The organism is Microbacterium sp. NPDC089698 (assembly GCF_044749045.1).
Lineage (GTDB): Bacteria > Actinomycetota > Actinomycetes > Actinomycetales > Microbacteriaceae > Microbacterium.
Genome location: NZ_JBIVHE010000005.1, coordinates 112162 through 167720 on the forward strand (window position 1 = coordinate 112162; position 55559 = coordinate 167720).

56 protein-coding genes and 2 tRNA genes (2 of these 58 only partly in view) are annotated in these 55559 nt (G+C 69.6%); 47 read left to right on the forward strand and 11 right to left on the reverse strand.

Annotation, left to right across the window (positions count from 1 at the left end; genetic code table 11):
* From dnaE to ACIPY5_RS14330, 5 genes are all read left to right on the forward strand, one after another.
* Positions 1–928, forward strand: the 3' portion of a protein-coding gene (dnaE, locus tag ACIPY5_RS14310; protein WP_400971786.1) for a DNA polymerase III subunit alpha. The gene continues 2591 nt to the left of window position 1, outside the view; the window shows 928 of its 3519 coding nt (coding positions 2592–3519); the start codon falls outside the window, past its left edge; it ends in the stop codon at positions 926–928.
* A gap of 148 nt (positions 929–1076) precedes the next feature.
* A complete protein-coding gene (locus ACIPY5_RS14315; RefSeq protein ID WP_400971788.1) occupies positions 1077–2540 on the forward strand; it encodes a hypothetical protein in 1464 nt (487 codons plus the stop codon).
* 6 nt (positions 2541–2546) lie between these two features.
* Complete coding sequence (gene hisD, locus ACIPY5_RS14320; protein ID WP_400971790.1) at positions 2547–3881, forward strand: histidinol dehydrogenase; 1335 nt, start codon at positions 2547–2549, stop codon at positions 3879–3881.
* Positions 3882–3891: 10 nt separating this feature from the next.
* The gene (nrdR, locus tag ACIPY5_RS14325; protein ID WP_309340019.1) at positions 3892–4365 is read left to right on the forward strand and encodes a transcriptional regulator NrdR; all 474 of its coding nucleotides are present in this window, start codon (positions 3892–3894) and stop codon (positions 4363–4365) included.
* Between the two features lie 45 nt (positions 4366–4410).
* Positions 4411–5433 (forward strand): quinone-dependent dihydroorotate dehydrogenase, encoded by a 1023-nt coding sequence (locus tag ACIPY5_RS14330; RefSeq protein WP_400971793.1) that lies wholly within the window; start codon positions 4411–4413, stop codon positions 5431–5433.
* Positions 5434–5508: 75 nt separating this feature from the next.
* Here the strand turns inward: ACIPY5_RS14330 and ACIPY5_RS14335 are convergent, their stop codons facing one another.
* Positions 5509–6069 (reverse strand): DUF3043 domain-containing protein, encoded by a 561-nt coding sequence (locus ACIPY5_RS14335; protein ID WP_400971795.1) that lies wholly within the window; start codon positions 6067–6069, stop codon positions 5509–5511.
* Positions 6070–6123: 54 nt separating this feature from the next.
* Between ACIPY5_RS14335 and ACIPY5_RS14340 the strand changes: the two genes are divergently transcribed.
* From ACIPY5_RS14340 to ACIPY5_RS14365, 6 genes are all read left to right on the forward strand, one after another.
* Positions 6124–7539 (forward strand): dipeptidase, encoded by a 1416-nt coding sequence (locus tag ACIPY5_RS14340; RefSeq protein WP_400971797.1) that lies wholly within the window; start codon positions 6124–6126, stop codon positions 7537–7539.
* A 119-nt stretch (positions 7540–7658) separates the two neighbouring features.
* Positions 7659–8021 carry an iron-sulfur cluster insertion protein ErpA gene (gene erpA / locus ACIPY5_RS14345; protein WP_045272493.1) on the forward strand — a complete coding sequence of 121 codons (363 nt, stop codon included), beginning with the start codon at positions 7659–7661 and terminating at the stop codon, positions 8019–8021.
* Between the two features lie 122 nt (positions 8022–8143).
* On the forward strand, positions 8144–9043 hold the full coding sequence (gene coxB, locus ACIPY5_RS14350) for a cytochrome c oxidase subunit II (protein WP_309340027.1): 900 nt from the start codon (positions 8144–8146) through the stop codon (positions 9041–9043).
* A 5-nt stretch (positions 9044–9048) separates the two neighbouring features.
* Positions 9049–10776 carry a cytochrome c oxidase subunit I gene (gene ctaD / locus ACIPY5_RS14355; RefSeq protein ID WP_309340029.1) on the forward strand — a complete coding sequence of 576 codons (1728 nt, stop codon included), beginning with the start codon at positions 9049–9051 and terminating at the stop codon, positions 10774–10776.
* 3 nt (positions 10777–10779) lie between these two features.
* Entirely contained in the window at positions 10780–11214 is a 435-nt protein-coding gene (locus tag ACIPY5_RS14360; RefSeq protein WP_309340031.1) for a cytochrome c oxidase subunit 4, read from the forward strand.
* Between the two features lie 172 nt (positions 11215–11386).
* Complete coding sequence (locus tag ACIPY5_RS14365) at positions 11387–11587, forward strand: histidine ammonia-lyase (protein WP_400971801.1); 201 nt, start codon at positions 11387–11389, stop codon at positions 11585–11587.
* Between the two features lie 6 nt (positions 11588–11593).
* Here the strand turns inward: ACIPY5_RS14365 and ACIPY5_RS14370 are convergent, their stop codons facing one another.
* The 5 genes from ACIPY5_RS14370 to ACIPY5_RS14390 all read right to left on the reverse strand — a co-directional run bounded on the left by ACIPY5_RS14370 (position 11594) and on the right by ACIPY5_RS14390 (position 16477).
* Positions 11594–12013: a rhodanese-like domain-containing protein gene (locus ACIPY5_RS14370; protein WP_309337730.1), complete on the reverse strand. Its 420-nt coding sequence runs from the start codon at positions 12011–12013 to the stop codon at positions 11594–11596.
* Between the two features lie 85 nt (positions 12014–12098).
* Positions 12099–13922: a cytochrome bc complex cytochrome b subunit gene (locus ACIPY5_RS14375; protein ID WP_396652855.1), complete on the reverse strand. Its 1824-nt coding sequence runs from the start codon at positions 13920–13922 to the stop codon at positions 12099–12101.
* Positions 13919–14992 (reverse strand): ubiquinol-cytochrome c reductase iron-sulfur subunit, encoded by a 1074-nt coding sequence (locus ACIPY5_RS14380; RefSeq protein WP_400971804.1) that lies wholly within the window; start codon positions 14990–14992, stop codon positions 13919–13921. Before ACIPY5_RS14380 ends, ACIPY5_RS14375 begins: the two co-directional genes overlap by 4 nt.
* A gap of 33 nt (positions 14993–15025) precedes the next feature.
* Positions 15026–15823, reverse strand: coding sequence for a c-type cytochrome (locus ACIPY5_RS14385; RefSeq protein ID WP_309337735.1), 798 nt, complete (start codon positions 15821–15823; stop codon positions 15026–15028).
* 21 nt (positions 15824–15844) lie between these two features.
* On the reverse strand, positions 15845–16477 hold the full coding sequence (locus tag ACIPY5_RS14390) for a heme-copper oxidase subunit III (protein WP_105687193.1): 633 nt from the start codon (positions 16475–16477) through the stop codon (positions 15845–15847).
* A gap of 181 nt (positions 16478–16658) precedes the next feature.
* On the opposite strand from ACIPY5_RS14390, the gene trpD reads away from it, so the two are divergent.
* Positions 16659–17723, forward strand: coding sequence for an anthranilate phosphoribosyltransferase (trpD, locus tag ACIPY5_RS14395; protein ID WP_309337741.1), 1065 nt, complete (start codon positions 16659–16661; stop codon positions 17721–17723).
* Between the two features lie 23 nt (positions 17724–17746).
* A complete protein-coding gene (locus ACIPY5_RS14400; protein WP_400971807.1) occupies positions 17747–18733 on the forward strand; it encodes a PHP domain-containing protein in 987 nt (328 codons plus the stop codon).
* A 6-nt stretch (positions 18734–18739) separates the two neighbouring features.
* On the opposite strand, the gene ACIPY5_RS14405 is transcribed toward ACIPY5_RS14400, so the two are convergent.
* Positions 18740–19675, reverse strand: coding sequence for a 5'-3' exonuclease H3TH domain-containing protein (locus ACIPY5_RS14405; protein WP_400971809.1), 936 nt, complete (start codon positions 19673–19675; stop codon positions 18740–18742).
* A gap of 220 nt (positions 19676–19895) precedes the next feature.
* Here ACIPY5_RS14405 and rpsA point away from each other — a divergent pair, with 220 nt between their 5' ends.
* The 7 genes from rpsA to ACIPY5_RS14440 all read left to right on the forward strand — a co-directional run bounded on the left by rpsA (position 19896) and on the right by ACIPY5_RS14440 (position 27568).
* A complete protein-coding gene (rpsA, locus tag ACIPY5_RS14410; RefSeq protein ID WP_309337749.1) occupies positions 19896–21356 on the forward strand; it encodes a 30S ribosomal protein S1 in 1461 nt (486 codons plus the stop codon).
* 178 nt (positions 21357–21534) lie between these two features.
* Complete coding sequence (locus ACIPY5_RS14415; RefSeq protein ID WP_400971812.1) at positions 21535–22746, forward strand: MFS transporter; 1212 nt, start codon at positions 21535–21537, stop codon at positions 22744–22746.
* 58 nt (positions 22747–22804) lie between these two features.
* On the forward strand, positions 22805–23413 hold the full coding sequence (gene coaE, locus ACIPY5_RS14420; protein WP_400971814.1) for a dephospho-CoA kinase: 609 nt from the start codon (positions 22805–22807) through the stop codon (positions 23411–23413).
* The gene (locus ACIPY5_RS14425) at positions 23410–24195 is read left to right on the forward strand and encodes a GNAT family N-acetyltransferase (protein WP_400971816.1); all 786 of its coding nucleotides are present in this window, start codon (positions 23410–23412) and stop codon (positions 24193–24195) included. The genes coaE and ACIPY5_RS14425 overlap by 4 nt, the downstream gene beginning before the upstream one ends.
* A gap of 314 nt (positions 24196–24509) precedes the next feature.
* Positions 24510–25067, forward strand: coding sequence for a hypothetical protein (locus tag ACIPY5_RS14430; RefSeq protein ID WP_400971818.1), 558 nt, complete (start codon positions 24510–24512; stop codon positions 25065–25067).
* Between the two features lie 61 nt (positions 25068–25128).
* A complete protein-coding gene (gene uvrB, locus ACIPY5_RS14435) occupies positions 25129–27198 on the forward strand; it encodes an excinuclease ABC subunit UvrB (protein WP_400971820.1) in 2070 nt (689 codons plus the stop codon).
* 37 nt (positions 27199–27235) lie between these two features.
* Positions 27236–27568, forward strand: coding sequence for a TfoX/Sxy family protein (locus tag ACIPY5_RS14440; protein WP_400971822.1), 333 nt, complete (start codon positions 27236–27238; stop codon positions 27566–27568).
* Between the two features lie 40 nt (positions 27569–27608).
* Here the strand turns inward: ACIPY5_RS14440 and ACIPY5_RS14445 are convergent, their stop codons facing one another.
* Positions 27609–27854: a hypothetical protein gene (locus ACIPY5_RS14445; RefSeq protein WP_309337765.1), complete on the reverse strand. Its 246-nt coding sequence runs from the start codon at positions 27852–27854 to the stop codon at positions 27609–27611.
* Positions 27855–27899: 45 nt separating this feature from the next.
* On the opposite strand from ACIPY5_RS14445, the gene ACIPY5_RS14450 reads away from it, so the two are divergent.
* The 16 genes from ACIPY5_RS14450 to ACIPY5_RS14525 all read left to right on the forward strand — a co-directional run bounded on the left by ACIPY5_RS14450 (position 27900) and on the right by ACIPY5_RS14525 (position 44070).
* Positions 27900–28343: a MarR family transcriptional regulator gene (locus ACIPY5_RS14450; protein ID WP_309337767.1), complete on the forward strand. Its 444-nt coding sequence runs from the start codon at positions 27900–27902 to the stop codon at positions 28341–28343.
* Positions 28344–28488: 145 nt separating this feature from the next.
* Positions 28489–29142: a DUF4129 domain-containing protein gene (locus ACIPY5_RS14455; RefSeq protein ID WP_400971825.1), complete on the forward strand. Its 654-nt coding sequence runs from the start codon at positions 28489–28491 to the stop codon at positions 29140–29142.
* Entirely contained in the window at positions 29139–29612 is a 474-nt protein-coding gene (locus ACIPY5_RS14460; protein WP_400971827.1) for a hypothetical protein, read from the forward strand. The genes ACIPY5_RS14455 and ACIPY5_RS14460 overlap by 4 nt, the downstream gene beginning before the upstream one ends.
* Positions 29609–30607, forward strand: coding sequence for an AAA family ATPase (locus ACIPY5_RS14465; protein ID WP_400971829.1), 999 nt, complete (start codon positions 29609–29611; stop codon positions 30605–30607). The genes ACIPY5_RS14460 and ACIPY5_RS14465 overlap by 4 nt, the downstream gene beginning before the upstream one ends.
* The gene (locus tag ACIPY5_RS14470; protein WP_400971831.1) at positions 30604–31911 is read left to right on the forward strand and encodes a DUF58 domain-containing protein; all 1308 of its coding nucleotides are present in this window, start codon (positions 30604–30606) and stop codon (positions 31909–31911) included. The genes ACIPY5_RS14465 and ACIPY5_RS14470 overlap by 4 nt, the downstream gene beginning before the upstream one ends.
* Complete coding sequence (locus ACIPY5_RS14475; protein ID WP_400971833.1) at positions 31908–32510, forward strand: hypothetical protein; 603 nt, start codon at positions 31908–31910, stop codon at positions 32508–32510. Before ACIPY5_RS14470 ends, ACIPY5_RS14475 begins: the two co-directional genes overlap by 4 nt.
* A 9-nt stretch (positions 32511–32519) precedes the next feature.
* Positions 32520–35438, forward strand: coding sequence for an excinuclease ABC subunit UvrA (gene uvrA / locus ACIPY5_RS14480; protein ID WP_400971835.1), 2919 nt, complete (start codon positions 32520–32522; stop codon positions 35436–35438).
* Positions 35438–37450, forward strand: coding sequence for an excinuclease ABC subunit UvrC (gene uvrC / locus ACIPY5_RS14485; protein ID WP_400971837.1), 2013 nt, complete (start codon positions 35438–35440; stop codon positions 37448–37450). Before uvrA ends, uvrC begins: the two co-directional genes overlap by 1 nt.
* A 27-nt stretch (positions 37451–37477) precedes the next feature.
* Positions 37478–38347 (forward strand): RNase adapter RapZ, encoded by an 870-nt coding sequence (rapZ, locus tag ACIPY5_RS14490; RefSeq protein ID WP_309337789.1) that lies wholly within the window; start codon positions 37478–37480, stop codon positions 38345–38347.
* An 86-nt stretch (positions 38348–38433) separates the two neighbouring features.
* Positions 38434–39411, forward strand: a complete 978-nt coding sequence (gene whiA, locus ACIPY5_RS14495) for a DNA-binding protein WhiA (RefSeq protein ID WP_045272521.1) — start codon at positions 38434–38436, stop codon at positions 39409–39411.
* A 198-nt stretch (positions 39412–39609) separates the two neighbouring features.
* Positions 39610–40236: a superoxide dismutase gene (locus ACIPY5_RS14500; RefSeq protein WP_309337791.1), complete on the forward strand. Its 627-nt coding sequence runs from the start codon at positions 39610–39612 to the stop codon at positions 40234–40236.
* A 100-nt stretch (positions 40237–40336) separates the two neighbouring features.
* Entirely contained in the window at positions 40337–41347 is a 1011-nt protein-coding gene (gap, locus tag ACIPY5_RS14505) for a type I glyceraldehyde-3-phosphate dehydrogenase (protein WP_309337795.1), read from the forward strand.
* A 10-nt stretch (positions 41348–41357) separates the two neighbouring features.
* Positions 41358–42584, forward strand: a complete 1227-nt coding sequence (locus ACIPY5_RS14510; protein WP_400971841.1) for a phosphoglycerate kinase — start codon at positions 41358–41360, stop codon at positions 42582–42584.
* Entirely contained in the window at positions 42575–43366 is a 792-nt protein-coding gene (gene tpiA, locus ACIPY5_RS14515) for a triose-phosphate isomerase (protein ID WP_400971843.1), read from the forward strand. Before ACIPY5_RS14510 ends, tpiA begins: the two co-directional genes overlap by 10 nt.
* Before the next feature lie 99 nt (positions 43367–43465).
* A complete protein-coding gene (gene secG, locus ACIPY5_RS14520; protein WP_251441808.1) occupies positions 43466–43714 on the forward strand; it encodes a preprotein translocase subunit SecG in 249 nt (82 codons plus the stop codon).
* Positions 43714–44070 carry an RNA polymerase-binding protein RbpA gene (locus tag ACIPY5_RS14525; protein WP_292715667.1) on the forward strand — a complete coding sequence of 119 codons (357 nt, stop codon included), beginning with the start codon at positions 43714–43716 and terminating at the stop codon, positions 44068–44070. Before secG ends, ACIPY5_RS14525 begins: the two co-directional genes overlap by 1 nt.
* Before the next feature lie 115 nt (positions 44071–44185).
* Here ACIPY5_RS14525 and ACIPY5_RS14530 read toward each other — a convergent pair whose 3' ends face one another.
* Together ACIPY5_RS14530 and ACIPY5_RS14535 are read right to left on the reverse strand one after the other, a co-directional pair.
* A complete protein-coding gene (locus ACIPY5_RS14530; protein WP_400971846.1) occupies positions 44186–44554 on the reverse strand; it encodes a hypothetical protein in 369 nt (122 codons plus the stop codon).
* A gap of 84 nt (positions 44555–44638) precedes the next feature.
* Positions 44639–44712, reverse strand: a tRNA-Gly gene (locus tag ACIPY5_RS14535).
* Positions 44713–44843: 131 nt separating this feature from the next.
* Between ACIPY5_RS14535 and ACIPY5_RS14540 the strand changes: the two genes are divergently transcribed.
* The 11 genes from ACIPY5_RS14540 to clpX all read left to right on the forward strand — a co-directional run bounded on the left by ACIPY5_RS14540 (position 44844) and on the right by clpX (position 55123).
* Positions 44844–44917: transfer RNA gene (locus ACIPY5_RS14540), tRNA-Pro, on the forward strand.
* 164 nt (positions 44918–45081) lie between these two features.
* Positions 45082–46584, forward strand: a complete 1503-nt coding sequence (gene tig / locus ACIPY5_RS14545; protein WP_400971848.1) for a trigger factor — start codon at positions 45082–45084, stop codon at positions 46582–46584.
* Positions 46585–46669: 85 nt separating this feature from the next.
* Complete coding sequence (locus ACIPY5_RS14550; protein ID WP_400971850.1) at positions 46670–47164, forward strand: tetratricopeptide repeat protein; 495 nt, start codon at positions 46670–46672, stop codon at positions 47162–47164.
* Positions 47165–47244: 80 nt separating this feature from the next.
* Entirely contained in the window at positions 47245–47835 is a 591-nt protein-coding gene (locus tag ACIPY5_RS14555) for an ATP-dependent Clp protease proteolytic subunit (RefSeq protein WP_309337813.1), read from the forward strand.
* 17 nt (positions 47836–47852) lie between these two features.
* Positions 47853–48503: an ATP-dependent Clp protease proteolytic subunit gene (locus ACIPY5_RS14560; protein ID WP_309337815.1), complete on the forward strand. Its 651-nt coding sequence runs from the start codon at positions 47853–47855 to the stop codon at positions 48501–48503.
* A gap of 146 nt (positions 48504–48649) precedes the next feature.
* On the forward strand, positions 48650–49603 hold the full coding sequence (locus ACIPY5_RS14565; protein WP_309337818.1) for a sugar-binding transcriptional regulator: 954 nt from the start codon (positions 48650–48652) through the stop codon (positions 49601–49603).
* A gap of 29 nt (positions 49604–49632) precedes the next feature.
* The gene (gene deoC / locus ACIPY5_RS14570) at positions 49633–50601 is read left to right on the forward strand and encodes a deoxyribose-phosphate aldolase (RefSeq protein ID WP_400972149.1); all 969 of its coding nucleotides are present in this window, start codon (positions 49633–49635) and stop codon (positions 50599–50601) included.
* 13 nt (positions 50602–50614) lie between these two features.
* A complete protein-coding gene (locus ACIPY5_RS14575) occupies positions 50615–52129 on the forward strand; it encodes an aldehyde dehydrogenase family protein (protein WP_400971854.1) in 1515 nt (504 codons plus the stop codon).
* Entirely contained in the window at positions 52126–52977 is an 852-nt protein-coding gene (locus ACIPY5_RS14580; RefSeq protein ID WP_400971856.1) for an aldehyde dehydrogenase family protein, read from the forward strand. The genes ACIPY5_RS14575 and ACIPY5_RS14580 overlap by 4 nt, the downstream gene beginning before the upstream one ends.
* A gap of 125 nt (positions 52978–53102) precedes the next feature.
* Positions 53103–53663: a hypothetical protein gene (locus ACIPY5_RS14585; protein ID WP_400971858.1), complete on the forward strand. Its 561-nt coding sequence runs from the start codon at positions 53103–53105 to the stop codon at positions 53661–53663.
* Positions 53664–53854: 191 nt separating this feature from the next.
* Positions 53855–55123, forward strand: coding sequence for an ATP-dependent Clp protease ATP-binding subunit ClpX (gene clpX, locus ACIPY5_RS14590; RefSeq protein WP_309337832.1), 1269 nt, complete (start codon positions 53855–53857; stop codon positions 55121–55123).
* A 13-nt stretch (positions 55124–55136) separates the two neighbouring features.
* Here clpX and ACIPY5_RS14595 read toward each other — a convergent pair whose 3' ends face one another.
* Positions 55137–55559: the 3' portion of a GyrI-like domain-containing protein gene (locus ACIPY5_RS14595; protein WP_400971861.1), read on the reverse strand. 78 nt of this gene lie beyond the right edge of the window; the window shows 423 of its 501 coding nt (coding positions 79–501); its start codon lies beyond the right edge, outside the window; its stop codon occupies positions 55137–55139.

Here is a 55559-nt window from a genome sequence, read left to right on the forward strand (position 1 = left end):
GGGCATCGTTCAAGGGCGCGAGGAGGAGAATTTCACCTCCTTCCACGACTTCCTGAAGAAGGTTCCGCTGCACGTCGCGAACAAGCGCACGGTCGAGTCGCTCATCAAGGCGGGCGCGTTCGACTCGATGGGCGACACGCGGAGGGCTCTCGTGGAGATCCACGAGGACGCCGTCGAAGCGTCCGTCGGCCAGAAGCGCAACGAAGCACAGGGTGCCATCGGGTTCGATTTCGACAGCCTGTACGACGAGATCGAAGAGGTCGCACCCCCCAAGGTGCCCTCGCGTCCGGAGTGGACCAAGAAGGACAAGCTCGCCTTCGAACGCGAGATGCTGGGCCTGTACGTGTCGGATCATCCGCTCGCGGGCCTCGAGGTCCCGCTCGCGAAGCACGCCTCGATCGCGATCAACAGCCTCCTGGAATCGGAGGATCTGCAGGACGGCGACCAGGTCACGATCGCGGGCCTCGTCACGAGCGTGCAGCACCGCGTCGCCAAGGCCAGCGGCAACCCCTACGGCATGATCACCGTCGAGGACTTCGGCGGCGAGATCACGATCATGTTCATGGGCAAGACGTACCTCGAGTTCCAGGGCATGCTGCAGCAGGACTCGATCCTCGCGGTGCGCGGTCGCGTCTCCCGCCGAGATGACGGGATGAACCTGCACGCGCAGTCGGCGTTCACGCCCGACGTCGGCTCCTTCGATGCGGCCGGCCCGCTGTCGCTGCTGGTGCCCGAGCAGCGCGCCACCGAGCGCGTCATCGAGGACCTGGCGGACGTGCTGCGCCGCCACGCCGGCGAGACAGAGGTGATGCTGAAGATGCATCGCGGCGGGCGCGCCAAGGTGTTCGAGGTGCCCATGCCGGTGACCGTCACGGCGGATCTGTTCGGCGACCTGAAGTCGCTGCTCGGTCCGCAGTGCCTGGGCTGATCGCCCGCACCTCGCTCGGATCCTCGCGGCGTGGACGGCTCGCGCCGTGTGCGGACGTCGCTCAGGAGGTCTCCATCGCCGCCGGGTAATATCGGGTCCCGTTCGACGGCCGAAGCCCCCAGCGGCCGCACGACGAAAGGAAACACCGATGACCGGCGACGTCCCCTCCGCTGAGATGGCGCAGGAAGTACAGGATCCGACTTCGAACGCCTTCCCCTCGTCCGACATGGAGGTCGACGAGGGCCCCCTGCCCGCTGCGGCGCCGCAGCAGGGCTGGTTCGGCTTCACGCTGCGCGAGCTGATCATGATCGGCGCGTGGGTGATCGCCTTCGCGTTGTCCTTCGTGCCCGGCGGCGGAAGCGTCCTGGACAGCTCCGCGACGGTCTGGACGATGAACGGCGCCTGGGCGCTGGCCATCGGCGTGCCCACCGTCGCCGTCTTCCTCATCGTGCTCCGCCGGCTCTCTCCCGAGGGCATCCGCCGGGTCGGATCGCTCGGCATCGACCAGTTCGCGTCCGTGGCCTTCTCGGTCGCGCTCGTGAGCTGGATCGTGCTGCTCTGGCAGCAGCTGGATCTGGTCGGCGCGACCCGGCGGTCCCCGTTGGTGACCTGGCCGTTGTGGCTGGAGATCCTGCTGATGCTGGTGCTCGTCGTGGTGACCGTGTTCGCCGCGCTCATCCCCGGGATCCGCGAGGACTTCGAAGAGCGGACCGAGACCCTCGCGCATCGTCGTGCCAACCCCGTGCGTCCCGTGTTCTCGCGCCCCCGCCCGGTTCGGGCGAGAGGCAGCGTCTCCGACCCGCAGAACGAGGACGACGTGGATCCGGGGCTGCTGCACGACAACGAGGTCGGCGCGGCCGGGCACCTCTCGGCCACCGGCGTCACCGGCGCGGTGGTCGAGGGCGGCACGGGATACGTCCCCGAGCAGCACCGCGAGTCCTTCCTGGCCTCGGGGGAGACCCCGGTCGTCGCAGCCGTCGAGGCTCAGGCCTCGCCCGACGCGGAGACGACGGTGCAGGCGACGGTGCCCGCCGTCGAAGCCCCCACCGGTGTCGTGCCGGCCCCGGACGCCCCGACCGAGGCGATCCTGGACACCGTCCCCCGGGCGGACTCCGACGACGAGCCGCAGGCCGCCGCCGAGGAGACTCCGGAAGAGGGCGAACCCGCCACGCGCGCCGACGCGCGCCGCGCCGCGGCGGCCGATGCTGAGCCCGACTCCGACGCGGACGCCGCCGATGGACCCGCCGCTGCGCTGGACTCGACGGCCGCGCCGCGCGATCTCTCCGACACCATGACGGAGGTGCTCGGCGACCTGCTCGAGCCGTCCTCCGCGGATGACGTGGCGACACACGCCGTCGACGTCATCTCGCAGGACGGCGGCTCTGAGCCGAGCGCCGCAGGCCCCGTGGCGACGGGGGAGCAGCTCCAGCCGTTCTGGGCGCTCGCGCCGGACACGCGGGTCGTTCATGACGCGCGGGGCGACTCGATTTTCACGATCGGGCCGGAAGCATGGATCCTTGTTCTCGAGGACCGTGGCGGCGCCTTCGTGGTGCGCCACGACGACGGTCGCGTGGGATACCTGCACGACACCGAGAACATGACCCGAGGCTGAGGACGCATGCAGACGATCGACCTGAGGGGACGCACCCTCTCCACCGCCGAGATGCTGGCGGCCGTGCCGCGCGCCACCGCCGCGCGCGCGGAAGCGCTGGCGACCGCCACCGCGATCGTCGAGGACGTGCGGGTGCGCGGCGAGGAGGCCCTGCGCGAGCAGGCCGAGCGTTTCGACCGGGTGACCGGCCACGCGATCCGGGTTCCTCAGGAGCACCTCGACGAGGCTCTCGCGGGCCTGGATCCGCGGGTCCGCGCCGCGCTCGAGGCCGCCATCGAGCGCGTGCGTCAGGGCTCCGCCGCGCAGGTTCCCTCTCCGCGCGTGACCGAGATCGAGCCGGGCGCACGCATCGTGCAACGCTGGCAGCCGGTCGGACGGGTCGGCGTCTACATCCCTGGCGGCAAGGCGCCGCTTGCCTCGAGCGTCGTCATGAACGTCGTCCCGGCGCAGGTGGCGGGGGTGGGCAGCATCGCACTGGCCTCGCCTCCTCAGTCCACCGAAGGCGGCCGCGTCCACCCGACGATCCTCGCCGCGGCGGCCCTGCTCGGCGTGGGCGAGGTCTACGCGATCGGCGGCGCGGGTGCGATCGGCGCCCTCGCCCACGGCGTCGAGGCGATCGGGCTCGAGCCGGTCGACGTCATCTCCGGGCCCGGCAACAACTACGTCGCGTCTGCCAAGCGCGCCGTCGCCGGCGTCGTGGGCACGGATTCCGAGGCGGGTGCGACGGAGATCCTCATCGTTGCGGACGCCCACGCGGATCCGCGTCTCATCGCGGTGGATCTGATCAGTCAGGCCGAGCACGACGAGCAGGCTTCAGCCGTCCTCGTCACCGACTCAGCGGAGCTCGCGGACCGCGTGGCGGCGGACGTCGCGAAGGCCGCCGCGCGGACCAGGCACAGTGGCCGCGTCCAGACGGCGCTGGACGGACCGCAGTCGGCGCTCGTGTTGGTCGACGATCGCGCCGCAGCCGTGGCCTTCAGCAACGCGTACGCGCCGGAGCACCTCGAACTGCACCTCGTCGACGCGGAGGAGGCCGCCGCCGTCTTCACGAGCGCCGGTGCCGTGTTCGTGGGAGACCAGACGCCGGTCAGCCTCGGCGACTACATGGCCGGAAGCAATCACGTCCTTCCGACGGGTGGACAGGCACGATACGCGCCGGGGCTCGGAGCGTACACGTTCCTGCGCCCGCAGCAGGTGATCTCCTACGATCGGGACGCGCTGGCGCGCGCGCGCGATGGCGTCGTTGCGCTCGCCGCCGCCGAGGTCCTGCCCGCGCACGGCGAGGCCGTCGAGGCACGGTTCACAGCCGTGACCGAGTCCGCCGCCGCAGCCGGGGCGTAGGCTTTCTCGAATGCACTGCCCGTTCTGCCGTCATCCGGACTCCCGTGTCATCGACTCCCGCACGAGCGACGACGGGCTGTCGATCCGCCGGCGCCGCCAGTGCCCCGAATGCGGGGGACGGTTCACCACCACCGAGACCGCGAGCCTCAACGTCATCAAGCGCTCCGGCGTGATGGAGCCGTTCAGCCGCGAGAAGGTCATCTCGGGGGTCCGCAAGGCCTGCCAGGGGCGTCCCGTCACCGAGGCGGATCTCGCGATCCTGGCGCAGCGCGTGGAGGAGGCGGTGCGTCAGACCGGCGTCTCGCAGCTCGACACGAACGAGATCGGCCTGGCGATCCTGGGTCCGCTCCGGGACCTGGACGAGGTCGCCTACCTCCGTTTCGCGAGCGTCTACCAGGCGTTCGATTCGCTCGAGGACTTCGAGGCGTCGATCGCCGAGCTGCGCGCCGACCACCACAGGGCCGCCGAGCAGGCCGCGCTCTGATCCGCACGTCCGGATCCGCCTCCTCCGACCGGTAGCCTGGCAGGGATGTATCCTCTGCTCTTCCGCCTCGTCCTCGCGCGCTTCGACCCCGAGTTCGCCCATCACGCCGGCATGGCCGTGGTGCGTGTCCTCGGCGTGCCTCCGTTCTCCTGGGCGGCGCGTGCGCTGACCCGGCCGGCAGCGGGCGATGAGGTGCAGGCGCTGGGGCTCACGTTCCCCACTCCCTTCGGCATCGCCGCGGGCTTCGACAAGAACGCGGTCGGCGTGCGCGGTCTGTCCGCGCTCGGCTTCGGGCACGTCGAGGTCGGCACGATCACGGCCATCCCTCAGCCCGGCAACCCCAAGCCTCGCCTGTTCCGGCTCATGCCGGACCGCGCGGTCGTGAACCGGATGGGCTTCAACAACGCCGGGGCGGAAGCCGCCGAGAAGAAGCTCTGGAAGCTGCGCCGTCGCCGTCCGTCCGCCGTGATCGGCGTGAACATCGGCAAGAGCCGGGTGGTCGCCGTCGAGGACGCGACCGCCGACTACGTGGCCTCGGCCGTCCGCCTCGCCCCGCTCGCGGACTACCTCGCGATCAACGTGTCCTCGCCGAACACGCCGGGGCTGCGCGGTCTGCAGGCCGTGGAGACCCTCGCGCCGCTGCTGCGCGCGGTGAAGGCCGCCGCCGGCGCGACACCGCTGCTGGTCAAGATCGCGCCGGATCTTCCCGATGACGAGGTCACCGCCATCGCCGAGCTCGCCGTCGCCGAGGGGCTGGACGGCCTCATCGCGACGAACACGACCATCTCGCGGGAGGGACTGACCACGGATCCCGCGAAGGTCGCGGCGGCGGGGGAGGGCGGCCTGTCCGGCGCCCCGCTCAAGGAGCGCTCGCTGACGGTCCTGCGCCTCGTCCGGGCCGCCGTGCCCGCCGATTTCTGCGTCATCTCGGTGGGAGGGGTCGAGACCGGTGCCGAGGTGCGCGAGCGGCTCGAGGCCGGTGCGACCCTGGTGCAGGGCTACACGGCGTTCCTCTACCGCGGACCGTTCTGGGCGCGCCAGATCCGTGCCGGACTGCGCACGCGCTGAGTCCCGCACTCGACGAAGAAGGTCCCGGGCGCTGTTCGCGCACCGGGACCTTCGTCGTCTGTCAGGGGATCCGGATCACTCCGGGTACTGCCCGCGCTTGACCTGGGGCTTCGGCAGGCGCATGAAGCGCATCTGCAGCGACCGCATGGCGGCGTACCAGGCGAGGCCGCGCTCGCGCTTGTCCTTGCCGTACTTCTCCGCGATGCGGCGGTTCACGCGGATGCCGAGGAAGACCATGTCGATGACCGCGATGGCGATGAAGCCCCACAGGCCGATGAACGCCCAGTAGGCGACCAGCGTGTTCGGGATCAGCGAGACGACGATCACGACGACCATGAGGGCCATGATCCACTCGCTGACGTGCCAGCCGGCGTCGACGTAGTCGCGTACCCAGCGGCGCTGAGGGCCGCGATCGCGGACGGGGAGGTACTTCTCCTCGCCGTTGGCCATGCCGATGCGCTGCCGCTCCTGGCGGACGCGCAGGTCGGCGCGCGCCTGCGCCTTGGCCTCCTTGGTGTCAGGAACGAGCGGCCGGCGACGCGCTGCCTCCTGCTCCGCGCGCGTCGGCGTGCGGCGTCCCTTGCCGCTCACGTCGGCCGAGGAGTCCTCTGGTGCGGGGGTGGGAGTGCTGGGCACGAAGGCTCCTGAAGTCGAGAGAAGGGGAAACGGGTGTTCTCTAAGATTACCTGCATGACTTCTCCCTCCTCCTCGGTCACCGCACCCGGTGACGTCGAAGCCGCCGTCACCGCCGCCGTGAGCACCGGGATCCCGGCTGCGCTCAGTGATCTCGGCGCCCTCGTGCGCATCCCGGGGATCGCCTGGCCCGCCTTCGATCAGACCCAGCTCGTGCGCAGCGCGGCCGCGGTCGCCGAGCTCGCCGAGGGCACGGGCGTCTTCGACAGCGTGCGCGTGCTGCGGGCAGCGATCCCCGGCACCGACGAGGTCGGGCAGCCCGCGATCCTGGCGCGCCGCGCCGCGCGCAACGGCAAGCCCACGATCCTGCTCTACGCGCACCACGACGTGCAGCCCCCCGGGGAGGACGAGCTGTGGGAGACCCCGCCGTTCGAGCCCACCGTGCGCGACGGACGCCTGTACGGACGCGGTGCCGCGGACGACAAGGCCGGGATCATGGCGCACATCGCCTCCATCCGCGCGGTCGCGGATGCGCTGGGCGACGACCTGGACCTCGGCATCGCGATGTTCATCGAGGGGGAGGAAGAATACGGATCCCGCTCCTTCGCGCAGTTCCTCACCGACAACGAGGATGCGCTGCGCGCCGACGCGATCGTCGTCGCCGACTCCGGCAACTGGGACGCGAGCACGCCGGGCCTCACGGTCTCGCTGCGCGGCGCGGTGCGCTTCACCCTCACCGTGCGCACCCTCGACCACGCCTCGCACTCCGGAATGTTCGGGGGAGCGGTGCCCGACGCCATGCTCGCGACGATCCGCTTGCTGAACACGCTGTGGGACGAGAATGGATCCGTCGCGGTCGAAGGCCTGACCGTGCGGGACGCCGCCACGCCCGATTACAGCGAGGCGACGCTGCGCGACGAGACCGGGCTGCTGCCCGGCGTCTCGCCGATCGGCGACGGCACGATCCTCAGCCGCATCTGGAACAAGCCCTCCGTCACGGTGATCGGCGTCGACGCCACCTCCGTCGCGGCCGCATCCAACACCCTCTCGCCGGAGACCACCGTCGTGCTCAGCTGCCGCATCGCGCCGGGGCAGAGCGCGGACGACGCGTACGCCGCGCTGCAGGCGCACCTGCGGGCACATGCGCCGTTCGGCGCCGAGCTCTCCTTCTCCGACGTCGACCTCGGCAACCCGTTCCTCGTGGACACGAGCGGCTGGGCCGTCGGACTGGTGCGCGGCGCGATGGCGGACGGCTACGGCACGGCGCCGGTCGATCTCGGCATCGGCGGATCCATCCCGTTCATCGCGGACCTCGTGGAGCGCTTCCCGGGCGCCGAGATCCTCGTGACCGGAGTGGAGGATCCGCACGCGCGGGCGCACAGCCCCAACGAGTCCCTGCACCTGGACACCTTCCGCCACGCCGTGGCGACCGAGGCGCTGCTGCTCACGCGGATGAACGAGATCACCCTCTGACGACCCCCGAGCGCATCGAGACGCGGTCGTGACCGGCCGTGATCGATGCCCTGCGCGTGCGCGGCGGTAGACTCGAGTGACGGAAACCGTGCCTGGCCACGGCCGATCCAAGGAGCGACATGAGCGACATCACCCTCACCCCCGAGACCACCGCCGCGCACGGCGTGAAGCTCACCGACGCCGCAGCGGCGAAGGTGAAGAGCCTGCTGGAGCAGGAGGGCCGCGACGACCTGCGCCTGCGCGTCGCCGTGCAGCCCGGCGGCTGCTCTGGTCTGATCTACCAGCTCTACTTCGACGAGCGCTATCTCGAAGGCGACGAGACCGTCGATTTCGACGGCGTCGAGGTGATCATCGACAACATGAGCGTCCCGTACCTCGACGGTGCGGCGATCGACTTCAAGGACACCATCTCGGAGCAGGGATTCACGATCGACAACCCCAATGCGCAGGGCTCCTGCGCGTGCGGCGACAGCTTCCACTGACCCGCAGAATTCCCCTCTCCCATCCCTGCGCCATCCACGCCGAACCTGCGTGGATGGCGTGAATCGGGTGTGAGCTTGCCCTAGACTGGGGTAGCCCACGTCCGTGATCTGAAAGGTGCATCGTGCCCTCGAAACGCCGCCTTCGTTGGGCCGCACTCCCCTTGGGAGTTGCGGCAGCCGTGGCCCTGGCGGGATGCTCTCCCACCGAACTCCACGGATTCCTTCCGGGCTTCGTAGCCGATGGCACACCCGCCACCAACCAGACCGATCGCGTCGCCGCGCTCTGGGTCAACTCGTGGATCGTCCTGCTCATCGTCGGCCTCATCACCTGGGGTCTGATGGGCTGGGCCGCGATCGCCTATCGCCGTCGCAAGGGCCAGACCGGCCTCCCGGTGCAGCTGCGGTACAACATGCCGCTCGAGATCTTCTACACGATCGTCCCGCTGATCCTGATCTTCGGAATGTTCGCCTTCACCGCGCGTGATCAGACGATCATCGAGACGCAGTACGACAAGCCCGACGTGGAGATCACCGCGATCGGCAAGCAGTGGGCCTGGGACTTCCAGTACGACGGCAAGGAGAAGGACAACTCCGACGCCGTGTGGACCATGGGTGTCCAGGCGCAGCCCGACAAGGCGGGCAACATCGACCAGGCGGCGCTGCCGACCCTGTACCTGCCGGTCAACAAGACCGTCAAGATCAACCTGCAGTCGCGCGACGTGATCCACTCCTTCTGGATCATCGACTTCCTGTACAAGAAGGACATGTACATCGGCAAGGACAACTCGTGGTCCTTCACGCCGACCCGCGAGGGCACCTACCAGGGCAAGTGCGCCGAGCTCTGCGGCGAGTACCACTCGATGATGCTCTTCAACGTCAAGGTGGTCAGCGACGCCGACTACCAGGCGTACCTCACCAAGCTCAAGGACGAGGGCAACACCGGTGACATCACCGATGCCTACAACCGCCTGAGCAACTACCCGGGCACCGGCAAGCCCACGACCGACTCGGAAGCGAAGTAAGCAGAATGACGAGCACTCTTCCCGACACGTCCGAGGCCGGCGCGCGCCCGACGACGATCCCGCCGCGCCAGGCGGCCCTGCTCAGCTCGACCCGCGTCGAGCAGAAGGGCAACATCGTCGTCAAGTGGATCACCTCCACCGACCACAAGACGATCGGATACATGTATCTGATCGCCTCCGTGCTGTTCTTCCTCCTCGGCGGCGTGATGGCCCTCATCATCCGCGCCGAGCTCTTCTCGCCGGGCATGCAGATCATCCCGACCAAGGAGCAGTACAACCAGCTGTTCACGATGCACGGCACGATCATGCTGCTGATGTTCGCGACGCCGCTGTTCGCGGGCTTCGCGAACGCGATCCTCCCGCTGCAGATCGGCGCCCCCGACGTCGCGTTCCCGCGTCTGAACGCTTTCGCGTTCTGGCTGTTCCTGTTCGGCTCCACGATCGCGGTCGCCGGCTTCCTCACCCCGCAGGGCGCTGCCTCGTTCGGCTGGTTCGCCTATCAGCCGCTCGCGAGTGCGTCGTTCACCCCTGGCGCCGGCGGCAACCTGTGGATGCTCGGCCTCGGCATGTCCGGTTTCGGAACGATCCTCGGTGCGGTCAACTTCATCACCACGATCATCACGATGCGCGCGCCCGGTATGACCATGTGGCGCATGCCGATCTTCTCGTGGAACACCCTCATCACGAGCCTGCTGATCCTGATGGCGTTCCCCGTCCTGGCCGCGGCCATGCTGGCCGCCGCCGCGGACCGCGTGCTCGGCGCGCACATCTACGACCCGGCCAACGGCGGCGTGCTCCTCTGGCAGCACCTGTTCTGGTTCTTCGGCCACCCCGAGGTCTACATCATCGCGCTGCCGTTCTTCGGCATCGTCTCGGAGATCTTCCCGGTGTTCAGCCGCAAGCCGATCTTCGGGTACAAGACCCTCGTCTACGCGACGATCGCGATCGCGGCCCTGTCCGTGGCCGTGTGGGCGCACCACATGTATGTGACCGGCGGCGTGCTGCTTCCGTTCTTCGCGCTCATGACCATGCTCATCGCGGTTCCGACCGGTGTGAAGATCTTCAACTGGATCGGCACGCTCTGGCGAGGATCCGTGACCTTCGAGACGCCCATGGTGTTCGCGCTCGGCTTCCTGGTGTCGTTCGTCTTCGGTGGTCTGACCGGTGTCATCCTGGCCTCCCCGCCGCTGGACTTCTTCCTCTCCGACTCGTACTTCGTCGTCGCGCACTTCCACTACGTGGTGTTCGGCACGGTCGTGTTCGCCATGTTCGCCGGCTTCTACTTCTGGTGGCCGAAGTGGACCGGCCGGATGCTCAACGAGCGCCTCGGCTACGTGCACTTCTGGATGCTGTTCATCGGCTTCCACATGACGTTCCTCATCCAGCACTGGCTGGGCGTCGACGGCATGCCGCGTCGTTACGCCGACTACTCCGCGTACGACAACTGGACCTGGGAGAACCAGGTCTCCACGATCGGCGCCATCATCCTCGGCGCGTCGATGCTGCCGTTCTTCCTGAACGTGTGGCTGACCGCGCGCAAGGCTCCGAAGGTCACCGTGAACGACCCGTGGGGCTACGGCGCTTCGCTCGAGTGGGCGACCTCGTGCCCGCCGCCGCGCCACAACTTCACGTCGATCCCGCGGATCCGCAGTGAGCGTCCGGCGTTCGACCTCAACCACCCGGAGGCTGCAGAGCACCCGGTTGCCGCGGCCGCAGACGGAAAGGCCCACTGACCCATGCGCGACAACATCGTTCTCTGGTGGATCCTCACCGGCTTCTTCGCCTTCGTCGGCGTGACCTACACGGTCTGGAACCTGGTCGCGCACGCCGGTGAGCCGCCCGTGAAGGCGATCGAGTGGGTCGGCACCGTCGCCCTGTTCTTCGCCGCCTTCATGGGCGCGATGATCGCGTTCTACCTCGACCGCACGCACAAGGCCCAGGGCGGCTCGCTGCCCGAGGACGTCCTCACGAGCGACATCGATGACGGCGACCCCGAGCTCGGCGAGTTCAGCCCGTGGTCGTGGTGGCCGATCGTGCTCGCCGGTGCGGCCGCCGTCGGGATGATCGCACTGGCCGTGGGAGTGTTCCTCTTCCCGGTCGCGCTGGCCATCTTCGTGGTCGCGATCGTCGGCTGGGTGTACGAGTACTACCGCGGTCACTTCGCCCGCTGAGTCCTTCTTCACGAGGCCCCTGGAGCTCCTGCTCCGGGGGCCTCGTCGTTGTTTCCGAACACCGTGGCCTCGAGGCTGCTCTGCGCTGTGGCACGCGGCGCTGACGTCCGGTGGGAGCAGAGGCCGCATGGCATACTGCTGAGGGCAGTCTCAGGACCGGAGGAGGAGCACGATGGGCGTGGTATTCCCGGAGGGGACCGTCTCACTCACGACGGCGGACGGAAACACCGTCATCCTGCGCATCTGCGAGCTGTGCGGCGCGGCCGTCGTCGAGGCCGGCGGCACCGACCTCGCGTTCCACAAGCGCTGGCATCGGATCACCGGGTCCGGCAACTGGCTCGACCCCGTGACCGGTCGTCACGTCGTGTCCTAGACGCCCTCAGGCGGTGGTGCGGATGCGCGGGACGCCGGTGAGGGGATCCACCGGACGACGATGCACCCCGTCGGCGTTCTCGACGGGGTAGCCCTCACGTACCCAGTACTCGAAGCCGCCGATCATGAGCTTCACGTCGTAGCCGAGCCTGGCGAACTCCAGGGCCCCCTTGTCGCCGGCGTTGCACCCGGGGCTCCAGCAGTAGACCACCACGGGCGTGCCCTGGGGGATCTCCTGCGGCGCCCTGGCCGCGATCTCCCCGTAGTGCATGTGGATCGCGTCGACGATGCGACCCTGAGCCCACGCCTCATCGCTGCGGACGTCGACGACGGCGATCTGCTGCCCTGCCTTGCGGGCGGCATGCACGTCGCTCGCATCGGTCTCGTGGGCGAGCTTGGCGGCGAAGTGATCCATGGCGGAGGTCATGCAGCCAGGCTACTCCGGCGCGGGGGTGCGAACGACGAAGGCCCCGTCAGATGACGGGGCCTTCGATCGGTGGTGGGGGAGCGGACTACTCGCCGCCCTCCTTCGTGGGCAGCGACTCCGGCGCGAGCGCGGAGCTCGGCGTGTTCGGAGTCTCGCTGACACGCGAGTTGTCGGCGGGCGCGATCTCGTCCTCGCTCACACCGGCGCGGGTGTGCGAAGCGACGATCTCCTCGTGCGCGGACTCGTTCGTGTCGTGCAGCGTGTGACGCTGGTGGGCGTCGGCTGCGGTGATCTCGGCCTGCGTGAGCGGGGAGAGGCGGTCTTCGAAGAACCAGCGGGACATCGAGGAACGCAGGTTCTGCGTCCACGGGATGCGACCCTTGGCGTTCGGACGGACCACGAGCGGCTCGTACACCTCGGTGTCGATGAGCTTCCAGCGGTCGTACACGTCGACCGGCTTGTGGACCTCGATGTACTCGCCGCCGGGAAGGCGGACGATGCGACCGGACTCGTAGCCGTGCAGCACGATCTCGCGGTCCTTCTTCTGCAGCGCGATGCAGATGCGCTTCGTGATGAAGTAACTGAGGATCGGACCGAGGAAGAGCAGCGCCTGGAGCGTGTGGATCACGCCCTCCATCGTGAGCGAGAAGTGCGTCGCGATCAGGTCGGACGAAGCCGCCGCCCACAGCGTCGCGTAGAAGATCACGCCGGCCACGCCGATCGCGGTGCGGGTCGCGGAGGTGCGCGGACGCTGTGCGATGTGATGCTCGCGCTTGTCTCCGGTCAGCCACGCCTCGATGAAGGGGTAGATGGCGACGAGGACGATGAACAGGCCCAGCACCAGCACCGGGATGATGATCCCGAACGACCAGGTGTGGTCGAGGAACACGACGTCGAGGTTCGACGGCGCCAGACGGAGCGCACCGTCGGCGAAGCCGATGTACCAGTCGGGCTGCGTACCTGCAGAGACGGGGGAGGGATCGTACGGGCCGTAGTTCCAGATCGGGTTGATCTGGAACAGCGAGGCGATCAGGACGATCACACCGAACGTGATGAACAGGAAGCCGCCCATCTTCGACATGTAGATCGGCATCATCGGGTAGCCCACGACGTTCTCGTCCGTGCGGCCGGGGCCGGCGAACTGCGTGTGTTTGTTGATGACCATCAGCATGAGGTGCAGCACGACCAGGCCGATCACCAGGAGCGGCAGGATCAGGATGTGCAGCGTGTAGAGGCGTCCCACGATCTGGTCGCCCGGGAACTCGCCGCCGAACAGCATGAACGAGGTCCAGGTGCCGATCAGGGGGAGGCCCTTGATCATGCCGTCGATGATCCGGAGGCCGTTGCCCGAGAGCAGGTCGTCGGGGAGCGAGTAGCCGGTGAAGCCCTCGGCCATCGCGAGGACGAACAGCACGAAGCCGATCACCCAGTTCAGCTCGCGGGGCTTGCGGAACGCGCCGGTGAAGAACACCCGCAGCATGTGCACGCCGATGCCGGCGACGAAGGTGAGCGCGGCCCAGTGGTGGATCTGACGGACGAGGAGTCCGCCGCGCAGGTCGAAGGAGATGCGCAGCGTCGAGTCGAGCGCCGCGGACATCTCCACACCGCGCATCGGCGCGTAGGCGCCGGCGTAGTGCGTGGGGACCATCGACGCCTGGAAGAAGAACGTCAGGAACGTGCCGGAGAGCAGCACGACCACGAAGCTCCACAGCGCGATCTCGCCGAGCATGAACGACCAGTGATCGGGGAAGATCTTGCGGCCGAGCTCCTTGACGAAGCCGGAGAGGCTCGTGCGCTCGTCGATGTAGTTGGAGAGACCGCCGACGAATCGGCCGCCCAGCGGCGCCTCAGAGGGCTTCTCCGAAGGCTTCTCCGAGGATTTCTGCTCGGTAACAGTTGCGGTGCTCAATGACGCTCCCAGAAGCTCGGACCGACGGGTTCGTGGAAATCGCTCTGCGCGACGAGGTAGCCCTCGTCGTCGACGGTGATCGGCAGCTGCGGCAGCGGGCGGGCGGCCGGGCCGAAGATGACCTTGGCGTGCTCGGTCACGTCGAACTGCGACTGGTGGCACGGGCAGAGCAGGTGGTGGGTCTGCTGCTCGTACAGCGCAACGGGGCAGCCGACGTGAGTGCAGACCTTGGAGTAGGCGACGATGCCGTCGTAGGACCAGGTCTTGCGGTCCTCGGTCTCGATGAGCTGCTCGGGGAGCAGACGCATCAGCAGGACGATCGCCTTGGCCTTCTCCTCGAGGTAGCCGTCTTCATGGCCGACCTTGCTGAGGGGCTCGGGGATCACGTGCACGGCAGAGCCGAGCACGATGTCCGCGGCGCGGATCGGGGTGCCGTCGGGGTCGTGCGCCAGGCGCATGCCCTTCTCCCACATGGTGTGCTTGAGCAGCTGCACCGGGTCGCCCGCGATCGGGTTCTCGGCGGTGCTGTGCGGAGCGAGACCGCGGAACAGCGCGAGACCGGGGACGACGGAGGCGACGACCGCGGCGATGAGCGAGTTGCGGATCATCACGCGGCGGCCGAAGCCGGACTCCTCGTTCGCGTCGGCGAACGCCTGGATCGCGGCCTCACGGGTCGAGTCGCGGCCACGCGTGGGGTGGCGGTACTCGATGTGCTCCTTGTCGGCCATGATCGCCTTCGACCAGTGGATCGCGCCGATGCCGAGCGCGAGCAGGGCGAGGGCGATCCCGAGGCCGATGAACAGGTTGTTGTAGCGCACGTCGATGAGCGAGCCGCTCTCGATCGGGAACAGCATGTAGGCGGCGACCGCCCAGATGCTGCCCGCGAGCGAGAGGTAGAAGAGCGTGTAGACGGTGCGGACGGCGTGCTTCATCGCCGTCGGGTCATGGTCCGTGACGCGCTCGCGGTGCGCGGGCAGCCCCGGGTTCTGCGCGGGGTCGCTGACGTCGACGCTCAGCCCGGCCGGTGCCTGATAGGTCCGGTCAAGAGCGTGCGGGTCGTCGTGTGCCATGGTTCTCCTCGTACGTTCTTCGATATGCCGGCGTCAGTTGGACTTCGCCGTGATCCACACGGTGATGGCGACGAGTGCGCCGATGCCGAAGATCCAGATGAACAAGCCCTCCGAGACGGGGCCGAGGGATCCGAGATCCATGCCGCCCACCTGGGTCGCCTTCTGCTGGAAGAGCAGGGCGGAGATGATGTCGCGCTTGTCGTCCGCCGTCAGCGACATGTTGCCGAAGACCGGCATGTTCTGCGGGCCGGTGACCATGGCCGCGTACATGTGCAGCGCGCTGGTCTTCATCAGACCGGGTGCGTACTTGCCCTCGGTCAGCGCACCGCCGGCGCCGGCCACGTTGTGGCACATGGCGCAGTTGATGCGGAAAAGCTCGGCCCCGTGCGCGACGTCGCCCTTGCCGTCGAGGGTCTTCTCGTCGGGGTAGGTCGGGCCGGGGGCGACTGACTGCACCCAGGCGGCGACGTTCTTGATCTGCTCCTCGGAGAACTGCGGGTGCTTCTGCGGGGCCTGCGGTCCCTGCATCTGCAACGGCATGCGGCCCGTCGACATCTGGAACTCGACCGCGAGCTCGCCGACGCCGTAGAGGCTCGGTCCGGTGGCGGTGCCCTGCAGGTTCATGCCGTGGCAGGTCGCGCAGTTCGCCTGGAACAGCTTCTGCCCGTCCTCGGTCGAGACCGCGGCGGTGACGGACGCCGGCTCGGTCGCGGCGAACGCCGCACTCGCACCGGCGTAGACGCCGCCGGTGATCATCAGGCCTGCGCCGATCAGCGCCGCGGCAGCCAGGGGGCTGCGGCGGCCGGTACGGCGCTTCTTCTCACGTGCCATGTCGGGAATCCGCTCCGCTTCTTACTTGAGGAAATAGATGACGAAGAACAGCACGATCCAGACGACGTCGACGAAGTGCCAGTAGTAAGACACCACGATGGCGGTCGTCGCCTCCTTGTGCGTGAAATTCTTGACGGCGAATGCGCGGCCGAGGGTCAGCAGGAACGCGACCAGACCGCCGGTGACGTGCAGGGCGTGGAAGCCGGTGGTGATGTAGAACGCGGAGGCGTAGGAATCGGCCGAGATCGGCATGCCCTCGGCGATCAGCTGGGAGTACTCCCACACCTGGCCGGACACGAAGAACGCGCCCATCGCGAAGGTCAGCCAGAACCACGGGACCATGCCCCAGCGCTTGCGGCCCTTGTCGTTGACCGACGTGTAGGGCTGCATGCGCTCCGCCGCGAACACGCCCATCTGGCAGGTGAACGAGGACGCCACCAGGACCAGGGTGTTGATCGCGGCGAACGGCACGTTCAGGCTCTCTGTGCGTGATGCCCAGAGTTCCGGAGAGGTGCTGCGCAGGGTGAAGTAGATCGCGAAGAGTCCCGCGAAGAACATCACTTCACTGCCGAGCCAGACAATGGTTCCCACAGCCACCGGGTTGGGGCGCTTGATCGTTCTCGCCACCGGGGCATACGTCGCTGAGGTCGTCACCTGTCCATTATGGCCGATCCTGGACGCCGATTGTCGCACCGGGGGCGGCGGTTCAGCTCGTCCGCGCCTCGGTGCAACCTCGGAACCAGCCGCGAATCCCCTGGGAGACGCGTGGTTGCGGGCCGGGCGGAAGGCGTCATGGCGGGGATCACGACTGGATCACATCGCTAGGATCGCTGGCATGGCGGAAGCTCTGACCTGGCCCGATGTCCTCTCCACACTCCTCGCCGGACGCGATCTGAGCGTCTACGAGTCGACCTGGGCGATGCGCCAGGTGATGCGCGGTCAGGCGACCGAGGCTCAGTTGGCGGGGTTCCTGATCGGACTGCGTGCGAAGGGGGAGACGATCGACGAGGTCGTCGGCTTCCGCGACGCGATCCTGGAAGCGGCCGTTCCCCTTCCCGTGTCCTCGGACGTGCTCGACATCGTCGGCACGGGCGGAGACCGCATCGGCACCGTGAACGTGTCGACCACGGCGGCCATCATCATCGGCGCGACCGGAGTCCCGGTCGTCAAGCACGGCAACCGCGCGGCGAGTTCGGCGTCCGGATCCTCGGACGTCCTCGGCGCCCTGGGCCTTCAGCTCACCCTCGATCCGCAGGCCGTGGCCGAGATCCTCGACCGCACGGGCATCACCTTCGCGTGGGCCGGCGCCTTCCACCCCGGCTTCAAGAACGCGGGCGCCGTCCGGGCGGAGCTGGGCGTGCCGACCGTGTTCAACATGCTCGGCCCGCTCTGCAACCCCGCCCGTGCGGAGGCGAACGCGGTGGGCGTCGCCCAGCTGGACCGCGTGCCGCTCATCACCGGCGTGTTCCGCACCCGCGGCGCCACCGCGCTGGTGTTCCGCGGAGACGACGGGCTGGACGAGCTCACGACCACGGGCCACAGCCGCATCTGGGAGGTCACCCGCGGCGACATCCACGAGCACGACCTGGATCCGCGCGACCTGGGCATCCCGCTCGCGGAGCTCGCCGACCTCATCGGCGGCTCGCCCGAGCACAACGCGGGCGTGCTGCGCCGCACGCTCGAGGGCGAGCGCGGCGCCGTGCGCGACATCGTGCTGCTGAACGCCGCCGCGGGCATCGTCGCTTACGAGCTGTCGCACGACGCGGCCCAGGCGCAGGTGCCGATCGTGGAGCGCCTGCGCGCGGCCCTGGCCCTGGCCGAGGCCGCGGTCGACGACGGACGCGCGGTGGCGAAGCTCGATGCGTGGGTCGCGGCGTCCAAGGAGCTCGCCGCCGGCTGAGCGGTGCGGAGGGGAGGACCGGCATGGATCCGCAGGAGGCGCTGCTCGAGATCGCCCGGCTGCTCGAGCGCGAGCGGGCCTCGCGATACCGGGCCAAGGCGTTCCGCGTCGCCGCGGCGACGTACGCCGAGCTCCCGGAGGACGCGAGATCCGATCTGAACCGGATCCAGCAGGCGAAGGGGATCGGATCCTCGACCTTCGAGGTCATCCGGCAGGCGCTCGAAGGCGGGACGCCGTCCTATCTGGTCGAGCTGCGCGGCGAGGTCGAGCCGGAGATCGTCTCCGCGCTGCGTCCGCGGCTGCGCGGGGATCTGCATGCGCACACCGAGTGGTCGGACGGGACGACCCCGATCGAGGCGATGGCGGATGCGGCCCGTGCGCTCGGACACGAGTACCTCGCGATCACGGACCACTCGCCGCGACTGCGCGTGGCCCGCGGCCTCACGGCGGAACGGCTGCGCACGCAGCTGCCGCAGGTGCGCGCGCTCAGCGGCGACGGGCTGACGATGCTCACCGGGATCGAGGTCGACATTCTCGACGACGGGCGCCTGGACCAGGAGGACCGGCTGCTCGGCGAGTTGGACGTCGTGGTCGCGTCCGTGCATTCCAAGCTGGCCATGGAGGCCGGGCCGATGACGCGGCGCATGGTGGCCGCGGTCTCGAACCCGCGCGTGAGCGTGCTCGGCCACGTCACCGGACGGCTCGTGCAGGGGGAGCGGGGGACGAGGCCTCCCTCGCGGTTCGACGCCCGCGCGGTCTTCGAGGCGTGTGCGGAGCACGGCGTGGCGGTGGAGATCAACTCGCGCCCCGAGCGCCAGGATCCGCCGGACGGACTCCTCGCGCTCGCCCTCGAGATCGGCTGCCTGTTCTCGATCGACTCCGATGCGCACGCACCCGGGCAGCTCTCCCTGCTGGATCACGGCGCGCAGCGCGCCGAATGCGCCGGAGTCCCCGCCGAGCGGATCGTGACGACCTGGGGGGTCGACAGGCTGCGACGCTGGGCCGGCTGAGACGCGTCAGGCCGTGCGGCTGAGTGCCTCCAGCGCGCGCGCCATCGACGTGCCGAGGTTCCAGCGCTCCGCGATCCCGACCGCGGCGGCGGTCTCGGCGGCGTCGAGCGGCCGCAGCGGCTCCGCGGGCACCGAGATCGGCAGCGCGGTCGCGACGCGCACGACGGTGGGGGCGACGTCGAGATAGTCCGAGGCGGCGAGGATCTTCTTCGCCACGCCCGCCGACATGCCGTCCGCCGCCTCCGCGGCGGCACGGATCGCGGTGAGATCGCCGTGCACGGCGAGGAGGTTCGCCGCGGTCTTCTCGCCGACGCCCGCCACGCCGGGAAGGCCGTCCGAGGCGTCTCCGCGCATGGTCGCGAAGTCGGCGTACTGGCTCGGCAGCACGCCGTACTTGCGCACCACCGCCTCCTCCGTGAGGTCCTCGAGGTTGCTCATGCCGCGACCCGTGTAGATCACCCGCACTCCGCGGGCGTCGTCCACGAGCTGGAACAGGTCCCGGTCCCCGGTGATGATGTCGACCGGCATGCCCGCGACGGTCGCGAGCGTGCCGATCACGTCGTCGGCCTCGTGCTCGGCGACGCCGATGACCGGGATGCGCAGCGCGGCGAGGGACTCTCGGATGATCGGGATCTGCGCCTCGAGCGGATCCGGCACCTCCTCGATGTCGGCGCCTCCGGGGACGACCTCGACGACACGGTGCGCCTTGTAGCTCGGGATGAGGTCGACCCGCCACTGCGGACGCCAGTCGTCGTCCCAGCAGGCGACCAGGTGCGTGGGCCGGTAGGTCGTCACGAGCTTCGCGATCATGTCGAGCAGCCCTCTGGCCGCGTTCACCGAGGTGCCGTCCGGCGCCTTGACCGCATCCGGCACGCCGTAGAAGGCGCGGAAGTAGAGGCTGGCGGTGTCCAGAAGGAGGAGCTTCGGAGCGGCGACGGTCATATCCACAGTCTGCCAGCCCCGCTCTCGTCGGCGGGGCTGGTGCGGGGAAACGCGATCACCGGAGCGCTCAGCGACCTGATAGCATGAGGTGTCACCCGTGGGGGCTTCCTCCCGCGTGCGTGACGAACAACACACATCCATTCCGCCGCGGCGCGATCCTGTGCTCTGCTGAGAGCGCGCGCCGCAGCCCGAGTATCCATCAACAAGGACAACCCACTACATGACTACCGCAACGGCCGCCCCGGCCACCAAGCAGGTCGCGATCAACGACATCGGATCTGCCGAGGACTTCCTGGCTGCGGTCGAGAAGACCCTGAAGTTCTTCAACGACGGCGACATCATCGAGGGCACGATCGTCAAGATCGACCGCGACGAGGTCCTCCTCGACGTCGGCTACAAGACCGAGGGCGTCATCCCCTCGCGCGAGCTGAGCATCAAGCACGACGTCGACCCCAACGAGGTCGTCTCCGTCGGCGACCAGGTCGAGGCCCTCGTCCTCCAGAAGGAGGACAAGGAAGGCCGTCTGATCCTGTCCAAGAAGCGCGCCCAGTACGAGCGCGCCTGGGGCGACGTGGAGAAGATCAAGGAGAACGACGGCGTCGTCACCGGTCAGGTCATCGAGGTCGTCAAGGGTGGACTCATCGTCGACATCGGCCTCCGCGGCTTCCTGCCGGCCTCGCTCATCGAGCTGCGCCGCGTCCGCGACCTCACGCCGTACCTCGGCCAGGAGCTCGAGGCCAAGATCCTCGAACTCGACAAGAACCGCAACAACGTGGTCCTCTCGCGCCGCGCCCTGCTCGAGCAGACGCAGTCCGAGTCGCGCACCACGTTCCTCAACAACCTGCACAAGGGCCAGGTCCGCAAGGGCGTCGTGTCGTCGATCGTGAACTTCGGTGCGTTCGTCGACCTCGGCGGTGTGGACGGCCTCGTGCACGTCTCCGAGCTCTCCTGGAAGCACATCGAGCACGCCTCCGAGGTCGTCGAGGTGGGCCAGGAGGTCACCGTCGAGATCCTCGAGGTCGACCTCGACCGCGAGCGCGTCTCCCTGTCGCTGAAGGCGACGCAGGAGGACCCGTGGCAGGTCTTCGCCCGCACCCACGCCATCGGCCAGGTCACCCCGGGCAAGGTCACCAAGCTCGTTCCGTTCGGTGCGTTCGTTCGCGTCGCGGACGGCATCGAGGGCCTCGTGCACATCTCGGAGCTGTCCAGCAAGCACGTCGAGCTGGCCGAGCAGGTCGTGTCGGTGGGCGAAGAGGTCTTCGTCAAGGTCATCGACATCGACCTCGAGCGTCGCCGCATCTCGCTGTCGCTGAAGCAGGCCAACGAGTCGGTCGACCCGTACGGCACCGAGTTCGACCCGGCCCTGTACGGCATGCTCGCCGAGTACGACGAGAACGGCGAGTACAAGTACCCCGAGGGCTTCGACGCCGAGACCGGCGCGTGGAAGGACGGCTTCGACGCCCAGCGCGAGGCTTGGGAGCAGGAGTACGCGGCTGCCCAGGCGCGCTGGGAGGCGCACAAGGCCCAGGTCATCAAGGCCGCCGAGGCCGAGGCTGCTGCGGGCGACGACTTCGGCGCCAGCGCCCAGTCGTTCTCGAGCGACTCCGCGGGTGCCGGCACGCTGGCCGACGACGAGGCTCTCGCCGCTCTGCGCGAGAAGCTCTCGGGCGGCAACGCGTAAGCATCACCCTCAGAACGGGCCGTCACCTCGCCTTCGGGCGGGTGGCGGCCCGTTCCGCGTCCGCGGACGGATCCGCACCGGCGGACCGCGAAGGGCCGGTGCGCGGACGTGTGAGGATGGAGGACATGGATCCGAACACGGCACGTCCCGGCAGCGTGCGACGGCGGATCCGCCTCCGGTGAGCTTCGCCGGTCACGCCCCCGGCACGCGCCCGTACCGGCGGCTCATCCTCGGGCTCTTCTTCGCCGGAATCGCGACCTTCGCCCAGCTCTATGCGCCGCAGGCCGTGCTGCCGCTGCTGGCCCGCGATCTCGCCATCGACCCCGCGACGGCTGCGCTGAGCGTCTCCGCGGCCACGCTGGGGCTGGCCGCATCGGTCATCGGCTGGTCGGTCGTCGCCGATCGGATCGGACGCGTGCCGGCGATGGCGGCCGGTGTGATTGCGGCCACGGCGCTCGGCCTGCTCGCGCCTTTCGCCGCAGACATCGGCATCCTGCTCGCCCTGCGATGCGCGGAGGGGGTCGCGCTGGGTGCGGTGCCCGCCGTCGCCCTCGCCTACCTGGCCGAGGAGGTGGGGCCCCGTCATGCGGCGGCCGCAGCCGGCAGCTACATCGCGGGAACGACGGTCGGCGGGCTGGCGGGCCGGATCGTCTCCGGCCTCGTCGCCGAGGTCGCGGGCTGGCAGGCGGGCGTGTGGGCCGCGACCGGGCTCTGCGCCGTCGCGGCGGCGCTCTTCCTCTGGCTCGCGCCCGGATCGCAGGGGTTCGTGCCGCTGCGTCTGCGCGCCGACCGCGGCGACGGCGTGCTGACGCGGCTCCTGCGGCTGCTGCGCTCGCCCCGCCAGCTCGCACTGTACGCACAGGCATTCCTGCTGATGGGCGCGTTCGTGGCGGTGTACAACTACCTCGGCTTCCACCTCGCGGCGCCGCCGTTCGCGCTGCCCGCCTGGCTCGTCACGCTGCTGTTCCTCGCGTATCTCGCGGGCACGGCGTCCTCGCCCTGGGCGGGCATCCTCGCGTCGAGGGCCGGGCGCTTCCCCGTGCTGCTGGGCTCGGTGGCGATGATGGCCGGCGGCGCGGCGCTCATGCTGGCCCCGCTCACGATCATCGTGCTGGCCGGCCTGCTGCTCTTCACCGCGGGATTCTTCGGCGCGCACGCCGTGGCCTCCGGCTGGACCCCGGTCGCCGCACCCGTCGAGAGCCGCGCCCAGGCATCCTCGCTGTACTACTTCGCGTACTACGCGGGCTCGAGCCTGTTCGGGTGGGCGCTCGGCATCGCCTTCGGGTCCTGGGGCTGGGCGTGGTTCGGCGGGATCGTGATCGGAATGTGCGCGCTGGCGGCCCTCGCCGCGGCGGTCGCGCTGCGCACCGCGGATCCGCTGCGCTCCTGAGCTGCCTGCCCCGGCGCCCTGAGGGCTTCGCGCCTGAGCGCCATGGGAGACTGGCAGCATGCCTCTCATCGCGCTCACCGGCGGCATCGCGTCGGGCAAGTCCACGATCGCGGCGCGGCTCGCCGAGCACGGCGCCGTCGTCATCGACGCGGATCGGATCGTCCGCGACGTGCAGGCCCCCGGATCGCCCGTGCTCGCGCGCCTCGCGGCCGAGTTCGGCGCCGAGATGATCCAGGCCGACGGCTCGCTCGATCGCGCGCGTCTCGGGACGCGGGTCTTCGGCGACGCGGAGGCGCTCGGCCGGCTCAACGCCATCGTGCACCCGGCGGTCAAGGAGGAGTCGCAGCGCCGGTTCGCGGCGGCACTGGCCGCGGATCCGGCGGCGGTCGTCGTCTACGACGTGCCCCTGCTGGTGGAGGCGCGCGTGGACGATCCCTGGGATCTGATCGTGGTCGCCGATGCGCCCGCCGCGGTGCGCGAGGAACGGCTGATCCGGGAAAGGGGTCTCGATCGCGGCGAGGCGCAGAAGCGGATCGCATCGCAGGTGCCGGACGAGCGGCGCCGCGAGATCGCCGATGTGCTCATCGACACCCGGGGGACGCTCGAGGACACCCTTCGCCAGACCGATGCGCTCTGGGCGCGGCTGTGGGCGGGGGAGACGGCGTGACGGACCTTCTGGCGGCATACGACGCGCAGCTGCGCGGTGCGGCGGAGCTGGCGGGCGCGGAGGGCGTGCGGCTCATCGGCCCCGTCTGCGTCGGGGTGTTCCCCGGCGGCACCGGCTTCGCGAGCTACGTCGATCTCGCAGGGCTGGGGAAGCGGCGGATCCGCTCGCTGGTCGGGGAGGTGCGCGCGCATTTCCAGGCGCTGCCGCACGTGGGGTCGGCGGAGTGGAAGACCCGCGGGCACGATGTCGCACCCGGACTCGAAGGCGCGCTGCAGGACGCGGGCTTCGTCCCCGAGGAGGCGGAGTCGGTGATGCTCGGCGAGGCGGTGGCTCTCGCGGCCGATGTCCCCGTGCCGGAGGGCGTCGTGCTGCGCGAGGTCCGCGACGAGGCGGACATCCTGGCGATGGAGCGCATGCAGGCGGACGTGTTCGGACACGGCGACGGCGACGAGAGGGCGCAGCGCACGATCGCCCGCGTCGCGGCCGGCGACGACGTCGTGCTGTGGGTCGCGGAGGCCGGGGGGCGCGTGATCAGCGCCGGCCGTCTGGAGCCCGTCGCCCGCACCGAGTTCGCGGGCGTCTGGGGCGGCGCGACGGTGGTGGAATGGCGCGGGCGCGGCGTGTACCGCGCCCTGACGGCGAAGCGGGCGCAGGCCGCGCTGCGTCGAGGGCTGCGGTACCTGCACTCCGACTCGACCGAGTTCTCCCGGCCCATCCTGGAGCGCTCCGGGATGCGCAAGGTCACGACCACCACCCCGTACGTCTGGACGCGCGGGGGCTGAGCGCGAGCCCGGCAGCACTGCGGGGGAGCCGTGGTGGTATGCCACATATTGCTGCCTGAACAGGATGAAACTTTTGTCCACGGTTGGAGAAACCAACCGATCGGACAGTTTGTTCATATGGTTTGCATTATTCGTCGGAATGATATATCTTCGCTCGTGGGGCAGCGCCGGGACGCGCTGTGGGGACACTGGGGAAAGCTCTGGGGAGTATCTGGGTGCTGGACGCGTGGCGTCTCCGTCGTGCGCGTCGACCCTGAGACGCGCGCGATCTCGGTTTCCGAGCCTTCGGCTCGACCGATATCTGGAGTGCAATCATGACCGACGTCAAGAGCGGCCTCTCGCGCCGTACCGTGATCAAGGGCGCCGCGTGGTCGGTGCCCGTCATCGCCATCGCCGCCGCCGCGCCGATGGCCGCAGCCAGCACCACCACTCCGTCGAGCGTCGGACCGCTCGTCGAGTCGTCGCCGAACGTGAAGGACAGCGTGCTGTCGGCGTCCTCGTCGCGTGTCGAGGCCTGCTTCCCCAGCGACACCTTCTCGACTCCGTTCAACCTGGTCGCCACGGTCACCTACGACAACAGCGATCCGGCCTTCTCGCTCGCCGGGGCCACCGTCACCTCGGCCGGGAACGTCTGGACCGTCGCCAGCCGCACCGCGACCTCTGTGACGCTGACGGCCACGCAGACGGTGACCTGCTTCGTCGGGATCACCGGCTTCGACCTGGCGTACAACGCGGGTTCGGCCGTGCCCCCGCTCAACTCGCTGACCCTGAACATCTCAGGAGTGAGCACGGACGGGACGCGCAAGATCGACGGTCTCATCTCGTCCCTCGACAACGGCCCGGTCGTCGGGCCGAAGGTCCACGACGCCTGATCCGGCGTCGCATCGAGGAGCCCCCGACGCCAATGTCGGGGGCTCCTCGTAGTGTTAAGGGATGCAACCCACACGTTCGGTCCGGCCGTTCGAGGTCATCTCGGAGTACGCGCCCGCCGGTGACCAGCCGCAGGCCATCGCCGAGCTCGCGGCGCGCATCAACGCGGGCGAGACCGACGTGGTGCTGCTCGGCGCGACCGGAACTGGAAAGTCGGCGACGACGGCCTGGCTCATCGAGCAGGTGCAGCGCCCCACGCTCGTGCTCGCGCACAACAAGACGCTCGCGGCGCAGCTCGCGAACGAGTTCCGCGACCTCATGCCGAACAACGCCGTCGAGTACTTCGTGTCGTACTACGACTACTACCAGCCGGAGGCCTACGTCCCGCAGACGGACACCTTCATCGAGAAGGACTCTTCGGTCAACGCCGAGGTCGAGCGCCTGCGCCACTCCACGACCAACTCGCTGCTCAGCCGCCGCGACGTGGTGGTCGTCTCCACGGTCTCCTGCATCTACGGCCTCGGCGCCCCCGAGGAGTACCTGCGGGCCATGGTCGCCCTGCAGGTGGGAGAGCGATACGACCGCGATGCGCTGATCCGGCAGTTCATCGCCATGCAGTACAACCGCAACGACGTCGACTTCTCCCGCGGCAACTTCCGCGTGCGCGGCGACACGATCGAGATCATCCCGGTCTACGAGGAGCACGCGATCCGCATCGAGCTGTTCGGGGATGAGATCGAGGCGCTGTACTCGCTGCATCCGCTCACCGGCGAAGTGATCGCCAAGCTCGACTCGGTGCCGATCTTCCCGGCCTCGCACTACGTGGCGGGCACCGATGTCGTGCAGCGGGCGATCGGGCAGATCGAGGAGGAGCTCACCGAGCGCCTCGCCGAGCTCGAACGCCAGGGCAAGCTGCTGGAGGCGCAGCGGCTGCGCATGCGCACCAGCTTCGACCTGGAGATGCTGCAGCAGCTCGGCTTCTGCTCCGGCATCGAGAACTACTCGCGGCACATGGACGGACGCGAGGCGGGGGAGCCGCCGCACACGCTGCTGGACTTCTTCCCCGACGACTTCCTGCTCGTGATCGACGAGTCGCACGTGACGGTGCCGCAGATCGGCGCGATGTACGAGGGCGACGCGTCACGCAAGCGCACGCTGGTCGATCACGGCTTCCGGCTGCCGAGCGCTCTCGACAACCGCCCGCTGCGGTGGGACGAGTTCAAGAACAGGATCGGGCAGACCGTCTACCTCTCGGCGACCCCCGGCAAGTACGAGATGGGGATCGCGGACGGCGTCGTCGAGCAGATCATCCGTCCCACCGGCCTTCTGGATCCGCAGATCGTCGTGAAGCCCTCGAAGGGGCAGATCGACGACCTGCTCGAAGAGATCCGCGTCCGCGTCGAACGCGACGAGCGCGTGCTCGTCACCACGCTCACGAAGAAGATGGCCGAGGAGCTCACGGACTTCCTCGGCGAGCACGGCGTCAAGGTGCGCTACCTGCATTCCGACGTGGACACGCTGCGGCGCGTCGAGCTCCTCACCGAACTGCGGGCGGGCGTCTATGACGTGCTCGTCGGCATCAACCTGCTCCGTGAGGGCCTCGACCTGCCCGAGGTGTCGCTCGTCGCGATCCTCGACGCCGACAAGGAGGGGTTCCTCCGCAGCGGCACGTCGCTCATCCAGACCATCGGCCGCGCGGCGCGCAATGTGTCGGGCGAGGTGCACATGTACGCCGACAACATGACGGACTCGATGCGCAACGCGATCGACGAGACCGAGCGGCGGCGCGAGAAGCAGATCGCGTACAACACCGCGAACGGCATCGATCCTCAGCCGCTCCGCAAGCGCATCGCGGACATCACCGACGTGCTCGCCCGTGAGGGCGCGGACACGGCGGAGATGCTCGCCAAGCGCACCCGATCGGGGCGAGGCAAGTCGCCGACGCCCAATCTGCGCCGCGAGGGCATCGCCGCGGAAGGGGCCGAGCAGCTCGAGGACACGATCGCCGATCTGTCCGCGCAGATGCTCGCGGCGGCCGGAGAGCTCAAGTTCGAACTGGCCGCGCGCCTGCGCGACGAGGTGCAGGACCTGAAGAAGGAGCTGCGCGCGATGGAGCGGGCCGGCCACGCCTGACGCGTGTCAGCGGCAATCTGCGGGCGGAGGAGACGACATGGTGGATGCGGCGGTTGTCGAGTTGGCCGATCGGATCCGCGCCCTGCTGGGAGGCGCAGGGGAGATCGAGGAGCGCGCGATGTTCGGCAGTCGCGCCTTCCTCAGTGAGGGTCGGATCCTCGTCGGGGCGCGCCGGGGCGGGGCGCTGCTGGTGCGCGTCGAGGCGGAGCGCGCCGCGGTGCTGCTGACCGAGCGCGGCGTCTCGCGCGCGGTGATGGGCGCGCGCACGATGAGCGAGAACTGGCTGGACGTGTCCCCCGAGGCGATCGCGGACGATGCCGCGCTCATGCAGTGGATCGATGTCGCTCGCGAGGACGCCGGAGTGTCGTGACGTCGCTTGGCCTGGCCTGCCTGGGCCAGGCGGCGAGGGCTCAGGGGCAGTGCATGAGCGGCTTCGGGCCGCTGCGGTCGATCTCGTGGGCCGTCATCGGTGCGCCGCACAGCGGGCATGCGCGTTGCGCACGCTCGGCGGCCGAGGGCGGAGGCGTCGCCTCATAGGGACCGACCGAGGCCGGACCCGCGAAGCGGATCAGGTTCGTGTTGATCCATGCGTACAGTCCGCCCGCCTCACGGATGCGCTGTCGGAGCGGCGGGCGCTCCGCGGAAGTGTTCGTCATGTTCTTTAGTGTACTAATGATTAGGGCAGTTGGTAACATCATGAGGTGACCGATCCCACACCCGACGATCTGCTCCGCCTGGAGAACCAGCTCTGCTTCGCGCTCGTGACGGCCGCGCGCAACGTGGTCGGCGTCTACCGTCCGATCCTGGAACCGCTCGGACTCACGCATCCTCAGTACCTGGCGATGCTGGCGCTGTGGGAGCAGTCGCCGCGATCGCTCGGCGACCTCGCGACCGCCCTGGCGATGGATCCGGCCACGGCCTCGCCTCTTGTCAAGCGACTCGAATCCGACGGTCTGATCGAGCGACGTCGCAGCGCCGCGGACGAGCGCCGGCTCGACATCGCCCTCACCGCGAAGGGCGCCGCGCTGCGGGCGCGTGCGCTCGACGTGCCGCGGCAGGTGATGGCGAGACTCGGGATGACGGTGTCCGAGGTCGAATCGGTGCGCGACGGGCTGATCCGCTTCGCCGGCGCCGTCGAGCTCTGACGACGTCGCCGGGGACGGCTCCCGCGCCCGTTCCCGACGGCTGCGGGTCGCGATCGCCGGGATGAGCGCCAGCACGTAGGGTGAGGGCATGGTCCGCGACGACCCGCGAATTCGCACGTCTCCGCTTGCGGGAGCATTCGCGGGCGTGGTTCTCCTTGCTGCGCTGCTGATGGCGATCGCCGCCCTGCAGGGCGTGCCGCAGTTCGGTGATGTCGCGGTCGAGCACCGGAATCCGCCGCCCACCCCCACGACCGGCACGCGGACGCCGGGCGGAGCACTCGTCCCGCAGCCTCCCGACAGCCCGGTGCTCGGCGTCATCGTCGCGGTCATCGAGCTCGTGATCGCCGCGGGTTTCCTCGCGCTTCTCGCATGGCTGTTCTGGCGGCTGGTCCGGGCGCTGTGGACCGCCCGCCCGTTGAGCCGCGAGACGGGCGGCGCCGGCGATGCCGGAACGGGCGCCGTCGCCGGGGACGAGCCCGTGGACGCGGGGGCGATCCGCAGTGCTGCCGCCGATGCGCAGCAGTCGATCGACGCACACCGCGACCCCGGCGACGCGATCGTCGCCGCATGGGTGCAGCTCGAGGACGCAGCCGCCCGCGCGGGGCGGTCCCGTCACCCGTCCGAGACACCGGCCGAGTTCGCCGTGCGGATCCTGCGTCGGCGGCCGGGCGTGGACGTCGAGCTCGAGACGCTGCTGGCGCTGTACGAATCCGTGCGGTTCGGTGGCGAGCGAGCCGACGAGAGCGGGCGTGAGACCGCGCGACGGTGCCTCGCGGTCGTCGAGGAGGCGTGGCGATGAGGCGCTGGATCGTGCTGATCGTCCTCTGGATCGTCCTCGGCGTTCCGGTGGCGCTGCTGCTCGACTTCCTCGGCGTCCCGCTCCCTTTCGGCATCGCGTGGATCCTCGTCTTCGCGGCCGCGCTCCTCATCGCGCAGCAGAGCTTCCTCGACGAGGCCGGCCCGTGGCCGCCTCCGGCACCGGAGCAGTTCCAGCGGGGCTCGGACGTGTCCCGGCTCGCCTGGGCCATCGACACCCGCACGGGAGTCGTGGGGATGTCGCTGCGCCGTCGGGTCTCCGCGCTCGCGGATCGCCGGCTGCGCGAACACGGCCTGTCCCTCGAGCGCGAGGACGCCGCAGCGATCGACGCGATCCTCGGGCCAGGAGCCCACGCCGCCCTCACCGTCGCCGAGCTGCGCAGCCCCGACCTCGATCGGCTCCTGCACGCCTTGGAATCCCCGTCCGTCCCGTCGAATCCGGAGAGAGCATGAACATCGATCAGACCAGCGACGGCGACATCGCCGCGATCACCCGCACCGCATCCCGGGTGCTCGACGGCGTGCGCACCGCCGTGGTCGGCATGGACGAACCGCTCACGCTCGCCCTCGCCACGATCCTGGCCGGGGGTCACGTGCTCTTCGAGGACGTGCCCGGTCTGGGCAAGACGCTCGCGGCGCGCAGCCTGGCCGCAGCCCTCGGGCTGGAGTTCCGTCGGCTGCAGTGCACGCCGGACATGCTCCCGGGCGATGTCACCGGATCCTTCGTGTACGCGCCGGACTCGGGGGAGTTCCGCTTCCGCCCCGGACCGATCTTCACCGGCCTGCTGCTCGCGGACGAGATCAACCGCACCACGCCGAAGACCCAGTCGGCGATGCTCGAGGCGATGGCGGAGCGGCAGGTGACCGTCGAGGGGCGTCGATACCCGCTGCCGGAGCCGTTCCACGTGATCGCGACGTCGAATCCGATCGAGTACGAGGGCACCTACTCGCTGCCCGAAGCCCAGCTGGACCGCTTCATGGTCCGTCTCGCCGTGGGCTACCCCGACCCGGAGAACGAGGCGGGGATCGTCGAGCAGCGCATCCGGCGACAGCGCGAGCACACCGATGTGGATGCCGTGATCGACGCCACGGAGCTGCTCGCGCTCCAGGCGGCGGTCGAGCGGATCCACGTCGAGGACGATCTGATCCGCTACGCGGTGCATCTGGTCCGCGGCACCCGCACCGCGGCGAACGTGTCGGTCGGCGCGTCGCCGCGCGGATCCCAGGCGCTGATCCTGCTGGCGCGAGCGGTCGCGGCCATCGAGGGCCGTGGATACGTCCGTCCGGACGACGTCAAGCGCATCGCGATCCCGGTGCTCGCGCACCGTCTGACTCTCACGCCGCAGGCATGGGCGCAGGGCGTGGACCCCGCGGGCGTCGTCAGCGCGGTCGTGAACGCGACGCCCGTGCCGCCCACGGTGGCCGAAGCGGACGCGATCCGCCCATGATCGGGACCCGCTCCACGCTGCGCGCGCCGCTGTCGTGGCAGCGCACACCGGTTCTCGCCGCGGCGTTCTGCGGAGCCGTGCTCCTGGCCGGCGCGGGCCTCGTGTTCGGACGCCCCGATGTGATCGCGGCCGGGCTCCCGCTCGCGCTCTCGGGGGTGTGGGCGCTGCTCCGACCGCCGCGCGCCTCATCGGCCGAGATCGCGCTGAGCCTGGATGCCGAGGCCGGCGCGGACTCCGTCACCGGAGTGGTCGAGGTCTCCTCGGACGCGGAGTGGACCCAGCTCGCCGTCGATCAGGGCGGCGAGCGCACCGGAGAGGTGGAGACGAGCACCGGAGAGGCGGCTCGCACCCGCACCCGCATCCTGCACTCGGGGCCGTCCGAGGCTCTCGCCGTCACGGCCCGCGCGCTGCACCACGACGGCGCCTGGGCCAGCGCGCCGACGCCGCGCGCGGCCGCCGTGTGGGCGGCGTCCCCTCGCACCCGGCGGATCGCCGAGCTTCCGCTCTCGTCACGGTTGATCGGGCTGCACGGCGGTCACGACGGGCAGCGCGGCGGCAGCGGAGGCGACTTCCGCGACATCCATCCGTTCGCGCCGGGCGATGAGCTGCGCCGGGTGGACTGGAGGGCGACGGCGCGCATGGCGCGGCGCCCCGGCGACCTGCTCGTGCGCCGGACCAACGCGTTGAGCGACAGCGCGGTCGTGATCGCGCTCGACACCGCGGACGACCTGGGCGCGGTCGTCGCGACGTGGGGGAGCGGCGCGACCGGACGCAGCGGGCCCACGTCGATGGATCTGGGACGGGAGGCGGCGCTCTCGGTCGCGAGCTCCGCGATCGGGGCCGGTGATCGTGTCGCCTTCCACGCGCTCTCGCCCGGCGGCCGCACCCTGCGCGGCGGATCCGGCGCACGGCATCTCGAACGGCTGCGCGGCGTGATCGCGGGGACCGGCGCGGACGGCGACGGCACGCGCTACCGGCGCACACCGCCCGTGCCCCCCGGGTCGATCGTGTTCGTGCTGTCGACCTTCTTCGACGGGGCTGCGGCCGATCTGGCGCTGCGGTGGAGCGCCGGCGGACAGGCCGTCGTCGCGATCGACGTGCTTCCGACGCCGCGCACACAGCGGCTCAGCGTCGCGCAGAGCCTCGCGATGCGGACGCTCCTGCTCGAGCGCGCCGGCGTACTCGACGACCTGCGGGGTGCCGGGGTCGAGGTGGTGTCCTGGGCGGCGGAAGATCCGATGGCCGCGCTCCGGATCGCGGCCCGCGTCGCACGGCGCGATCGGGGACGCGGGGTGCGCCGATGAGGGGCCCGCATGAGCTGACCGCCCCAGGTGCGGTGCCGGCACCCGTGCTGCGCTTCGGCGCGGCCGTCGTCATCATGGGCGGCGTGCTGCTGCTGAACCCGTTTCCGCTGTGGTGGTGGGTCGCCGGTGCGGCATCCGTGCTCTCCGTCGCCTTCCCGCGGTCGATGGGCTCGTGGCTGGGCATCGCGTGCATGGCCCTGGGCATGATCCTGACCGAGCCGTCGCCCGGCCGCGCCGCGCTCGCCGTGCTGCTCATCCACGTCGCGCACGTGATCGCCTCCTGGGCCTGGGCGGTGCCGTGGCGCTCACGCATCCGGCCGGCGGTGCTGCTGCCCGGCATCCGCCGGCTGCTCGTGATCCAGGCGATCGCGCAGGCGGTCGCTGCGCTCATGGCGCTCGCGGTTCCGCCGCTGCACGGGCCGGGTTTCGCCTGGCTGGCGCCGCTCGGAGCCGCGGTGCTGACGGGGGCCAGCGCGATCGCGCTGCGGGTCTCGCTGGGGCCGGATCCGGTGCGGCGGGCCGCGTCGGGCGCCGCCGCCGGGGGCGATGCGAGGCCCTCCGCGGGCGCTCCCGGAGCCAATGTCGGTGGCCCCTCCTAGACTTGGCGGGTGCCGATCGTACCCGTAACCAGCCCCGGAAGACTCAGCGTTCGAGGCGCTCGTGTCCACAATCTCCGCAACGTCGACCTCGAGATCCCGCGTGACTCCCTGGTGGTCTTCACCGGCCTCTCCGGATCCGGGAAGTCGAGCCTCGCCTTCGACACGATCTTCGCCGAGGGGCAGCGCCGCTACGTCGAATCCCTCAGTGCCTACGCCCGTCAATTCCTCGGTCAGGTCGACCGCCCGGACGTCGATTTCATCGAAGGCCTGAGCCCCGCGGTGTCGATCGATCAGAAGTCGACCAACCGCAACCCGCGTTCGACCGTCGGCACGATCACCGAGATCTACGACTACATGCGCCTGCTCTGGGCGCGCATCGGCGTGCCGCACTGCCCGCAGTGCGGTGAGCGGATCCAGCGTCAGACCGTGCAGCAGATCGCCGATCAGCTCATGGAGCTGCCGGAGCGCACCCGGTACCAGATCGTCGCACCGGTCGTGAGCCAGAAGAAGGGCGAGTTCGTCGACCTGTTCCGCGAGCTCGGCGCCAAGGGCTATGCGCGCGCGATCGTCGACGGCGAGCTCGTGCAACTCGCCGAGCCCCCCGTGCTGAAGAAGAGCTACAAGCACGACATCGGCGTGGTCGTGGACCGCCTCGTCGCCGCCCCCGACATCCTGGGCCGGGTCACGGACTCCGTGGAGACCGCGCTGGGCCTCGCCGGCGGCGTCATCCAGGTGAACTTCGTGGACGAGGAGGGCGACGACGCCTGGCAGTCGTTCTCCGAGAAGCTGGCCTGCCCCAACGGGCACGCGATCACCCTCACCGAGATCGAGCCGCGCACCTTCTCCTTCAACGCGCCCTTCGGCGCGTGCCCGGCCTGCTCCGGACTCGGCACCCGGATGTCGGTCGACCCCGACCTCATGCTCGGCGACGAGTCGCTGTCGATCCGCGAGGGCGCGATCATCCCCTGGACGACCCAGGGCAAGGGCCTGTTCCAGTACTACGAGCGTCTGCTCGAGGGGCTCGCCGCAGATCTCGACTTCTCGCTCGACACGCCATGGCAGGATCTCCACTCCGACGTGAGGGAGGCGGTGCTGCACGGCGAGAACTACAAGGTCACCGTGAAGTGGAAGAACCGGTACGGCCGCGAGATGCGGTACTCGTCCGGCTTCGAGGGCGTCGTACCCTACATCGAGCGCCAGTATCAGCAGGCGGAGAGCGACACCCAGCGCAGCCGCTGGGGCGAGTACCTGCGCGAGGTCCCGTGCCCGGTCTGCGACGGGGACCGGCTCAAGCCCGAGGTGCTCGCCGTGCAGGTGCACGGACACTCGATCGCCGAGGTCTCGCACAAGAGTCTCGCCGAGGCGCAGGAGTTCATGCAGCGTCTCGAGCTGACCCCGCGCGAGGCGAAGATCGCCGCGCAGGTGCTGCGCGAGATCCGCCTCCGACTCGACTTCCTGCTGCAGGTCGGCCTGTCGTACCTGAATCTGAGCCGCTCGGCCGGATCCCTCTCCGGCGGGGAGGCCCAGCGCATCCGTCTCGCCACGCAGATCGGATCCGGACTCACCGGCGTGCTCTACGTGCTGGACGAGCCGTCGATCGGCCTGCACCAGCGCGACAACCGCAGACTCATCGAGACGCTGCTCACGCTGCGCGACCTGGGCAACACGCTCATCGTCGTCGAGCACGACGAGGAGACGATCGAGGCGGCGGACTGGGTGGTCGACATCGGCCCCGGCGCCGGTGTGAACGGCGGTCTGGTCGTGCACTCCGGTCCTTACGACGCACTGCTGCGCGAGAAGGCCTCGATGACCAGCGACTATCTCGCGGGCCGCCGGGAGATCCTCACGCCGAAGAAGCGCCGCCGGATCGACCGTAAGCGCATGCTCAGCGTGGTCGGAGCGAAGGAGAACAACCTCCGCAACGTCACGGCGGACTTCCCGCTCGGGGTGCTGACCGCCGTCACCGGAGTCAGCGGATCCGGCAAGTCGTCCCTCGTGAACGACATCCTCTACCGGGTGCTCGCCTCGCGGCTGAACGGGGCTCGCACGGTCCCCGGCAAGCACGTCAGGGTCACCGGACTCGACAATCTGGACAAGGTCGTGCACGTCGACCAGGCGCCGATCGGCCGCACCCCGCGGTCGAACCCGGCCACCTACACGGGCGTGTTCGACCGCATCCGCACGCTGTTCAGCGAGACGCCCGAGGCGAAGGTGCGCGGCTACCAGCCGGGCCGGTTCAGCTTCAACGTCAAGGGCGGGCGCTGCGAGGCGTGCTCCGGCGACGGCACGATCAAGATCGAGATGAACTTCCTGCCGGATGTCTACGTCGACTGCGAGGTCTGCCACGGCAAGCGGTACAACCGCGACACCCTGGCCGTGCACTACAAGGGCAAGAACATCGCCGAGGTGCTCGAGATGCCCATCGAGGAGGCCGCGGAGTTCTTCGAGCCGATCCAGGCGATCCACCGCTACATGAAGACGCTCGTCGACGTGGGTCTCGGATACGTGCGGCTGGGTCAGTCGGCGACGACGCTCTCCGGCGGCGAGGCGCAGCGCGTCAAGCTCGCCACCGAGCTCCAGCGCCGCAGCAACGGCCGCTCGATCTACGTGCTCGACGAGCCGACCACGGGTCTGCACTTCGAGGACGTGCGCAAGCTCCTCGAGGTGCTGAGCGGGCTCGTGGACAAGGGCAACACGGTCATCGTGATCGAGCACAACCTCGATGTCATCAAGTCGGCGGACTGGGTCATCGACCTCGGCCCCGAAGGCGGATCGGGCGGCGGGCAGATCATCGCGACCGGCACACCGGAGCAGGTCGCGCGCAACGCGGACAGCCACACGGGCGCGTTCCTCGCGGAGGTCCTCGACGGTGCGATCGCCGCAGGACGGCCCGGGGCGCGGCGGGTGCTCGAGCGCAAGGCGGGTTGATGGCAGAACAACTCCCGTACAAGCCGAGACCGGGGGAGATCCCCACCGATCCCGGCGTGTACCGGTTCCGCGACGCGCAGGGACGGGTGCTTTACGTCGGCAAGGCGAAGAACCTCCGTCAGCGGCTGTCGAACTACTTCGCTCCGTTGCGGACGCTGCACGAGCGCACGCGGCGGATGGTCACCACGGCCGCGTCCGTAGAATGGACCGTGGTGCCCACGGACGTCGACTCGCTGCAGCTCGAGTACATGTGGATCAAGGAGTTCGATCCGCCGTTCAACGTGCGCTACAAGGACGACAAGTCCTACCCGTTCATGGCGATCACGCTCGCGGACGAGGCGCCGCGCGTGATCGTCACCCGGAACCGGCGGATCCCCGGCGCCAAGTACTTCGGGCCGTATCCCAAGGTGTGGGCGGTGCACGACACGATCGACCTGATGATCAAGGTGTTCCCGATCCGCACCTGCAGCGACGCCAGTTATCGCAAGGCGATGCAGACAGGACGCCCGTGCTTCCCCGGGCAGATCGGCAAGTGCGGCGGGCCGTGCTCCATGAAGGTGTCGATCGCCGAGCACCGTGCCATGGTCGACGACTTCATCGCGTTCATGGAGGGCGGGGACGAGCGGTTCACCCGCGATCTGACGCGGCGCATGCACGAGGCCTCGGCGGCGATGGACTACGAGAGCGCGGCGAAGTACCGTGACCAGCTCGCGTCGATCGACGCGGTGCTGGGCCGCAGCGCCCTGGTGCTCCCGCAGGACGAGGACGCGGATCTGTTCGGCATCGCCGAGGACGAGCTGTCCGCCGCGATCCAGCACTTCGTGATCCGCGGAGGGCGCGTGCGGGGTGTGCGCGCATCGACGCTCGACAAGGAGATCGACATCTCCGGCGCCGAGCTCGTCGACCAGATCCTGCAGCGCACCTACGGCGAAGCGAGCGGCGAGCAGGTGCCGCGGCGTGTGCTGGTGCCGGCGATGCCCGAGGATGCGGCGGAGCTCGAGGAGTGGCTGCGCGCGCGGCGCGGCAAGAAGGTCGAGATCGCCGTCGCACAGCGCGGCCAGCGCGCGGAGCTCATGCGCAACGCCACGCTGAATGCGCAGCAGGCGCTGATCCGCCACAAGACCCGTCGCTCCAGCGACTACTCGACGCGCACGCAGGCGCTCACCGATCTGCAGGACGCGCTCGGCCTCGACGAGGCCCCGCTCCGCATCGAATGCTTCGACATCTCGCATCTCGGCGGCACGAACGTGGTGGCCTCGATGGTCGTCTTCGAGGACGGCCTGCCGCGCAAGGATCAGTACCGCTCGTTCAACATCGCCGAGACCACCGATGACACCGACTCGATGTACCAGGTGCTGCGTCGCCGCCTCGCCCACATCGACGCGCCCGAGGAGGTCGAGGCGACGGCGCTGGTCGCCGAGGCCGACGAGTCTCCCGGAGAGGCGGAGGAGCTGGTCGTGATGGAGCGCCGCAAGCCGCGCTTCGCGTACCCGCCCCAACTGCTGATCGTCGACGGAGGAAAGCCGCAGGTCGAGGCGGCGGCGCGCGCGCTGCGCGACGCCGGCCGGACCGAGATCGGCCTGTGCGGCATCGCCAAGAGGCTCGAGGAGCTGTGGCTGCCGGGGGAGGAGTACCCGGTCATCCTGCCCCGCACGAGCGAGGCCCTCTACCTCGTCCAGCGACTCCGCGACGAGGCGCACCGCTTCGCGATCACCCACCAGCGCAAGCGCCGCAAACGCGACATCGCGTCGATCCTCGGTGAGGTCCCCGGCCTCGGCGCCGCGCGGATCAAGACGCTGCTGCGGCACTTCGGGTCGGTCGCGGCGCTGCGACGTGCGGGTTCTGCCGAGATCCAGGAGGTGCAGGGGATCGGGCCGGCCCTCGCGGAAGCGATCCGCGCCCATCTCGCGGGATCCTCGTCTGGCGCATCCGGATCCGCAGACGGCCCCGAGTCGGTCCTCGTCGGGGGCGGATCCGATTCCGATGCCTCACAGGCCGCGCCTACTGGCTAGGCTGGACGCGAGCGAGGAGGAGAGCAGATGAGCGCCGACCAGGGTGAGTTCCTGATCGTCACCGGAATGTCGGGCGCGGGGCGCTCGACCGTCGCGAACGCTCTCGAGGACCTGGGCTGGTACGTGGTCGACAACCTGCCGCCGCAGATGCTCCGCCCGCTGCTCGATCTCGCCAACCTCGGCGGCGCGGCGCTGCCCAAGGTGGCCGCCGTCGTCGACGTGCGCGGGCGTGATCTCTTCGACGGCTTCCCCGGCGTGGCGCGTGCGCTGCGCGAGCACGGCTCCGTGCAGGTGGTGTTCCTCGACGCCGTCGACGACGTGCTGGTGCGGCGCTTCGAATCCGTGCGACGCCCGCACCCGCTGCAGGGCGACGGCACGCTGCTCGACGGCATCCGCACGGAGCGGACGCGGGTCGCTCCCCTGCGCGAAGCCGCCGACATCATCATCGACACGTCGAACCTGAACGTGCACCAGCTGGCCACCAAGGTCAACGAGGTGTTCGCCGAGGAGGGCGCCGCGCGCCACAAGCTCACGGTCATGAGCTTCGGCTTCAAATACGGCCTTCCCTCGGACGCCGACCTCGTGGCCGACATGCGCTTCCTGCCCAACCCGTTCTGGATCGACGAGCTGCGCGGCTCCACGGGCCTCGACTCCGAGGTCCGCGACTACGTCCTCACCCGGGACGGGGCGCAGGAGTTCCTCGACGCGTACACGGCCGCACTGCGTCCGGTCCTCGAGGGCTATCAGCGCGAGAACAAGAGCCACTCGATGGTCGCCATCGGCTGCACGGGCGGCAAACACCGTTCGGTGGCGATGGTCGAAGAGCTCGCCGCGCGTCTGGGACAGATCCCGGGCGTCGCGGTGACCGTCCGTCACCGCGATCTCGGGCGAGAGTGAGGCGGGCCCGGCCGGTGGTGAGCGCTTCGGCCGGGTAAGCTGATCCCTTGTGCCGAGATCCGGCGCCGCCCGTGAGAAGGAGACCCGTGGCACTCACCACCGACGTCAAGGCCGAGCTCGTCAGCATCCGGAACGCACCCCCCTCGGTGCGCGTCGCGGAGGTGACGGCGGTGCTGAGGTTCGCCGGGGGGCTGCACCAGATCGCCAACCGCATCGCGGTCGAGGCCGAGGTGGATGCGGAGCTGCTCGCGCGTCGCGTCGCGCGCGATCTCGCGGAGCTGTTCGGGGTCCGTCCCGAGATCGCCCCGATCCAGGGCGCGTCCAGCCACGACGGCGCGAAGTTCGCCGTACGCGTGATCGCGGCAGGCGAGACCCTCGCCCGCCAGACCGGTCTGCTCGATCAGCGCCGTCGCCCCGTGCGCGGCCTGCCCAACCGTCTCACCACCGGATCCAGGGAAGAGCTGGCCGGCCTGTGGCGCGGCGCCTTCCTCGCCGCCGGCTCTCTCAGCGAGCCCGGCCGCTCCGCCGTGCTCGAGGTGGCCTGCCCGTCGTCCGAGGCGGCCATGGCTCTCGTCGGCGCCGCGCACCGCATCGGCATCGCCGCGAAGGCGCGCGAGGTCCGCGGGATGCCGCGCGTCGTGATCCGCGAGCCCGAGGGCATCCGTGCCGTGCTCGCCCTGATGGGTGCCTCCAAGACCGCCGCCGCGTGGGAGGAGATGCGCCAGCGCCGCGAGGTGCGCGCGGGCGTCAACCGTCTCGTCAACTTCGACGACGCCAACCTGCGCCGTTCCGCGCAGGCCGCCGTCGCCGCCTGCGCCCGCGTCGAGCGCGCGCTGGAGATCCTCGGCGAGGACGTGCCGGAGCACCTGCGCACGGCGGGCGCCCTGCGTCTCGCGCACCGTGACGCCAGCCTCGACGAACTCGGCCACCACGCCGACCCGCCCCTCACGAAGGACGCCGTCGCAGGCCGCATCCGCCGCCTTCTCGCGATGGCCGACAAGCGCGCGCAGACCGAGGGGATCCCCGGCACGGAGGCCGCGGTTCCCGCCGGTCTCGACGTCTGAGACGCCGTATCGAGGGCCTGCGTTCCGGTCTGTGGAAACACGCCCGGACGCAGGCCCTCGTCGGTGTCACATCCGGAAGGATCCGGACATTCCGCGCGTTGCCGTCATTAGGATGAAAGACGTCCGCCCCGTGCGCACCACCGCGTTCCGGGGGACCGGCAAGCGCCGCGAGCGCGGCGCGGATTGGATGAAATCGACATGGCGATCTACACGCTGCCCGACCTTCCGTACGATTTCGCGGCTCTCGAGCCGCACATCAGCGGCAAGATCATGGAGCTGCACCATGACAAGCACCACGCCGCCTACGTCGCCGGAGCGAACGCGGCGCTGGAGCAGCTGGCGGAGGCCCGCGAGACCGGGAACTTCGCGAATGTGAACCGGCTCGAGAAGGACCTCGCGTTCCACCTCGGCGGCCACGTCAACCACTCGATCTTCTGGACCAACCTGTCGCCGAACGGCGGCGGTCAGCCCGAGGGCGAGCTGAAGGCCGCCATCGAGGAGTTCTTCGGCTCGTTCGAGAAGTTCCAGGCGCACTTCACCGCCGCGGCCATGGGCATCCAGGGCTCCGGCTGGGCCGTGCTGAGCTGGGACCCGATCGGCGCCCGCCTGATCATCCAGCAGCTGTTCGACCAGCAGGGCAACACCGCGCAGGGCACGGTGCCGCTGTTCCAGCTGGACATGTGGGAGCACGCCTTCTACCTGGACTACCTGAACGTCAAGGCCGACTACGTCAAGGCCGCGTGGAACATCGCGAACTGGGAGAACGTCGCCCAGCGCTTCGCTGCCGCGCGCGAGAAGACCAACGGACTGCTGGTACTGTCGTAAAAGATGGGCGTCCTGATGGGCGAAATTCCCATCAGGACGCCGTTGTCCGTGCAATCCGCAAGAATCACGCACTTCCTTGAGTAAGAACCAGGAGACTTTCGTGTCTGTCAAGATCGGTATCAACGGCTTCGGCCGAATCGGACGCAACTACTTCCGCGCAGCCCTCGAGCAGGGTGCCGACCTCGAGATCGTCGCGGTCAACGACCTCACCGACAACAAGACCCTCGCGCACCTGCTGAAGTACGACTCCGTCGGCGGCGTGCTCAAGGCGGACGTGAGCTACGACGACGAGAGCATCACCGTCGACGGCCACCACATCAAGGCGTTTGCCGAGCGCGACCCCGCGAACCTTCCCTGGGGCGAGCTGGGCGTGGACATCGTCATCGAGTCGACCGGGTTCTTCACCAAGGCCGAGCTCGCGAAGAAGCACATCGAGGCCGGCGCCAAGAAGGTGCTGATCTCCGCCCCCGCGACCGGCGACGACGCGACCATCGTCATGGGCGTGAACGAGGAGACCTACAACCCGGAGACGGACCACATCATCTCCAACGCCTCCTGCACGACCAACTGCCTCGCGCCGCTGGCGAAGGTCTTCAACGACGAGTTCGGCATCGTCCGCGGCTTCATGATGACCGCGCACGCGTACACCGCCGACCAGAACCTGCAGGACGGCCCGCACGGCGACCTGCGCCGCGCCCGCGCCGCCGCGATCAACATCGTCCCGGCCTCGACCGGTGCCGCCAAGGCCATCGGCCTCGTGCTGCCGGAGCTCAACGGCAAGCTCAGCGGATCCTCCTACCGCGTGCCCGTCCCCACCGGCTCGATCGTCGACCTGACGCTCATCACCGAGCGCGAGGACCTGACGGCCGACGAGGTCAACGCCGCGTACGCGAAGGCCGCCGCCGAGGGGCGCCTGAACGGCTACCTGCAGTACAACGAGGACCAGATCGTCTCGAGCGACATCCAGGGCAACCCCTTCTCGTCGATCTTCGACTCGACCCTCACCAACGTCTCCGGCAACCTGGTCAAGGTCTCCAGCTGGTACGACAACGAGTGGGGCTACTCGAACCGTCTCGTCGACCTCACCGAGTACGTGGCCGAGCGCCTCTAAGCTCATATCCATGACTCTGCGCACCCTCGAATCCCTGAAGGAATCGGTCGGTTCGCTCGACGGAACACGCGTCATCGTCCGTTGTGACCTCAACGTCCCCCTGCGGGACGGGGTCATCACGGACGATGGCCGTGTTCGAGCGTCGGTGCCGACCCTCAAGGCCCTCATCGACCAGGGGGCCCGCGTGATCGTGTGCTCCCACCTCGGTCGTCCTGAGGGCGCCCCCGACCCGCAGTACAGCCTGGCGCCCGTCGCGGCGCGTCTGGGCGAGCTACTCGGGCAGCCGGTCGCGTTCGCGGCGGACACCGTCGGCGCCTCGGCGCAGGAGACGGTCGCGGCCCTGCAGCCCGGCGGCGTCGTCGTGCTCGAGAACCTCCGCTTCAACCCGGGGGAGACCTCGAAGGACGACGCGGAGCGCCGCGCCTTCGCGGAGCAGCTCGCCGCCCTCGGCGACGCGCTCGTCTCCGACGGGTTCGGCGTCGTTCACCGCAAGCAGGCCAGCGTCTACGACCTCGCGCAGATCCTGCCGTCCGCGGCCGGACTGCTCATCGAAGCCGAGCTGAAGGTCCTGGACCGCCTCACCGAGAACCCCGAGCGCCCCTACACGGTCGTGCTCGGCGGATCCAAGGTCTCCGACAAGCTCGGCGTGATCTCGCACCTGCTGCCGCGGGTGGACCGCCTGCTCGTCGGCGGCGGCATGCTGTTCACGTTCCTCGCAGCACAGGGCCACGCGGTCGCCTCCAGCCTGCTGGAGAAGGACCAGCTCGACACCGTGCGCGGCTACATCGCCGAGGCGGCCGAGCGCGGCGTGGAGCTCGTGCTCCCCGCCGACGTGGTCGTCGCGGCCTCGTTCTCCGCGGATGCGACCCACGAGGTCGCCGCCGCCGACGCGATCGAGGCGACGTCCTTCGGCGCCTCGGGCATCGGACTCGACATCGGGCCCGACACCGCCGCGCGCTTCGCGGACGCGATCCGCGGATCGAGGACCGTGTTCTGGAACGGGCCGATGGGCGTGTTCGAGTTCCCGGCGTTCGCCGCCGGCACCAAGGCCGTCGCGCAGGCGCTGACCGAGGCGGACGGACTGAGCGTCGTCGGCGGCGGCGACTCCGCCGCGGCCGTGCGTCAGCTCGGTTTCGCGGATGACCAGTTCGGTCACATCTCGACGGGCGGAGGCGCGAGCCTCGAATTCCTCGAAGGCAAGAAGCTTCCCGGACTGGAGGTCCTCGGATGGGTGTGAACAGCAGAACCCCGCTGATCGCGGGCAACTGGAAGATGAACCTCGACCACCTGCAGGCGGTGGCATTCGTGCAGAAGCTGCACTGGACGCTCAAGGACGCCAAGCACGAGGACGGAACGGTCGAGGTGGCGGTGTTCCCGCCGTTCACCGATCTGCGCAGCGTGCAGACGCTCATCGACGCGGACAAGATCCCGTTCGCCTTCGGCGCCCAGGACCTGTCGCAGCACGACTCCGGCGCGTACACCGGTGAGATCTCCGGCGCGTTCCTGGCCAAGCTCGACGCGAGCTACGTCATCATCGGCCACTCGGAGCGGCGCGAGTACCACGCCGAGGGCGACGAGGTCGTGGCGGCCAAGACCAAGGCCGCGATCAAGCACGGCCTGGTGCCCGTGATCTGCGTGGGCGAGACGGCGGAGGACCTGGAGGAGTTCGGTGCGAGCGCCGTGCCCGCCGGGCAGCTCGAGGCGGCCCTGCAGGGCCTGGATGCGAAGGCGGACATCGTCGTCGCGTACGAGCCGGTCTGGGCCATCGGCTCCGGCCAGGCTGCGACCCCGCAGCAGGCGCAGGATGTCTGCGCGGTCCTGCGCGGCGTGATCGCGAAGGTCCTCGGCGACGAGGCCGCCGCGCGCACCAGGATCCTCTACGGCGGATCGGTGAAGTCGGCGAACATCGCCGGGTTCATGCGCGAGCCCGACGTGGACGGCGCGCTGGTCGGCGGGGCGAGCCTGGTCGTCGACGAGTTCGCCGCGATCGTGCGCTACCAGAAGCACGTCGGAGTGTGACACGCGTCCCCGCCCGAAGGGGCGGGGACGTCTCGACGTATAATTGACCGTTACCCGGGATCCCGCACGCCCGTGCGGGCCCGAGCGAAAGGCCGATCCGTGGATATTCTCCAGTTCATCCTGCAGGTGCTGCTGGGCATCACCAGCGTCCTGCTGACCCTTCTGATCCTGCTCCACAAGGGGCGCGGCGGAGGCCTCTCCGACATGTTCGGCGGCGGCATGTCCTCCGCCGTCGGGTCCAGCGGTCTCGCCGAGCGGAACCTCAACCGGTTCACGGTCGTGCTCGCGCTGGTCTGGTTCGTCGCGGTCGTGGGACTCGGCCTGATCACGAAGTTCGAGGCGATCTGATGGCGACCGGCGGCAACGCGATCCGAGGAACGAGGGTTGGATCCGGCCCGATGGGCGAGCAGGACCACGGCTACCACGCCGACCGCATCGCGATCTCGTACTGGGACGGACTCGGCAACGAGACCGTGCGGTACTTCGCGGCGGGCCTGCCCGAGGAGGAGATCCCGGACATCATCGACCACCCGCACTCCGGCCTCCCGGCCGGACGCGACAAGGAGAACCCGCCGGAGATCGCGAAGGCGGAGCCCTACAAGACGCACCTCGCGTACGTGAAGGAGCGCCGCACCGACGAGGAGGCCGAGCAGCTGCTCGGCGACGCCCTCGCACAGCTCCGCGAGCGTCGCGGCCAGGCCTGAGCCTCCCGCACGTCCGCACCGGAGAGCCCCCGCTTCGGCGGGGGCTCTCGTCGTCTCCGCGTGATGCGCGGCGGTGGCAGGCCGGGGGAGGGTCCGCAAGATGCAGCCGCCGGCCTCAGAGGTACGGGAGGAAGGCCTCCGGCCGGGTCACGTTGGCGGGGAGTCCGGCGAACAGCGGTGCGACCTGAGCCGGCGCGTACCCCGCGATCCCGCACCCCACGGGCGTGAGCAGGAATCGCAGCGCGGGATGCGCGGCCGCATAGGCCACGAACGTCTCCGCCTCGGTGGCGAGGACGTCGAGTCCGCTCATGGTGTCGATCGCGTAGGTGCGGCCGTGATGACCGTGGCCCTCGCCCCAGACCGCGCCGAAGCTCTCGTACGCGATGAGCGCGGCGCCGCCGCCGTGCAGCCCTTCGGCGTTGGAACCGAAGACGAAGACCTCGTCCGGTTCGAGCGATGCGATGCGAGACGGAGTGATCTCCATGTCGTTCCCTTCGATGCAGCGAACTCTACGCCGCGGACCGGGGAGCGCGATGCGCCGGATGCGAAAAGGCGGGGGAGGGGAACGTGGAGGGGCTGACGAGAATCGAACTCGCATCATCTGTTTGGAAGACAGAGGCTTTACCACTAAGCTACAGCCCCGGACCGCTCGCTCTGCGAGGGACCGGCCCGCGACGGAAAGCCGCGGCACTCCCATGAGCATACCTGACTGACGGGGGTGCTCCGTTCCGTTAGACTCGTGAAGGCCGTTCCCGCGCGCGCGGGTTCCTACCCGGGGCGTAGCTCAGCTTGGTAGAGCGCCCGCTTTGGGAGCGGGAGGTCGCAGGTTCAAATCCTGTCGCCCCGACGCAGTGACGAGACCGATCCGAAGGATCGTTCGCGTCACTGCTCGATGACGACAGGCGGGCCGCTGATGCGCCCCGTGCGAACGCCGATCCGCAGGATCGGCCGAGCCCCACGACATCGCCCGCGCGGACTGCACGCGGGACATTCACAAGGAGACACACCAGCATGGCGAACAGCACCGTCGAGAAGCTTGCCCCGACCCGGGTCAAGCTGCACATCACGGTCACCCCCGAGGACCTCAAGCCCAGCATCGCGCACGCCTACGAGCACATCGCGCAGGACGTGCAGATCCCCGGCTTCCGCAAGGGCAAGGTGCCCGCGCCGATCATCGACCAGCGCGTCGGCCGCGGCGCCGTCATCGAGCACGCCGTCAACGAGGGTCTGGACACCTTCTTCCGTGAGGCGTCGCTCGAGCACAACCTCCGGATCGTCGGCCGCCCCTCGGCCGAGGTCATCGAGTGGCCGAACGAGAAGGACTTCTCCGGCGACCTCAAGGTCGAGGTCGAGGTCGACGTCCGTCCCGAGATCGAGGTCCCGTCGCTCGACGGCATCACCGTGACCGTCGACGCCATCGAGGCGGACGAGGCTGCGCTGGACGCCGAGCTCGACCGCCTGCGCGCCCGCTTCGGCACCCTGGTCCCCGTCGACCGTCCCGCGAAGGCCGGCGACTTCGTCGAGCTCGACCTCGTCGCCGCGATCGACGGCGCCGAGATCGACCGCGCGGAGGGCGTCTCCTACGAGGTCGGCTCCGGCGAGCTGCTCGAGGGCATCGACGACGCGATCGACTCGCTCACCGCCGGTGAGGACACCACCTTCCGCTCGAAGCTGGTTGGTGGCGACCACGCGGGCGAGGACGCCGAGGTCTCCGTCACGGTCAAGGCCGTCAAGGAGCGCGAGCTGCCCGAGGCGGACGACGACTTCGCGCAGATCGCGAGCGAGTTCGACACCATCGCCGAGCTGCGCGACAGCCTGCGCGAGTCGGTCGAGCAGCAGGGCGTGTTCACCCAGGCCTCCTCGGCGCGCGACAAGCTCATCGAGACCCTGCTCGAGAAGATCGAGATCCCGGTTCCGCCGCAGCTCATCGAGGACGAGGTGCACAACCACCTCGAGGGCGAGGGCCGCCTGGAGGACGACGAGCACCGCGCCGAGGTCACCGAGGCGAGCACCAAGCAGTTCCGCACCCAGGTGCTGCTCGACTCGATCGCCGAGGGCGCCAACGTCCAGGTCTCGCAGGACGAGCTCAGCCAGTACCTGATCCAGTCCGCCGCGCAGTACGGCATGGCTCCGCAGGAGTTCGTGGAGGCGCTGCAGTCCGCGAACCAGCTGCCCGTCCTGGTCGGCGAGGTCGCACGCAACAAGGCCCTCGCGGTCGCGCTCGGCAAGGTCACCGTGGTCGACTCCAACGGCAAGGCCGTGGACCTGACCGGTTTCGTCGCCACCGACGACGAGGCCGAGGACGCCGCCGAGGCTCCGGCCGAGGAGAAGCCCGCGAAGAAGGCTCCGGCGAAGAAGGCCCCCGCCAAGAAGGCCCCGGCCAAGAAGGCTGCGGAGGCCGACGAGGCTCCCGCCGCCGAGGCTCCGGCCGAGGAGAAGCCGGCCACCAAGAAGCCGGCCGCGCGCAAGGCTCCGGCCAAGAAGGCCGCCGACAAGGCCGCTGACGCCGAGTAAGCACCGGATCCACGATCCGGAAGAGGGCGGGTGCATCGTGCACCCGCCCTCTTCGCATCCATCGAGCACGAGACCGAGGACAGACATGAACGACTGGCAGGAACGGATCGACGCCGTCTGGGAGGCCGCATCGGGCGGTCTCGTCGACGAAGAGGTGATCTCGCGGATCGATGCGATCGCGGCGGAGCGCGGCGCGGACGACGCCGAGGCCGCTTTCGAACGCGCCGGCGCCCGCGACTCCGCGGGGCGGCCGGACGAGGCCGTACCGCTCTACCGGCGTGCGCTCGAGCTCGGGCTCGACGACGACCGCCGCGCCCAGGCGACGATCCAGCTCGCGAGCTCGCTGCGCAACCTCGGCGACCTCGAGGGGGCGCTCGAGCTCATCGAGGCCGAGCACGCGGCGCACCCCGATTCCGTGTACCGCGATGCGATCGCGGCCATGCACGCGCTCGCCCTGGCCAGTGCCGGTCAGCCGGAGCGCGGCCTGAGCGTCGCGATCATGGCCCTCGTGCCGCACATGCCCCGCTATCACCGGTCCATGACCGCCTACGCGCACGAGATCGCGGGCCGCGACGCCTGATATGCCGACGGCGAACACGGCCGGGCGCGTGCGTTGTCGCCGGTAGATTCGAATCACCGAACACGGAAACAGGAGCGGAAATGGCTGAACCCCTGGTCGCGACGAGCGTCTTCGACAGGCTGCTCAAGGATCGCATCATCTGGCTGGGATCCGAGGTGCGGGACGAGAACGCCAACGAGATCTGCGCCAAGATCCTCCTTCTCGCCGCAGAGGACCCCGAGAAGGACATCTACCTCTACATCAACTCGCCCGGCGGATCCATCACCGCGGGCATGGCGATCTACGACACGATGCAGTTCGTGCCGAACGACATCGTCACGGTCGGCATCGGCATGGCGGCCTCGATGGGGCAGCTGCTGCTGACCAGCGGCACCAAGGGCAAGCGCTACATCACGCCGAACGCGCGCGTGCTGCTGCACCAGCCGCACGGCGGCTTCGGTGGCACCTCGAGCGACATCCAGACGCAGGCGCAGCTGATCCTGTCGATGAAGCAGCGCCTCGCCGAGATCACGGCGTCGCAGACCGGCAAGACGGTCGAGCAGATCAACGAGGACGGCGACCGGGACCGCTGGTTCACCGCCACCGAGGCCCTCGAGTACGGCTTCGTCGACCACATGCGCGAGCACGCCAGTGACGTGCACGGCGGCGGCGGCACGGGCGCGGACAAGTAAGGCTGGAGAGGACACCCATGTACACACCCACGTTCCGGTCCGCCGGCAACCTGCCCTCGAGCCGCTACGTCCTTCCTCAGTTCGAGGAGCGCACCGCCTACGGCTTCAAGCGCCAGGACCCGTACAACAAGCTGTTCGAGGATCGCGTGATCTTCCTCGGCGTGCAGGTCGACGACGCGTCCGCCGACGACGTGATGGCGCAGCTGCTGGTCCTGGAGAGCCAGGACTCCGAGCGCGACATCACGATGTACATCAACTCGCCCGGTGGATCCTTCACGGCGATGACGGCGATCTACGACACGATGCAGTACGTCGCGCCGCAGATCCAGACGGTCGTGCTCGGCCAGGCGGCCTCGGCGGCCTCGGTCCTGCTCGCCGCGGGCGCACCAGGCAAGCGTCTGGCCCTGCCGAACGCGCGCGTGCTGATGCACCAGCCCGCGATGGGCGAGGCCGGCCAGGGACAGGCGTCGGACATCGAGATCCAGGCCGCGGAGATCCTGCGCATGCGCACGTGGCTCGAGGAGACCATGGCCAAGCACACCGGCCAGCCGGTGGCGAAGGTCAACCGCGACATCGATCGCGACAACATCCTCTCCGCGGAGCAGGCCAAGGAGTACGGCATCGTCGACCAGGTGCTGACGAGCCGTAAGCGTCAGTCGCTGAGCTGACCTGCTGACCTGACGCGAGAGGGCGGCCCGGATGCGATTCCGGGCCGCCCTCTCGCGTCCCCGCCCCTGTTGCGCGGGTGAGCGAGGGCGAATGCTCATCTGAGCAGTTTCGTGCGCGTGCGTGTGGCGAAGGGTACTCTCGGAGCATGCCCCGATCCGCCATCGACGATGACGAGCTGCTCGCCGTCCGCGTGGCGGAGCTGTACTACGACGAGGACAAGACCCAGGACGAGATCGGCGGCCTGCTGGGCATCTCGCGCTGGAAGGTCGGCCGGCTTCTGCAGCAGGCCCGCATCGACGGGATCGTCCGCATCGAGATCGTGCACCCGCGCGCTCGCAAGCTCGGCATCGAGCGGGAGCTGCGCGAGCGCTTCGGGCTCGCCGACGCCGTCGTGGTGCCGAACGGGCCGAGCGACACCGAGACCCTCGGCCGGGTCGCGCAGGGCGCCGCGGATCATCTTGCAGCCCTCCGACCGGTGCCGAAGACCCTCGCCGTGAGCTGGGGGCGCACGCTCACCGCGATCGCCGACCGCATGGCCGAGGGGTGGGCACGCGGCGTCACCGTGGTGCAGATGAACGGCGGCGTGAGTGTGAACCGCCGGCCGGGAGGCGCCGCCTCGCTCGCGGCCACGATCGCGCAGCGCGCGTCGGGCCACGTCGCGCTGCTGCCGAGCCCCGCGATCCTGGAGCGTCTCGAGACCAAGCAGGCGATCGAGCGGGACCGCACGGTCGCGGGCGTGCTCGATCAGGCCGCGCAGGCCGACGCCTACCTCTTCACGGCGGGCGTCTGCGATGCCGGATCCGCGCACGTCGAGAACGGATATCTGAGCGTCCGGGACATCGACGAGCTGGCCCGCCGCGGAGCGGTCGGCGATGTTCTGGGCCGCTACATCGATGCCGACGGCAACGTGGTCGATCCCGAGCTCGACGCCCGCACGGTCGGCCTCAGCCTCGAGCGGCTGCGCGAGGCGCGCACCGCCGTCTTCGTCACGGCCGGAGAGGCGAAGCACGACATCGCCCGCACGGTCGTGACCGCGAACCTGTGCACGATGGTGGTCACCGATGAGGCGACCGCCCGGACCCTCTTGGAGGACCAGTGACGACGACCGAACTCGCACGGCGCACCGCGCTGGAGGTGCTCGGCGGCGAACCCGACGACCTCACCCTGCGCCGATTCCTGCACGGCCTCCCCGGCGTGGACGCGGTGGGCCTGGAGCAGCGCTCCGCAGCGCTCGGCACGCGCTCGATCAAGACCACGTCGAAGGCCTGGGCCCTCGACACGATCGTGCGCCTCATCGACCTCACGACGCTCGAGGGCGCCGACACCCCGGGCAAGGTGCGCTCGCTGGTGTCCAAGGCCAAGCTGCCCGACGCGTCGGATGCGTCCTGCCCCTCGGTCGCCGCGGTCTGCGTGTACGGCGACATGGTGCCGTACGCCGTCGAGGCGCTCGGCGCCCGGCACGGCGACCCCGACGACGGCGGCATCTCCGTCGCCGCCGTCGCGACCGCGTTCCCGAGCGGGCGCGCGTCGCTCGCCGTGAAGCTCGCCGACACCCGCGACGCGGTGGAGGCGGGAGCCGATGAGATCGACATGGTGATCGACCGCGGCGCGTTCCTCGCCGGACGCTACGGACAGGTGTTCGAGCAGATCGTCGCGGTCAAGGACGCCTGCCGCCGGGAGGACGGCACCTCCGCCTCGCTCAAGATCATCCTGGAGACGGGTGAGCTGAACACCTACGACAACATCAAGCGGGCCTCGTGGCTGGGCATGCTGGCCGGAGGCGACTTCATCAAGACCTCCACCGGCAAGGTGGCGCCGGCGGCGACGCTCCCGGTCACGCTGCTCATGCTCGAGGCCGTGCGCGACTGGCACCGGCTCACCGGCGAGAAGATCGGCGTGAAGCCGGCCGGCGGGATCCGCTCCTCGAAGGACGCGGTCAAGTACCTCGTGCACGTCGCCGAGACGGTCGGGGAGGAGTGGCTGCAGCCGCACCTGTTCCGCTTCGGCGCCTCCAGCCTCCTCAACGACGTGCTGCTGCAGCGGCAGAAGCTGACCACCGGCCACTACTCCGGCCCCGACTACGTCACGATCGACTGACGGAGGACCACGCATGGGATTCCTGGACTACGCACCTGCGCCCGAGTCGCGCAGCATCCTCACCCTGAAGGACGAGTACGGCCTGTTCATCGACGGCGAGTTCGTCGAGGGACGTGGCGCCTCGTTCGGCACGATCTCGCCCGCGGACGAGTCGCGCATCGCCACCATCGCGCACGCCTCCGATGAGGACGTCGACCTCGCCGTCGCCGCCGCGCGCCGCGCCTACACCAAGGTGTGGTCGAAGATGAGCGGTCGCGACCGCGGCAAGTACCTGTTCCGCATCGCGCGCCTCGTGCAGGAGCGCGCCCGCGAACTCGCCGTGGCCGAGAGCCTCGACAACGGCAAGCCGATCAAGGAGTCCCGCGACGTGGACGTGCCCCTCGTCGCCTCGTGGTTCTTCTACTACGCCGGCTGGGCGGACAAGCTCGACTATGCCGGCGCCGGGCCGAACCCCTCCGCGCACGGCGTGGCGGGGCAGGTCATCCCGTGGAACTTCCCGCTGCTCATGCTCGCGTGGAAGGTCGCGCCGGCCCTCGCCGCCGGCAACACGGTCGTGCTGAAGCCCGCCGAGACCACGTCGCTCACGGCGCTGATCTTCGCCGAGATCCTCCAGCAGGCCGATCTTCCGGCCGGCGTGGTGAACATCATCACGGGTGCCGGGGCCACCGGCGCGGCGCTCGTGCGTCATCCCGACGTCGACAAGGTCGCCTTCACGGGCTCCACGGCGGTGGGCCGCGAGATCGCCCGCACCGTCGCCGGCACCGGCAAGGCGCTCACGCTGGAGCTCGGCGGCAAGGCGGCGAACATCGTGTTCGACGACGCCCCGATCGATCAGGCCGTCGAGGGCATCGTCAACGGCATCTTCTTCAACCAGGGCCACGTCTGCTGTGCAGGCAGCCGCCTGCTCGTCCAGGAGTCGATCCACGACGAGGTCATCGACCGGCTGAAGTCCCGCCTGTCGACGCTGCGTCTCGGCGACCCGCTCGACAAGAACACCGACATCGGCGCGATCAACTCGGCGGAGCAGCTGGCCCGCATCCGCGAGCTCAGCCAGGTCGGCGAGGACGAGGGCGCACAGCGCTGGACCGCCGATTGCGTGATCCCGGAGAAGGGGTTCTGGTTCGCCCCGACGATCTTCACCGGCGTCGAGGCGTCTCACCGCATCGCCCGCGAGGAGGTGTTCGGCCCCGTCCTCTCCGTGCTGACCTTCCGCACCCCGGCCGAGGCGATCGCGAAGGCGAACAACACGCCCTACGGCCTCTCCGCAGGCATCTGGAGCGACAAGGGATCCCGGATCCTCGCCGTCGCCGACCGCCTGCGCGCGGGCGTCGTCTGGGCGAACACGTTCAACCGATTCGACCCGTCCAGCCCGTTCGGCGGCTACAAGGAGTCCGGCTACGGCCGCGAAGGCGGCAAGCAGGGCCTGGCGGCCTATCTGCGTCCCGCAGGCGGCGCGCCCCGCGCGCTCAGTCCGCAGAACGAGAGCAAGAGCGAAGCCAAGGCGCTGAAGAAGGGATCCGCGGCATGAGCGCGCGACTGACCGTTCCCAAGACCTACAAGCTCGCGATCGGCGGCGCATTCCCGCGCAGCGAATCGGGGCGCACCTACGAGGTCACCACTCCGAAGGGGGCGTTCCTGGCGAACGCCGCCCAGGCGTCGCGCAAGGACGCCCGCGACGCGGTCAAGGCCGCGCGCGCCGCGCAGGCCGCCTGGGCCAAGGCGACCGCCTACAACCGCGGCCAGGTGCTGTACCGCGTGGCCGAGGTGCTCGAGGGGCGTCGTGCCCAGTTCGTCGACGAGATCGTGGCGCAGCAGGGGGTCTCTGCGGCCGTCGCGGGCGCGCAGGTCGACGAGGCGATCGATCTGTGGGTCTGGTACGCGGGCTGGTGCGACAAATACGCCCAGATCGCCGGCAACCTGAACCCGGTCGCGGGGGCCTACTTCAACATCTCCGCGCCCGAACCGACCGGCGTCGTCGCGATCGTCGCACCGCAGGAGTCCGCGCTGCTCGGCCTCGTCTCCGTGGTCGCGCCGGCGCTCGTCGCGGGGAACGCGGTGGTCGTCGTCGCGAGCCGGCAGTACCCGCTCTCGGCGATCAGCCTCGCCGAGGTGCTCGCCACGAGCGACGTGCCGGGCGGCGTGGTGAACGTGCTCACCGGATCCCCGGCCGAGCTCGCGCCGTGGCTCGCCGCGCACGCCGACGTCAACGCGCTGGACCTGGCGGGAGCGGGCGGGATCGACTGGGTCGACCTGCAGATCGCCGCCGCCGACACGCTCAAGCGCGTTCTCGTGCCAGGCGAGGTCGTCGCCTCGCCGCAGCGGATCGCCGCGTTCACCGAGGTGAAGACCGTGTGGCACCCGAAGGCTCTTCTGTAGTCCTGGCTGCCCGTTCGTCGCATCGCCCGCCCGGATCCGCAGGACGCGCCCGGGCGGGCGATGCTCGTTCAGGCCTGATCCATGCCGGGCTCGCGAGGATCTGAGCACCCGGCTAGGTTCAGGCTATGAACAGAACCGCGAGGATCGTCGCCTGGTCCGCGGCCGGGCTCGTCGTCGTCGGCCTCGCGGTCGGCGCGGGCTCCGCACTCGCGACCGTCTCTGCTGCCATACCTCAGCAGGCGGCCCAGCCCTCGCCGGCCTCGAGTGCACCATCCAGGAGCCCTGCGCCGGAGCCGTCGGCGGTGTTCCCGACCTCTGAGCAGGAGCGCGTCGGAGGGGCGGAGAAATGCCATCCGCTCGCGAGGATCGAGATCCAGCGGGACTCGGTCGACGTCGACGGCAACGCCGCCGACTTCCACGGCGAGCTGATCGGAGAGCCGATCGACTTCGGGCCTCGCCGAGGCGCGACGGGCACCGTGAATCTCGACGATCAGGGGCGCATCGTGAGCTACACGACCGTCACCGGCGACAACCTCGACGGCATCGAGAAGCGTCTCTGCATGGACATGACGTCCACGGCTACGTACAACAGGGTCGGCTGGGCCCCTGGGGAGCACCCCTGGAGCATCGGCGACACGTTCATTCTCCGCCCCGATCCCACGGCTGCATGGATCCCCGGACCATGAAAGCCCGGATCCGACGCGTGTTCGCCGTGCGCGGAGCGACGCGTTGCGGGCGATCCGTGGCGATGCGGCCGGATGTCGGATGCAGCGGTTAGGCTCGAACAGCGGCAACGCCGCACGGTGTTCCCACGCCGTGATCGCTCCTCGCGACAGCGCGGAGGCGACCGCGGACCACGTCTCGAAGGAGGACGCACATGGCACGCATCGGTGAGAGCGCCGACCTGTTCAAGTGCTCGTTCTGCGGCAAGAGCCAGAAGCAGGTCCAGCAACTCATCGCCGGCCCCGGCGTCTACATCTGCGACGAGTGCGTCGAGCTCTGCAACGAGATCATCGAAGAGCGCATGGCGGAGTCCGCCAACGGCGAAGTCGCCGAGTTCGATCTGCCCAAGCCCCGCGAGATCTTCTCCTTCCTCGAGGAGTACGTCGTCGGACAGGACCAGGCCAAGCGCGCCCTCTCCGTCGCCGTCTACAACCACTACAAGCGCGTGCGCGCCCGTGGAACGCTGCAGCCGGCCGAGCAGAAGGCCGACGAGATCGAGATCGCGAAGAGCAACATCCTCATGATCGGCCCCACGGGCTGCGGCAAGACCTACCTCGCGCAGACCCTCGCGAAGCGCCTGAACGTGCCGTTCGCCGTGGCCGACGCCACCGCGCTCACCGAGGCGGGCTACGTCGGCGAGGATGTGGAGAACATCCTGCTCAAGCTCATCCAGGCCGCCGACTACGACGTCAAGCGCGCCGAGACCGGGATCATCTACATCGACGAGGTCGACAAGATCGCGCGCAAGGCCGAGAACCCGTCGATCACGCGCGACGTCTCGGGGGAGGGCGTTCAGCAGGCGCTGCTGAAGATCCTCGAGGGCACGGTCGCCTCGGTGCCGCCGCAGGGCGGGCGCAAGCACCCGCACCAGGAGTTCCTCCAGATCGACACGACGAACGTGCTGTTCATCGTCGCCGGCGCCTTCGCGGGCCTCGAGGACATCATCTCCTCCCGGGTCGGCAAGCACGGCGTCGGCTTCGGGGCCCCGCTGCACGACAAGGGCAAGGACCTGGATCTGTTCAGCGAGGTCCTCCCGGAAGACCTGCACAAGTTCGGCCTCATCCCCGAGTTCATCGGCCGCCTGCCGGTCGTGGCCTCGGTCACGCCGCTCGATCAGGCCGCGCTCATCGACATCCTGACCGGTCCGCGCAACGCGCTGGTCAAGCAGTACCAGCGCATGTTCCAGCTCGACGGCGTGGAGCTCGAGTTCGAGGAGGACGCGCTGCAGTCGATCGCCGACCTGGCGGTCGAGCGGAAGACCGGGGCCCGCGGACTCCGCGCGATCCTCGAGGACGTGCTCGGTCCGATCATGTTCGAGATCCCCTCGACCGAGGACGTTCAGAAGGTCGTCGTGACCCGTGCCGCGGTCGACGAGGGAGCTCCTCCCACACTGGTGCTGGCGCGCAAGCGCAAGAGCGCCTGAGCGGTACCCGAACTCAGCGCTGAACCGGAAGGATCAGGTCGGTGCGCAGATCGGCGGCGGCCGTGACGCTCGGGTCGGACACATAGACCTCGATCCAGACGCCCGCAGGGCTGTGTCCGAGCGCGGTGCTCTCGCCGGCGAGCCGCCCCCAGGCCTCGCCCAGACCCTCGTACGGTCCGATCACGGTCGTGGCCAGCGCCGGTCCGCTCGGCAGATCCGCCGCCTCGATCTCGACATCGTCGACCGTGAGCGGAGCGGACAACGCGGCGGCGACCGGGAAGCCGACGTCGAGGTCGAAGACATCCATAGGATCGCCGCGATAGACCGCGACCGCGGGGCCGGAGGGGGTGAGGGATCCCGCGGCGATCGCCTTTCCGAGCGCGCCGAAGGCCAGATCGAACGTCGATCCGAGGCCGTCGATGCGCAGGCCGGTCCG

Coding starts and splice junctions, on each gene's coding strand:
- ACIPY5_RS14440 (WP_400971822.1), top strand. CDS start 27,236: ATGGTGGATGCGGCGGTTGTCGAGTTGGCCGATCGGATCCGCGCCCTG.
- ctaD (WP_309340029.1), top strand. CDS start 9,049: ATGACGAGCACTCTTCCCGACACGTCCGAGGCCGGCGCGCGCCCGACG.
- ACIPY5_RS14330 (WP_400971793.1), top strand. CDS start 4,411: ATGTATCCTCTGCTCTTCCGCCTCGTCCTCGCGCGCTTCGACCCCGAG.
- clpX (WP_309337832.1), top strand. CDS start 53,855: ATGGCACGCATCGGTGAGAGCGCCGACCTGTTCAAGTGCTCGTTCTGC.
- ACIPY5_RS14510 (WP_400971841.1), top strand. CDS start 41,358: ATGACTCTGCGCACCCTCGAATCCCTGAAGGAATCGGTCGGTTCGCTC.
- ACIPY5_RS14500 (WP_309337791.1), top strand. CDS start 39,610: ATGGCGATCTACACGCTGCCCGACCTTCCGTACGATTTCGCGGCTCTC.
- ACIPY5_RS14585 (WP_400971858.1), top strand. CDS start 53,103: ATGAACAGAACCGCGAGGATCGTCGCCTGGTCCGCGGCCGGGCTCGTC.
- ACIPY5_RS14365 (WP_400971801.1), top strand. CDS start 11,387: ATGGGCGTGGTATTCCCGGAGGGGACCGTCTCACTCACGACGGCGGAC.
- ACIPY5_RS14380 (WP_400971804.1), bottom strand. CDS start 14,992: ATGGCACACGACGACCCGCACGCTCTTGACCGGACCTATCAGGCACCG.
- ACIPY5_RS14550 (WP_400971850.1), top strand. CDS start 46,670: ATGAACGACTGGCAGGAACGGATCGACGCCGTCTGGGAGGCCGCATCG.
- ACIPY5_RS14360 (WP_309340031.1), top strand. CDS start 10,780: ATGCGCGACAACATCGTTCTCTGGTGGATCCTCACCGGCTTCTTCGCC.
- coaE (WP_400971814.1), top strand. CDS start 22,805: ATGCCTCTCATCGCGCTCACCGGCGGCATCGCGTCGGGCAAGTCCACG.
- uvrB (WP_400971820.1), top strand. CDS start 25,129: ATGCAACCCACACGTTCGGTCCGGCCGTTCGAGGTCATCTCGGAGTAC.
- ACIPY5_RS14315 (WP_400971788.1), top strand. CDS start 1,077: ATGACCGGCGACGTCCCCTCCGCTGAGATGGCGCAGGAAGTACAGGAT.
- tpiA (WP_400971843.1), top strand. CDS start 42,575: ATGGGTGTGAACAGCAGAACCCCGCTGATCGCGGGCAACTGGAAGATG.
- ACIPY5_RS14555 (WP_309337813.1), top strand. CDS start 47,245: ATGGCTGAACCCCTGGTCGCGACGAGCGTCTTCGACAGGCTGCTCAAG.
- ACIPY5_RS14340 (WP_400971797.1), top strand. CDS start 6,124: ATGACTTCTCCCTCCTCCTCGGTCACCGCACCCGGTGACGTCGAAGCC.
- ACIPY5_RS14385 (WP_309337735.1), bottom strand. CDS start 15,823: ATGGCACGTGAGAAGAAGCGCCGTACCGGCCGCCGCAGCCCCCTGGCT.
- ACIPY5_RS14445 (WP_309337765.1), bottom strand. CDS start 27,854: ATGACGAACACTTCCGCGGAGCGCCCGCCGCTCCGACAGCGCATCCGT.
- trpD (WP_309337741.1), top strand. CDS start 16,659: ATGGCGGAAGCTCTGACCTGGCCCGATGTCCTCTCCACACTCCTCGCC.
- ACIPY5_RS14525 (WP_292715667.1), top strand. CDS start 43,714: ATGGCGACCGGCGGCAACGCGATCCGAGGAACGAGGGTTGGATCCGGC.
- ACIPY5_RS14530 (WP_400971846.1), bottom strand. CDS start 44,554: ATGGAGATCACTCCGTCTCGCATCGCATCGCTCGAACCGGACGAGGTC.
- rpsA (WP_309337749.1), top strand. CDS start 19,896: ATGACTACCGCAACGGCCGCCCCGGCCACCAAGCAGGTCGCGATCAAC.
- ACIPY5_RS14475 (WP_400971833.1), top strand. CDS start 31,908: ATGAGGGGCCCGCATGAGCTGACCGCCCCAGGTGCGGTGCCGGCACCC.
- uvrC (WP_400971837.1), top strand. CDS start 35,438: ATGGCAGAACAACTCCCGTACAAGCCGAGACCGGGGGAGATCCCCACC.
- ACIPY5_RS14580 (WP_400971856.1), top strand. CDS start 52,126: ATGAGCGCGCGACTGACCGTTCCCAAGACCTACAAGCTCGCGATCGGC.
- erpA (WP_045272493.1), top strand. CDS start 7,659: ATGAGCGACATCACCCTCACCCCCGAGACCACCGCCGCGCACGGCGTG.
- ACIPY5_RS14430 (WP_400971818.1), top strand. CDS start 24,510: ATGACCGACGTCAAGAGCGGCCTCTCGCGCCGTACCGTGATCAAGGGC.
- ACIPY5_RS14400 (WP_400971807.1), top strand. CDS start 17,747: ATGGATCCGCAGGAGGCGCTGCTCGAGATCGCCCGGCTGCTCGAGCGC.
- ACIPY5_RS14465 (WP_400971829.1), top strand. CDS start 29,609: ATGAACATCGATCAGACCAGCGACGGCGACATCGCCGCGATCACCCGC.
- ACIPY5_RS14565 (WP_309337818.1), top strand. CDS start 48,650: ATGCCCCGATCCGCCATCGACGATGACGAGCTGCTCGCCGTCCGCGTG.
- tig (WP_400971848.1), top strand. CDS start 45,082: ATGGCGAACAGCACCGTCGAGAAGCTTGCCCCGACCCGGGTCAAGCTG.
- nrdR (WP_309340019.1), top strand. CDS start 3,892: ATGCACTGCCCGTTCTGCCGTCATCCGGACTCCCGTGTCATCGACTCC.
- ACIPY5_RS14575 (WP_400971854.1), top strand. CDS start 50,615: ATGGGATTCCTGGACTACGCACCTGCGCCCGAGTCGCGCAGCATCCTC.
- rapZ (WP_309337789.1), top strand. CDS start 37,478: ATGAGCGCCGACCAGGGTGAGTTCCTGATCGTCACCGGAATGTCGGGC.
- ACIPY5_RS14405 (WP_400971809.1), bottom strand. CDS start 19,675: ATGACCGTCGCCGCTCCGAAGCTCCTCCTTCTGGACACCGCCAGCCTC.
- ACIPY5_RS14460 (WP_400971827.1), top strand. CDS start 29,139: ATGAGGCGCTGGATCGTGCTGATCGTCCTCTGGATCGTCCTCGGCGTT.
- ACIPY5_RS14370 (WP_309337730.1), bottom strand. CDS start 12,013: ATGACCTCCGCCATGGATCACTTCGCCGCCAAGCTCGCCCACGAGACC.
- hisD (WP_400971790.1), top strand. CDS start 2,547: ATGCAGACGATCGACCTGAGGGGACGCACCCTCTCCACCGCCGAGATG.
- ACIPY5_RS14560 (WP_309337815.1), top strand. CDS start 47,853: ATGTACACACCCACGTTCCGGTCCGCCGGCAACCTGCCCTCGAGCCGC.
- ACIPY5_RS14470 (WP_400971831.1), top strand. CDS start 30,604: ATGATCGGGACCCGCTCCACGCTGCGCGCGCCGCTGTCGTGGCAGCGC.